Source organism: Ruicaihuangia caeni, from assembly GCF_029952955.1.
Classification (GTDB): Bacteria; Actinomycetota; Actinomycetes; order Actinomycetales; family Microbacteriaceae; genus Ruicaihuangia; species Ruicaihuangia caeni.
The window spans coordinates 112,925-169,512 of sequence record NZ_JASATX010000002.1 but is presented as its reverse complement, the minus strand read 5'-3'; the positions used below and the strand labels follow the sequence as shown (position 1 = coordinate 169,512).

The window sequence follows — 56,588 nt, the reverse complement described above, 5'->3', positions numbered from 1 at the left end:
TGTACCCCTGCGCGAAGTCGAACTTCTTGACTGCACGGTCGAGGCCGATGTTGCCCTCCTGAATGAGGTCGATGAGGGGCACGCCGGTGTTGGTGTAGCGCTTCGCGACGCTCACTACCAGACGCAGGTTCGACTGGATGAAGCGCTTGTGCGCCGCTTCGCCCTCATGGATCAACTGGCGAAGCTCTCGCTTCTCCTTCGGCGTGAGCGAGTCGCCCTTCGTCTCGAGGCGCTCACGTGCGAAGAGCCCGACCTCGATGATCTGGGCGAGCTCGGTCTCTTCCTGAGCTGTCAGCAGGGGGTAGGTGCCGATCTTGCTCAAGTAGTCGTGCACCACATCAACCGACGCATCGGCGGGCGTGGCGGACGGGCGCGAAGCCCGGGAAGGAACACGCGATGCGCTGGTCTGCTCGCTGGAGATGACCGTGGTGCGTTCGCGAAGGGCGGTGGTTCGTGACATTTCGTCTTCCCATCTGCTCGCGTGACCACCCCTTCGGGTTGACCGAAAGAGAGTGACCACTGGGTCTACCCCTATTGGAGGGGAGAACGCGCGTTCTGTCAAGCGAATTGTTGGCGAGGCAGTGTCAAGGAGGCCCCGATCAGGGCCATCCTTAGAGAGCCCCCGTTCTACCCGGCCCCCGACGTCCCGGGCTCGCACAAGAGGTAACACTTGTCTGACCAGCAGAAATTTCGCCCGAAGCCAGGTGCTCGCGACCGCATCCTCGATGCCGCCTACGAGCTCTTCTCACGCAGAGGAGTTCGCGAAGTCAGTGTCGATGAGATCATCCGCCGGTCAGGCGTAGCGATCGCAACCTTCTACCGTCACTTCTCGTCGAAGAATGAATTGGTCGAAGCGTTTCTCACTCGGCGAGAGCAACTGTGGACCTCCGAGTCGATCATCGAGAGCGCCAAGCAGCTGGGCAGCACTCCGCGCGAGCGTCTGCTCGCGATCTTCGACGTGTTCGCCGACTGGTTCGAACGCGACGACTTCGAGGGTGACTCGTTCGTGAACGTGCTCATCGAGATGGGGCCGCAGCATCCGCTCGGCCAGACCGCGATCACCCACCTCAGCCACGTGCGCGCCGGGGTCGAGCAGATGGCCAGAGAGGCCGGACTCAAGGATGCCGCAGACTTCGCCAGCTCGTTCCAGTTGCTGATGAAGGGGGCGATCATCACCTCGACCATGGGCGACATCGAAGCCGCCTACCGCGCGAAGCGTTTCGCCGCTTGGCTCATCGAGCAGCACACCCCCGACCCGGCGGAGTCATCGGGTTCGGAATGATCGACCGGGCGTAGCAGCCCGCCGCTCTCTGCCCACTGCTCATGGAGCGCCGCGTCGCCGCGGCTACTCGGGCTGGCGAGGGTCGCCGAGCATTGCCCGCAACGCCGATTCCACCGTCATACCGGGCGAGAGCTGAATCGTCTCGCCCTGCATGAATCGGTCGACGACGCGCGGGTCGACGTAGCTCGATCGCGCGACGGCGGGGGTGTTCCCGAGTGCTTCGGCGCAGGCTCGCATGGCTTCGCTCACCGCCTTGGTGCGTTCACGCACGGTGCTGCCGGCGGAAGAGCGCGCGAGCGATTCGGCAGCGATCGCCGTGCCGCGGAGTGTTCTGAAGTCCTTCGCCGTGAACTCGCCGCCAGTGCGCTCTTTGATGTACGCGTTGATGTCGGCTGGCGTGATCGGGTGCAGGGTGCTCGCATCGGCTGGAGCGCCCTCATCCACCGACGGCCTCGGCCACACGAGCAGCGGTGCGTTCGCGGGCCGACCCTCGAGCAACTCGCCAACGACGTGCGCCAGATCGGCATCCCGGATGCTGGTGTTCCACGGCTGCCGGCTCTTTCCGGGGAACCGCAGCTCCACGACGTCGCCGTCGACTCGTGCGTGCTCGCACCGCAGCGTCGCGAGACCGCGGCTGCCGTGCGCGAGGGCATACCGCGCATGACCCACGCGCAGTGAGCCGAGATCGATGATGCGGAAGGCCGCTGCCAGCGTGCGCTCTCGGCTCGGTTCAGGGTCGCGCAGCGCCCTGGTCACGAACGCTCGGGCCGTCGGCAGCGACGCCGCGAGCGCGAGCGCGCGCTCGAACTTGAGCCTGTCCTTCTGCTCGCGCCACACCGGGTGGTAGAGATACTGCCGTCTCCCGGCGTCGTCGACGCCCGTCGCCTGAATATGCCCGTTCTCGTGCTCGCAGATCCAGACATCCGTCCACGCCGGAGGAATCACCAGGGCGTCGAAACGCTGCCGGAGCACCGGATCGCGGACAGTCTGGCCATCGGCGTCGCGGTAGCTGAAACCCGCTCCGGCTCGAACCCTGGCGTAGCCCTTTCGACCGGGGACGCTGCGGCGGAGGCGGGGCACATGTGCACGATAACCCTGCTCGAGTCGACCGGGGCAGGGGTGCAAGAACGTGAACGCGACGCCTGGACCGACTCTTGCCGCTCCCCTGGTCGGGGGGTACCGTCTGGCGCAGAAAGGTCGTCCGGCAGACACTTGCCGGGCGAGAAAGGGAAGGGAGGCACCGACGATGAGCGGAGCCGACAAGTTCGAGAACAAGGCCGAAGAGCTCAAGGGCAAGGGCAAGGAAGCGGTCGGTGACATGACCGACGACGAGAAGCTCCAGGCCGAGGGCAAGCTCGACCAGACGAAGGCGAACCTGAAGCAGGCCGGCGAGAACGTCAAGGACGCTTTCAAGGACTGAGCCGGTTCACCGGATACCCGCCCGCAACGCCAGTTCGAACAACGAACGACTACGGAAGGAACATCATGAATCTGCTCTTCGTCATCATCGCCATCGTCGCCATCGTGCTGCTGATCACCGGTGGTTTCGTGCAGTCACTCAACTTCTTGCTCTGGGTCGGGCTCATACTGCTCGTCCTGGCGATCATCGCCTTCCTCATTCGAGCGTTCACCGGGCGCCGCCCGTAACCAGGGTCGCTGGACAGCGCTAGCGCCTCCACGATCAGCGAAGCCCCCCACCCGGGTCTGTGGGGGGCTTCGCGCTGCTCAGCGTCAGCGCGCGACGTCGATAGTGCTGGCGCGGCGCTCGGTCGTCTCGATCACCATCCCGCGCAAAGCCAGTTCTTCGAAGAACTCCTGGAAGGGCACGCTGCTCTCGGGCAGCCATACTCCTGGGGTCGCGATCACCCCATTGCCGATCATCTCCGCCACGATCGACGGGGGTACGACGGTCTTGAGCATGCCGGCGGGCACGTTCCAACCCTCGTGTGACCCCGTGCACATGTACAACTCGACCTCAACCGTTTCGCCGCGTCGTGCTCCGCGAACGATCACTCGGGTCGCGCTGTACTGCTCTTCCTTCTCAGCCGGTCGGGGGATCCACTTCGTCGCCTCGACCAGCACCTCCGCTGGAGAGACTTCAACACCCCCCACTTCGATCTTCGTCTGCTTCGTCATTCCGATGGAGGCGAGAAAATCCATCTGTCGATGGAAGGCTGCCGGCATGGCAATGCGGAACGACGCGTTCTCCAGGCCTTGTTGCCGGAACGAGCGGTACAGACTCTCGGGCTCCGGATGAGTCGTGTAGATGGGAAATACCCGACCGATCGGCGGCGGAAACTCGACCCACTCGCCTGTGCGCGGCGGTATGAGCACCCGCTCGCCGCCCTCGATCGCGACCGCGCTCGATTCGTACTCGTCGATGATGGCGGCGAGGTTGAACGGCCAGTGAAACGGACTGCTGCGCTCAGTGAGATCGTTCATGGCCACAGTCATCTCGATGTCGCGCACGGTATCGAGCCTTTCCGCGCCGGCGCGCGCCATGACGTTAGTCATGCCCGGCGCACTGCCGGCGCCGAGCACAGCGATCAGCCCAGCTTCCGCGAACTCTTCATGCCGGGCGAGTTGGACCTCGGTGTCTGCGTACGCACCCCCGAGGTCGACGTAATGGCAACGCAGGCCGAGGGCGATGTCCATCGCATAACGACCGAGAGGCGACGGGCCGGCCATGATCAGGACGTGAGTGCCCGCGAGCGCCTCTACCGACGCTGCAAGGTCGCGTAGATCGATCGCCACCGCTGACATGCGCGGGTCGCCCCCCAGGTCATCGATCCGTTGCTCGAGTGGGCCCGCCGCGACATCGGCGAGGAGAATCTCGGTCGCCGAACTGAAGTCGAGAAGATCGTGTAGCAATCCGCGCGCTTGAATGCCGCCGGCTCCGATGAGGGTGTACTTCATCGCTGGTGTCTCTTTTCTGGTTCTCTGGTGGTCGCGTTCTCAGGAGACGAGATTCCGGGGCACACCGTCGAAGAACGCTTCGATGTTCTCGACGGCGATCTCGAGTACCCGCCGAGTCGCGCCCTTGGTGAGCGACCCGATATGCGGTGTGACGAGCACGTTCGCGTGCTGAAGCAGAGGATCATCGGCCGCAAGGGGCTCCTCATGGAACACATCAAGCGCTGCCGAGGCGATGCGCCCAGAATCGAGGGCGTCCAGCAATGCGGCGCGCTCGATGAGTTCGGCGCGCGCGGTGTTGACCAGGGCACTGCTCGGACGCATGCACTGGAGCAGGTCGCTCCCGATCATGCCGCGAGTCTGCTCATTAAGACCGAGATGCAAGGACACTACGTCGCTCGTTGCCATCAGTTCTTCGAGCGGTACAGCGATCGCACCGCGGGGCGCGTTCGGGGCACCGGGCCGATCTCGGTTCCAGCACTGCACGCGGATGCCCAGCGCGAGCAAGAGTTCGACGAAGCGACGCCCTATGCCACCGAGCCCGACGACGCCCACGGTGACATCGGCCAGGTCGCGCGACGTTGTTGCGGTCTCCCACTTCCCCTCGCGCACAGCCCGGTCAGTGTGAAGCTGCTTGATCGTCGCGAGGGTCAGCGCGAGAGCGTGCTCCGCGACTGTCTGGTCGGCGTACCCCGGTGTGTTCGTTACCGCGATGCCGCGCTCGCTCGCGACCCCCAGGTCGACGAAGTTGGCGGCGCCTGTGCCGGTGAAGGAGACGACTTTCAGCTTCGGCGCCGAACGAAGCACTTCGAGCGGAAGATGCCAGCCGAGGAGGATGCCGTCGGCATCCTTGATGCGGTCGATGAACTCTTCGTTCGAGGTCGGCGCCTGGGAGTGGAATTCGAAACTACCGAGGCTCTCTAGGCGCTGTCCGAGCTCACCCGCGAGCAACTCGGCCGCGAGCGGGTCCCCGTCTGCAAACACGATGCGTTGGGCGCCCACCGGGCCGCCATCGCGGCGGCCCGGTGTCGCAGTGCCGGTGAACGTCACGCCTTGATCCAGTCCTTGCCCATCTCCCAGAGTCGTGAGGTCTCGGCGCGCACGGTCTGCAAGTACCACTTGCCGTCGATCTTCGAGAGAGTGTCGTAGTAGCGAGCGAAGGCGAGTTCGCTGAGCTCGTTCCCGTTCGCGTCCTTGACCACCTCGTAGATGTGGGCGTACCACTCGGCGGTGGCTTCTGTGCCCGACTCCGAAATCTCGATCCATGGGCGGATCAAGTAGTGAGCGCACCACAGGTAGTCGCCTCGGATCTCTTCGATGAACTTCTTGATGTTCTCGCGGCCGGTGTACTTCCCGTGGCCCGGGCCCTCCCAAGAGCCGTCCTCCGCGAAGAGCTCGGAGAACGCGACGGGGTCGTGGTCGTTGTCACACGCCTCCACGTACTTCGCCTTGAGGTTGTTGATCTCGTGAATGTCTTCTAGCCGCGTGATTCGCTCTTCAAGGGACAGTCCGCGCGTAATCGTCTCGGTCGCAGTCATGGTGTCTTCCTTCTTCTTGTGGGGTGTTGCGATGGGCTGGTCGGTGGTACTCGCCGTGTCACGTGAGCGACGGCAAGAGGGTGGAGAGCGCGGGCACCGCGACCACGATGGCCAGCGCGACGATGAGGCAGAGGTAGAAGGGTCCGAGCTCCCGTACGAGCGCGCCGAGCCGAGATCCGGTGATCGACATGACCGTGAAGAGGATCGTTCCCACCGGCGGCGTGATGCCGCCGATTGCGAGGTTGAGCGCCACGATGATTCCGAAGTGCACCGGGTCGACGCCGATCTCGACAGCGAGCGGGGCGAGTATCGGAGTCGCAAGAATGATCAGTGACGCCGGTTCGATGAGCATGCCGAGCACGAGCAGCATCACGTTGATGATGATCAGCAGCATCCACTTGTCTTCAGTGATCGACAGCATGGCCTCGGCGATGACCTGCGGCACGCGCTCGGCACGGATGACGTAGCCGAACGCGCTCGCAGCGCCGATGATGAGCAGCACCATGCCGGTGGTCTTCGTCGCTTCGCTGAGCAGGGGGCCCAGGTCTCGCACTCTCACAGTGCGATAGATGAGCATGCCGATCACGAGCGTGTACACCACCGCGACCGCTGACAATTCTGTCGGCGTGAATACCCCGATGCGAAGCCCGACCAAGAGCAGCACCGGCATCATGAGCGCCCAGAACGCGCGACCGGTGCTCCTGAACACCACCGACGCGGTTGGACGCCGCAGCGCCGTTGGTTGATAGCCACGACGCTTGGCGACGAAGAACACCGTCAGCGACATGCTGATCGCCATCACCGCGGCAGGCAGCAAGCCGCCCATGAAGAGGTCGCCGATAGAGACATTCGCCTGCAGGCCGTAGAGAATCAGCACGATGGAGGGCGGAATGAGCACCGCCAGGAGGCTGGATGCTGCGCTCACGGCGCCCGAGAAATCACGACCGTATCCGTGCTTGACCATCTGCGGAACGAGGACTCGCGAATCCATCGCGGCATCGGCATTCGCGGAGCCGGACATGCCGCCCATGACCACGCTGTTCAGCACGTTCACCTGCGCAAGTCCGCCGCGCGTGTGCCCGACGAGCGTATTCGCGAAGCCGACGATGCGCTCAGCTATGCCGCTATGCGACATGATCACCCCGGCGAGGATGAACAGAGGGACCGCCAACAGGGGGAACGATTCGAGCCCGCCGGAGAACTGCTGGATGGCGATGAATGGCTTCACCCCAGGAGCGAGCAGCAGATAGCACAGGGATGTCGCGAGGATCGCGAATGCGACGGGCACGCCGAGCAGCAGCAGAAGCAGCAGCACACCGAAGAGCAAGGCAGTGATCATCGGGAGACCTCCTCCACTCGAGTGGGCACAGGTCGTGTCTTGAACTCGTCCTCGTCAATCACCTGGCGCTGGGCGGGCGCGACGTAGCCGCCCCGTAGGATCCCGCGCACGGCAAGTGAGATGTCGCGCAGGTAGTAGACGAGCATGAGCGCTGCACCAATCGGGATCGCGATGGTGGTGAAGCCGCGAGAGAGACCGAGCATGGCAACGACTCGGCCGCTTGTCTGCTGAAAGAGCTGGAACCCGAACCAAAGGAGAAACGCAACGACCGCGATCACAATCAGCAGACGCACGACGTCGAGCCAAGCGCGGACGGTTCCACTGAAACGCCCGATGAGGGCGTCCACGACAATGTGTCCACGAAGTCGCGCGACTGCGGCTGCGCCGAGCATGACCTGCCAGACCAGCAGCATGGCGACGATCTCGCCTACACCGCGGATCGGGTGGTTCAGGACGTATCGCATGAAGACATCAGCCGCGATCAGCAACGCGGTAGCCAAGAGCAGGAGCGATGGCAGCACGTCTTCTATGAGCGCGACAGACCGGCGCATCCATGGCCTGAGATGATGGGTCATAGTTCCTCGCAACGCTGCGGGTACGAATCTTTGGGGGCCGCGGGCCGGTCGACCATGACCGGCCCGCGACGCGGTCTACTTGCCGTCTCGGATGGCGAGCAGCTCGTCGACCACCGCCGAGTCCCAATCCGGGAACGCGTCGTAGAAGGCCTTCGATGCCTTCCGGTATGCGGCGACGTCGCCCTGGTGGAAGGTCACGCCGGCGGCTTCCATCTCGGTGCGCGCCTCAGCAGCGAGGTCGGTGGCGAGATCCGTCGCCTCCTTGCCACCCTTGAGGAACTCATCGAGCAGCACCTCCTGGTACTCGCCGGGCAGGCTCTGGAACAGGTCCTCCGGCATGGCGAAGCCCATGAAGAGATTGAAGTGTCCGGTAAGGGTCACATGCTTCTGCAGTTCGAACAGCCCATAGTCGCGGATGCTGGGGGTGTCGAGTTCGGCGGCATCGACCACGCCTTGTTGCATGGCCGTGTACAGTTCGGACGCGTTCACGGTCACCGGTGTGGCTGCGAGCGCCGTGCCGAACAGCGCCTCCCAGGTGGGCAGCGGTGGGATCCGGATCTTGGTGCCCTCAAGCGCGTCGGGCGTCGTGTACGGCTTGGGGCCCACGATGTTCCTCGGACCGGCGAGCCAGTTGAGGGCCAGGATCCGCAGGTTCGCGCTCTCGGCAAGCTCGTCAGTCCAGCCCGTGAAGAGGTCGCTTGAGACGACGCGCTCGACTTCGTCGTAGTCGGAGACCAGGAACGGCGCGCCCAACATGCCGAATTCGTCGACTCCGTAGGTGGAAGCCGTGGCCGCGTCGAGATAGCTGATGACCGCCTGGCCAAGGGACGCCTGCTCAGTCGTCTCGGTGGTATTTCCGAGTTGGCTGGCTGGGAACACTTCGAGAATGATGTTGCCGTCCGTGCGCTCCTTGACGCGCTCGGCGACCTCCAGCACGATCTGGTTCGCGGGGTTCGCGTCGAGCATGGTGTGCGCGACGCTGATGGTGATCGGTTCGAATTCCTCTTCGGCCGGGGCTTCGGGCGTGCCCTGCGCACAGCCGGCGACGAGCAACGCCGACACGGCGACTGCGCCGAGTGCTGCTGCTCGCGTTGTGCGAGTCTTCATGGCATTCATGGGATTCGCTGCTCCTTCTCTCTTGGTGGCCCTCGACTTCGCTGTCGAGGGAGCTGGTGCCGTCGAACCGGTCTCAGGAGCGCCGTCAGCGGGACGACGGCTCCCGCTTACGGATGACGTTGAACGTGAAACTGTCGGCTCGGTGGTAGTCGAGCGCTAGGAGAATGGGCCGCCCGCTACGCGCGATCACCTTCTGACGCATGACTAGCCATGGCTCGTTCTGCTTGACCCGGAGGGCGCGCGCGGCGTTGGCAGGAAAAGCGTCTGCCTTGATCGCCGCATAAGAGAAGTCGGGAGCGTGGCCGAGCGACTCCATGATGTCGAAGAGAGAGCCGCTCCAGTCGATCTCGTCGAGACTCCCTGGGATAAGGTCTCGCGCGAAGGTGTCTGTCGAGTAGACCAGCAGGGTGTCGTCGCGATACCGCGCGCGCTCCAAGCGCACCACGGCCGCGTCGAGCCCGAGATCGAGATCCGTCGACTCCTGCACTGACGCGGTCGAGACGGTCACGCTCAGCACCCGATTCTCGGGCCGATAACCACGCGTCGCCATGAGGTCCGTCACGCCCTCGAGCGTGGTGAGTGGCCGGTCGATCGGGTTCTGCGCGGTGACGAAGCGACCCTTGCCCTGCCGGGAGCGAACCCAACCCTCCTGCTCGAGCAGCCGTAGCGCTTCGCGAACCGTGGGACGGCTCACCCCGAACAGTTCGGTGAACTCGCGCTCGGTTGGTAGCGCATCGCCCGGCCCAAGCTCCATCTGTCGGATCTGGTCGATGATCTTGTCGCGAAGAACGGCCGCGAGCGGTCGTCTGTCCGCCGTATCGATGTTGTCTGTCATGTGGCCACCTTAGAAGCGCTGGCCGTTGAGCCGGTTCGCCACGAAGCGAGTTCTTCTGCGGTGGCGTACGACGGCATGCAGAACTCACGCGTCACTGACCACGCAGAGGCGCGAATGCCCGCAGTCGCGGCATCCAGCAGACAACCGCCGGCGTCGAGGGCCGCGGCGAGCGCTCCGTTGAATGCGTCGCCCGCCCCTGAGGCGTCGCAGGGGTGCACGTCGATGCCAGGAAGCACAGTCGTGGTTCCGCGATCGAACACCTCGGCACCGTCCGCGCCGCGAGTAACGATCACGACGTCAACGCCGGTGGCGTCTGCCACCGCCGAGGCTGATGCCTGCCTGGAACCGACGAGCAGATCCGCCTCGTGGGAATTGGGGGTGATGATGTCGCACTTCTCAAGGCTCAGCCCGATGAAGGCATCGGCCGGACTCGGATCGAGGATGACGGTCGGTGCGATGCGCGCACCGACGAGTTCCAGAGCCAGTTCTGCTGTGACCTCCCCTTGCAGAAGTGCGATGTCAGGCTGCAGATCCTTGAGGGCGGCCTCAACCGATCCACGATCGATTCGAGCTCCCGCACCTGCGAAGGTTCCGATCATCTGCGTTCCGTCGGGCGCCAGGTAAATGCTGCTCATGCCGGTGGCGGCTCCATCGACGACACTCGCCCGAGACGTGTCGACGCCATACGCGCTCATCGCTGCGAGCCCCTGCCGCCCGGCGAGGTCGGCACCCACAGCCCCCACGAAGAAGGTCGCGGCACCAGCCAGCGCGCTCGCCACCGCCTGATTCGCAGCCTTCCCGCCGTGCGATTGCACATAGCGGCGCACTTCGACACTCTCGCCCGGCATGGGGAGGCGGTCGACGAAGAGATAGTGGTCGGGCACATACAACCCGATGGCGACGACGGTCATTTGGTTCGCTCAGTCCTTCTCGATCACTCGAGTCCGGTAACGATGGGAAGCGCTGAAGCGCGATCGACCGTGATATCGACATTCGGGTGCCGGTGTGCGAGCGTCACCGGCAAGTCGACGTCGGGCTCTGTAGTGAGCGCCATCACTCGCACGATGTACTGCTTCCAGGCGCCCCCGTCGGTGAGGAGCCTGAGCCTGCGAGCGGAGAGGATGTCGGCCATCCCCACCGTCAGGGCCATCGGAGGGATCCCTTGAGTGAATCCACCGCTCGTTCGGTGCGAGTGGGCAACGATGGTGTCTTGCAGCAACGGCACGACGCGCGTCTTCGAGGCAGCCAGCTCGTCGACCGTGTACTTGTGCCAGCGCGTGGAGGGCGGCTCATTGAACGCCACGTGTCCGCGGTAGCCAAAACCGGCGTACGTCGTGTCAAGCCCCCCGACTTCCGCAATGGTGCGGCTGAAACCGTCAATGTCGGCGATCGTCGGATAGACGATCTGCTCGGCGGGTGGCAGCAACTCGGGGTCGAGCAGGTCGTAGATGTGCCGCTGACAGTACCCGCGGAAGCTGAACGGGTGGGTCGGCGGCACCTCGCGGCCCTGCCAATCCAGCCACTCATCCATGTGGAACGCCCAGACGTTCTTCCAGCTGATCCGTTCGCGGTTGCAGATCTCGGCCAGCAAGGGGTACTGGTCCTTGGGGCCAACCGGCAGCAGCCAGCGCGTCGGCAGTCCTTCGGCATTCCTTAGCTTGAGCTCGTCGGCCATCTCGCGGGCGAGCCAGCGGTACAGCGATGCTCGGTCATCGAGAATGAGCATCGGGTGGCGCGATTCGCTCGCGAGATCCTCGGGGCTCATGGTGAGATCCCGTTGGGAGAGATCGGTGGCGTATGCGGCGTAGCTGCGCTGCAGCGTGGGCGATGGCGTCTGGTCAAGCATGCGTCGTTGCATTCCTCTCAGGGCGGGATCCCGACCCGTACCGACCGGCACCCCGTTGATATGACGAATGTATGACCGCCAAGTGAAACTTGTCAAGCAAGTCAGTGAAATTGGTATCCCAATGCCTGGGAGTGGGCCGACATGGACGTGTGCCTGACCGAAGGGTGCTCGATCGATCTGCGCTCCCATGAGAAGAAGCCCCCGGGGTCTCCGGGGGCTTCTGACGGGAACAGGGTGAGCGCCGCCGCTCGCGGCTCACCAGTTCGGAAGGCGGGTCAGCTGTACAGCATCCCGCCGTCGACCAGGATGGTCTGCCCGGTGACGTAGTCGGAGTCGGGGCCGGCGAGGAACGACACGACCTTCGCAACGTCCTCAGGCGTCTCGATGCGGCCCAGCGCGATGCCATCCACGGCTTCCTTCAGGTTCTGGCCGATGGGCTTGCCGTTGAGCTTCGCGAGCTCCGCGTCGATGAGATCCCACATGCCGGTGCCGACGATGCCCGGGGCGTAGGCGTTGACGTTGATGCCCTTGGCAGCGAGCTCCTGCGCCGCCGCCTGAGTGAAACCGCGCACCGCGAACTTCGACGCGGAGTACGCACTGAGGATCGGGTAGCCCTGCACTGCTGCGATCGACGCGGCCGACACGATCTTGCCGCCGTGGCCGAGCTCTTCGAACTTGCGAGCCGCGGCCTGGATGCCCCAGAGCACGCCGTTGATGTTGATCTGCCAGATCTTGTCGAGCTCTTCAGGCGTGATGTCGAGCACGGGCTTGATCTGGGCGATGCCGGCGTTGTTCACGATCACGTCGAAGCCGCCGAGCTTCTCGGCAGCGGTGTCGACCGCGGCATCCACCTGGTCCTTCTGCGAGACATCCGCAGCGACGAACACGCTCTTGCGGCCGATCTTCTCGATCTCGGCGACGACACCCTCGCCCTTCTCGCGCTGGGGCTCGATGTCAGCGATCGCCACGTCGAAGCCGTCTTGGGCCAGCCGCAATGCGATCGCGCGGCCAATGCCCTGCCCAGCGCCTGTTACGAGTGCGACCTTGTCTTGAACTGCCACTGTTCTTCTCCCGTTCTGGAGTCTTGGAGTGACGGCGGTCGTGATCGGTGATTCACGACGCTGGTGCTTCGAGCGTGTTGCGCTTCGAGATGCACGGACCGGAGTGTGTCCGATCCCCATCACAGACGACAACGGGTCATCCGGGAGAAATATTCCTTTGCATGGATTTCGGAGGATCGGATGCCGCGGCTCCGTCACCGGAACGGCGACGAGTCGGCGGCAGCGGCAGCGTCAGTCGCGCAGTTCCGCGAAGCCGGCGAGCCCGCCCGAACGATTCCTCGCCACGAACGCCGCGATCGCGACCGCCACGATGGTGAGCACATACGGCAGCGCAAGCACGAACTGGATCGGGATCGCCCAGCCTTGGAGCTGTGCGGCAATGCCGATGGCGGTCGAGATGCCGAAGAACACACAGGCGCCCGCGACACCCCAGACGGCGGCGGCTCCGAAGATCACAGCGGTGAACGCCACGAAGCCCCGGCCGGCGGTCATGTCCTGCGAGAACGAGTTCAGGCCGCCGAGGGCGAGCTCAGCGCCTCCGACCGCGATCAGCGCACCGCTCACAACGAGCGCGATCAAACGCGTGAGGGAGGGCGAGTATCCCGCGCTGCGCGCGGCGAATGGGAAGTCACCGACCGCCGTCACGCGGAGCCCGAACGAGGAGCGGCGCAGCAGCACCCACATCGCGAGCGTGACGATCGGCAGCAGCAGCGTCGTGATCGGCAGCCCGGAGATCATCGCGAGCGGTGATGAGGAATCGGCGGATGGCACCAGGATCGGCAGCCCGGCCGGCGCGCGGATGGCGCCCTGGGTCTCGAAGATCGCGATCTGCAAGAACGACGCGAGCGCGAGCCCGAGCGTGGTGAGCCCGAGACCCACGATGATCATGTTGCCCTTGAACACCGCGATGGCGAGCCAGAACGCCACCGAGAGCGCGACCGAGGCGAGCACCGCCGCGAGCAGGCCAAGCCATACATTGCCCGTGCCGATGGTGACGGCCACGGACACGAAGGCGCCGACAGCCATGAGGCCCTCGAGCCCGAGGTGGAAGACGCCCGCCCGGTAGGCGATGAGCCCGCCGAGGGCGACCCAGAGCAGAGGGCCCGCGTCGCGGAGCACCGTCGCGATGAAGTCAAACACTGCTGCTCCCCTCGCTCGACGCGGTGGTGGTCGCGGCCGGGGTCGGCTGACGCTCCGCCTGCTGTGCGCGCTCGCGTCGACGCTTGAACTGCCACCGCAACTGCAGCGTGATCATCACCGCGATGACGCCCTGGATGAGGTCGAGACCGGCGCGCGGCAGGTCGGACACCACCGGCAGGTACTGCAGTGCCGCCTGGAGTCCACCGAAGAACACGGCGGCGATGAGCACGCCGGGCACCGAGAGCAGCCCGACAAGCGCCACCAGCACTGCGGTGAAGCCGAGGTCGGGCGAGAAGTTGCTCACCAGGCGTCCAGCCGGGCCGAGCACGTGCATCGCCCCCGCCAGGCCTGCAGTGGCACCGGCGAAGGCGAAACTTGAGAGCACCATGCGGTTGGGGTTACCGCCCTGCCAGCGCACCATGACGGGGTTGCGCCCGGCGAGCTTCGAGGTGAGACCGCCCTTGGTGCGCGCCATCCAGATCCACACGGCGGCGGCGAGCAGCAGCGTGATGGCGATCAGCGTCGGGGATGCACCGAACGCATCCGACAGTCGCACGTCTTCTGCGACGCGCTCGCTGGAGGCGACCTGACCCGATCCCTTGACGTCCTTCAAGGGTCCCGAGGCCACGTAGTCGAGCACCAGCACGCCGATGAAGTTGAGCATGAGCGTGGTGAGCACCTCGTCGGCGCCGGTGTACACCTTGAGCACCGCCGCGATGAGCGACCACAGCGCGCCTGCCACCACTGCGGCGACGACCGCGGCGACCGTCACGAGCCACGCCGGCCCTGGCAGGTGCAGCGCGATGGCAGTCGACGCGATCGCGCCCGTGTAGAGCTGGCCCTGCGCGCCGACGTTGAAGAAACCCGCGCGGAAGCACACTGCGACGCCGAGACCGATCACCGCGAGCGGCAGGGCCCATCGCACCGTGTTGATGAACGCACCCGGACCGGCGATGGCCCCGTCGACCAGTCCGACGCCGATCGCGCCGATGTCGTAGCCCGCGGCTTGGAAGATGACCGCCGCAAGCAGGAAGGCGAGCACGACGAACCCTGCCGCCTGCAGCACCGGCTTCAGATCACGCATCCTGGGCTCCCAGTGTTTCGGTTCCCGACGGTGCGGCGACCGAATCGGTGCCGCCGTCGCCGCCCAACATGGCTCGACCGATCTCGTGCAGGTCGGCGCTGGGCGGCAACTCGGCCACGTGGCGGCCGCCGCGAAGAACGACGATGCGGTCGGCGAGTCCCTTGAGCTCTTCGAGGTCGGTGGAGATGAGCAGTACGCCGTTGCCGCGGTCGGCCAACTCAGCGAGGCTGCGCTGCACGAAGGCGATGGCGCCGACATCAAGGCCTCGCGTGGGCTGCGCCGCGATGATCAGGCGCGCCTCATCGTCCAACTCGCGAGCGAGAATGAGGCGTTGCACATTGCCGCCAGACAGCTCACCCGCGTTCTGGTCGAGCCCTCGATACGAGACGCCCCAGGCGTCGAGCCGTCGGCGAGCGGCAGCGCGAAGCTTCTGCACGGCGAGCAACCGTCGCGGCGAACGGAGCACTTCACCGAGCGCGTGGTTCTCCCACACCGCGCTGGTCGAGCTCACACCCTCGACGTTCCGTTCGAAGGGGATCACCCGCAGGCCGTGACGGCGTCGCTCGACGACGCCGAGCTTCGACACTTCCACCCCGTCGAGTTCGATCGAACCGGTGGCATCGCGGATGCCGACGAGGGCCTCGACCAGTGAAAGCTGACCGTTCCCCTCGACGCCCGCCACACCGACGATCTCGCCGGGGTCGACCACGAGGTCGACCTCGTGCAGGCGGGCATCGCTCGGCGACGCTACGGTGCTCAGGCCACGCACGTCGAGAATGGCGGTGCGCACGCCTTCGCCACTGGCCGGGCGTGCCTCTTCCGCTGGCGCAGCATCACCGCGGCGGGCCGCATCCCCGGCGGCGACGGCCACGGCATCCCCCTCCAGGCCGGAGTCGACGTCACCCGGTGCAGAGCCGGCCGGGCCGGTGTCGCCGATGATATGGCGGGTGACCTCGTCGGCGGTCACCTCGGCGATCGATGTCTTGGGCAGGGTGACGATGCCGCGGTTCAGCACGGTCACGGTGTCTGCGACTGCGAAGACCTCGCTGAGCTTGTGCAGCACGACGATGACGGTGAGGCCCTCGGCGGCCAGGTCCCGGATGCGGCCGAGCAGCGCGTCGACCGCCTGCGCCGGCATCGACGCCGTGGGCTCGTCGAAGATGATGACGCGTGCCTCACCGCTGAGCGCTCGAACGATCTCGACCGACTGCCGCTCGGGCACCGAGAGGTCACGGATGCGGCGGCTCACGTCGAGGTCGAACCCGAGCGCGTCGACGCGTCGCTGCCACTCGCGCACGAGACCTCGACGACTGAAGAACGACCGCCGCTCCGAAGAGAAGAATTCGAGCGTCTCGGCGATCGTCATCGAGGGCGGCGACGAGAAGTGCTGGTGCACCATGTCGACGCCCTGACGGCGCGCCTCGGTGACGCTTCCAGCGCGAAGGGGCGCGCCGCCGAGCAGCACGCGCCCCTCGCTCGGCGTGTAGATGCCCGTGACGACGCGCGAGAACGTCGTCTTGCCCGCTCCGTTCTGGCCGACGACGGCGTGCACAAGCCCCGGCTCGAAGCGCACGTCGACGTTCTCAAGCGCAGTGAACGCGCCGAACCGCATGCTCACCCCCTGGAGGGTGAGCACGCGGTCGACGTTCACGCTGTGTGCGGACACGGGCTCTGCCGGCGCAGAATCAGCGGTCACAGACATCGGGCATCGGGCAATCGGTGATTGCGCGTCAGATGCTGCTCGGGTCGAAGATGACCTCGACCTCGCCCGCGATGATCTTCTGCTGCAGGGCCTCGGCCTGCACCGACGGCACATCCGCGACGCGCGGGCTGCTGCCCGCGAGGAAGCTGTCGGCGAACTGCAGTCCGACCACGCCCGCGTCGAGGCCGACCTGCTTGTGGCCGGCAGTGTAGCCGTCTTCGAGGGCCTCGGTGACCGCGTCGACCAGCGCCTGGCCGAAGCGCAGGAACGAGGTGCCCACGACGGTCTCGGGGTACTCGGCGGCGACCTCACCCGACGCGTCGGCGAACACGAGCGCACCGCGCTGCTGCGCCGCCTCGATCACACCGAGCGAGCTGCCCGAGGCATCCGTCTGAATGACATCGGCGCCCTGCGAGATCATGCCGAGGGCGATGTCGCGGCCCTTCGAGGGGTCGCTGAAGCTGCCGACGACGCCGCTGAGCACCTGCGCGGCGGGGTTCGCCGCCTTGGCGCCCGCCTCGAACGCGTGGAAGTTCGCGCTCAGGATGGGCGAGCTGTCGCCGCCGACCCAGCCGACGACGCCGCTCTGCGAGAGCTTCGCGGCCGAGAAGCCCGCGATGTAGAACGCCTCGTGGATCTCGAAGCCGAGCGTGGTCACGTTGTCGAGCGGCTCTTCGCGCTCAGCAGCGAAGATGTGCACGAACTCGGTGTCGGGGAAGTCGGGGGCGACCTGGGTGATCGCGTCGGTGAGGTCGGGGAACGCGGTGACGATCACCGAAGCGCCCGACTGTGCAGCGTTGCGGAGCGAGCTCTCGAACGCCGAGGGGTCGGTGACCTCGAGGTACTTGGTGTCGACGTCTTCCTGCTCGCCGACCTGCTTCAGGCCCGCGACCATGTCATCGATCGAACCCGAGTCGCCCGCCGGCTGGCTCGAGAGGTAGACGACCTGACCCTGGTCGGCGTCGCCGCCGTTGCTGCCGCTCTCGGCCGGGCCGGAGGCGCAAGCGGTCATGGCGGCTGCGAGCGTGATGCCCGCGGTGAGGCTCAGGGCGGCGCGCACGGTACGGCGCACTGGTGAAGTGGTGATTGTCATGGCGATCTCCGGAGTGGGTGCTGGTGCAGTTTGGTTGATGACGGTCGAACGGATGCTGTGAGCTGGGTCGCGCGAGCCGGTGTGCTGTGGCGCCGGCATCCCGCTGAGTCTGCGGTCGGCGCGCTCAGTCGCGCGAGACTCCCCCGTCGAGCGCGAGGGTCTCGCCCGAGATGGAGCGCGCACCGGTCGATGCGAGGAAGACCACGGCGGCCGCGATCTCGTTCGGCTCCTGCATGCGCCCGGTTGGGATGTCAGCGGTGAGAGCGGCGCGCTGCTCGGCGAACGGCAAGCCCGTCTTCGCAGCGATATCGCGCGCGACCTGGTCGATCATCGGTGTGTTGACCGTGCCGGGTGCGATCGCGTTCACCGTGATGCGGGGCGCGAGATCCTGCGCCGCAGCGCGCGTGAGGCTCACGAGCGCACCCTTCGAGGCCACGTAGTCGGCCTGGTTGGGGAAGCCGCGCTTGGCGGCGACTGACGCGATGTTCACGAACGCGGCATCCGCCACGCCGCCTTCTGCCTCGAGCCGGCGTGCGACCTCGCGCATGATCACGAACGGTGCGCCGACGTTGATGTCGAAGGTGCGTGTGAAGTCGGCGGTGTCGATCTCGAAACCCTCGCGCCAGGCGTAATAGCCGGCCGCATTCACGACGATCTGGGGAGTGCGCTCGAGGCCCCGAATGGTGCCGGCGAGGGTGTCGAGGTCGGCGAGGTCGACGACGATCGACTCGACGTGGTCGTCGTCGGCCGCCACGCGGTCGAGCGCGTAGATCGTGCTCGCACCGGCTGCGGCGAGCGCGCGCGTGATGGCTCGGCCCATGCCTCCGGCCGCGCCGGTGACCAGAGCGGTGGCGCCGACCAGCACTCCGGCCGAGATCGGGTCTGCGGCAGGGGCGGCTGCGGCGACGGATGCGGTGGTGCCGCTCATCGGATGACGTCCTTCCAGGTGTTCTCAGAGTGCGATGCCCGCACGGCGTCCATCACCGAGGCATTGCTGAGGCCATCCGCAAGGCCGGCCACGCCCGCTTCGGTGGCGGTGCCGGTGTAGATGGCGCGGATGCAGTTCTCGATCGAGGCCGTGTCGGAGTCGAGTCCGGTCGTGAGCGACCCCTCGACCTTGTGCGAGATCGTCAACTGATCGGGGTGTGTGCTCGACCAGACGGCCGACCGCAGGGTGCCGTCGATGCGCAGCTCGATGTCGTCAAACGAGCCGTGTGCGAGCTCAGTCGCGTACACGTGCCCGAGCGCGCCTCCCTCGAAGCGGAGTTGGGCAGAGACGAGGTCTTCGTTCTCGGGTTCGAACTCGCCGATCTCGCTGCCGGTGTCGAAGGTCCGCTTGCCCATGTTGGCCGACATGGCGCTGACTGACTCGATGCGCTGACCGAGCACGAACTCGGCGAGGTCGAACCAGTGCGAGCCGATTTCGGTCACCACGCGGCTCGGACCCACAAGGCTGGGGTCGAAGCGCCAGTCACGCGACGAGGGCGCGGCGTTCCATTGCTGCCGGTAGGAGCCGAAGACCGAGACCACGCGACCTAGGCGGCCGTCCGCGATCGCGGCACGCAACTGCTGGATGCCGGCATCCATGCGGCGATTGAAGGTGAGGAAGAGGGAAGCGCCCGTGCGCTCCAGCTCGCCGGCGATGCGCTCGACCACGTCGCGGGTGGGCGCCAGAGGCTTCTCGCACACGATCGTGAGGCCGCGCTGCGCGGCGAGCATGATGGGCTCCTCGTGCTGCATGGGCGTCGAGCAGATGTGCGCGTGCGTCGCGCCAGGGGTGTCGAGCAGCGCTTCGAGCGACTCGGCGGCGGTCGTGCCCCAGCGCTCGGCGACACGCTCACGGCTTTCGCGACGCGGGCTCCAGACGGCGAGGGGACGGATGCCGAGGAGCGCCAAGGCGGCGATGTGGCGCTCGGCGATGTAGCCCGAGCCGACGATGACGGGGCGGATGTCAGCGATTGCCGTGTCGGGCACTGAGGGGACTCCTTCGGGACGAGTGCGACGACCGTAACAGCGTTAACCGCTTAACGCAAGTCGACGAGAAGTGGAACGCGAGGAGTCGAACGAGCCTGCCAAGTCCTGGGCGGCGACTTGAAGGAACCTCCGGAAACCTGGGAGATCACGCAGAGGGGGTGGTCTCCCCGCAGGGTCGGTGCTTCACTCACCCGCAAGGACTGTCGGCAACGGCCACGGGGGTTTGAGGGTGGACTACGGGGAGGGTGCAGTCGGGGCTGCACGACCTCTGCGCGCGATTCGTGCAGTGCTGATCGCACTGCTCGCGCTGGTCGCCGGTGCCGCTCTCGCCCTCCTGCTCGACTCGGGCGCAGCCCAGGCCGCTGATGACACCGGCGATGGCGCCGGCCTCGGGCGCTTATCCGCTGAGTCGAGCACGGCCCCCGGCGAGACACCCGTGCCAGTGGCGAGCGCAGCCGAGCAGCTCGGCGCAGTGGCCGCTTCCATCGGCAACTCGGTGGTGTCGCGCGCCGACGCAGCCTCCGCCGACGACGTCGCCGCGCGTATAGCGGTGATCGCTGAGCCGGCGGTCGAGTCGGTCGTGGAAGCCGCCACCCCCGTCGTCGACTCAGTCGCCGACGTTCGTGGAAGCGACGGTGCCGAGCGGATCGAGTCGCCCGTTTCAGACGTGCAGCAGTCAAGCGAGACGACGAGTGCAGAACTGCCTGCGCTCGCGCCAGTCGACGACTTGACCGGGATCTCGGTCGGCCCTGCTCTCAGCTCCGTCGACGGCGCGCTTGTCGCCCTTCATGAACTCACGCAGGCGGTCGTAGCGACCGGTGTCGAGGTCCTCGACGCTGCAGGCGGTTACATGAGCGAAGGATTGCAGGGCTTCGCCGACTGCGTAGTCTCCCCAGTATTCGAATGGGTTCCGGCCGCCGCTGGCGAGGCCTCGGTTGATGCCGCAGCGCCTGCGCTCGACGTAGCGACCGCACCGACGGCGCCCGAATCCGCCGCACCACGCGCCGCGACGGTCGGAGCGCTCGAGCCTGGCGCTGACGATGCGCACTCGGCTGCGCCAGCGGTGGCCGGTTCATCGACGCCAGCCCAACTCGACTTCAACACGGTGAGCACCGCCGGCGCGGCGACCGGCTCCGGCGGCGGCTCTTCGACATCCGCCGCGGAAGCGGATTCGGCAACGACCGCGCGTGTGGATGCCGGACGAGCATCGCTTCCGCTGAGCACGATCGTGCCCGCTTCACCCACGTACGGCTTCGACTCCACCCCTGACTGAGTGGGCCCGGCTCCGCGCCACGCGGAGCACGGCACCTACGCGCGCTTCCGCGCGCCAACTCACTCAGGAAGGAATCAAGTCATGAACAAGCTCTTGTTGAAGAGCGCGTGCGGCGTGGCATTCGCTGGCGGCCTCTGGCTGCTCGGCACCGCCACCGCCCACGCCGCGGAGACGTCTGGCGACGACGGCATCGCGTCTGGCAGCCAGGTCGCGCCGGTCGTCACCACGCCGATCTCCGTCGGCGGCAATGCCGTCAGCCTGCTGGGCGATGCCGAGGCCGCCGGTGGCGAAGGCGCTGGCGACCCGAGCGCGACGACCGACGCAGGCACCGCCAGCACGTCGGGCGACGACAGCGTGGTCAGCGGCACTCAGGTGGCGCCGGCTGTCACGGCACCGATCTCGGTCGACGGCAACGCCATCAGCCTGCTGGGCGACTCGAGCGCGGCGGGCGGTTCGGATGCCGAGGCGACGAACCTCGCGCCCGGCGACGCCACGACCAGCACCTCGGGCGATGACGGCATTGCGAGCGGCACCCAGGTGGCACCGGTCGTCGTCGCGCCCATCGCCGTGGAGGGCAACTCGCTGAGCGTGCTCGGTGACGCAGCCTCGACCGCACCGGAGGGAACGGCTGGAGATGCTGGAGCGCCGGCTGACAGCTCGACCGTCACCTCAGGCGAGAACGCACTGCTCGGTGGCACGCAAGTCGCACCGATCGTGACCGCGCCTACTGAGGTGGACGGGAACAGCGTCGAGGTGCTCGGCGACTCAGGTGCGCTGAGCGAAGAAGCGCTGCTGAACGGCTCCGTGCTTGACGGCGGCGTGCTCGACGGCGTGGTGCTCGACGGCACGGTGCTCGACGGCACGGTGCCCGATGGCATGCCGGCAGAAGACGCGATCGGGGTTGATGTGTTCGACACCGCGATCATCGAGCCCGGTGCGGGCGATGCCGAGTGGATCGGTCTCGACCTGCTGGGAACGAGCCCCGAGGACGCAGTGATCCGCGCGGCGGCTCTGGGCGACGAAGGCAAGCTGCTCGACGCAGACGTGCTGACCAACCCGATCGAGGAAGGCGTCATCGGCGCTGGCGGCGTGGAAGTCGTGCTCGGTGAGGCATCGGACGCCGGACTGGTCGGCGTGGGCACGACGGGCACCGCTACGGTTCGCTCTGCTCCGGCGACGTTCCGGATGGCACTGGCTCCGAACTCGACGGCGGTGGCGGTTGAGAGCGCACCGGCGACAAGTGAGGGTACGGCGACCTTCGCTCCCCTCATGATGCGCGCGCCGCTCGCGTTGAGCACTCCGCTCATGGCCGTGGAGCTCGATGCTGCGCTCGACTCCAGCACTGGAACCGTGGCTGAGGTTCCGGCGCAGCCGAGCGCCACGCCGCCATCCACCGGCACCGAAGCGGTCGTTGCGGCTCAGCGCGACGGGTTCGTCATCGAGCTCGACGAGTCAGCGGTGACAGCCGGGTCGGGGTTGAGCGCGGCAGCGCTTGCCTCCACGGGCAGCACTCCGATGCTCGGCCTGGCAGCGCTGCTGCTCGCGACCGGCCTCGGCACCATCGGCCTCCGCCGCTTCGCCGCCGCGTAGCCGTCGGCCGATCGGCTCATGCGAAGCGGATGCCGGGTGCGGCACGGGCTGCACCCGGCATCCGCGTGCCCCGGCATCCGTCGTCCGCGCTGGCTCGATCCCTAGCGCAGTACAGCGCGAGGGCCGGTGGATTCTCGGACCACCAGTTCGGTCGGCACGGTCTCGACACGCACGTCACCGCCGGCAACGCGACTCGCGAGCATCTGGCCCGCCAGCCTGCCGATCTCATACGTGGGCATGTGCACCGACGTGAGCGAGGGTTCGATGAGCGACGCCGGCGCGAGGTCGTTGAACGAGACGAGCGAGAGTTCGCCGGGCACCGACCGCCCGAGCCGTTGGCTTGCGGCGATCGCGCCATAGGCGAGCGACTCATCGCCGCAGATGACGGCTGTCACGTCCGATGTGAGCCAGTCGCTCACTCGATCGGCCACCATGTCGGCCCGAATGTTATCGAGCAGCAGATCGGGCAGGGCGAAGCGGATGTCGTGGGCCTCGAGCGCGTCGCCCAACCGCGCGCGGCGCGTCAGCAGCGTGTCCGCTCGCCGGTCGAGGCCGATATAGCCGACTCGCTCGTGCCCCGCCGCCGAGAGGTGAGCGGCGACCGCGGCTGCTCCCGGTTCGAAGTCGTAGCGGGCCAGCGAGCAGTGCTCCGGTGCCGAGTCAGCGTCGATGACGACGGTGGGCAGCCCAGGTGGTACGAGGTCGAGCATCTCGCGCTCGGGGCTTGCAATGATGAGGCCGGCGGGCCCTCCGCGGAGCGCCCGCTGCAAGGCCGCGCGCGTTCCGCCGCCCTGCTCGCGCTCGTGCCGCAGCGGCATGGTCAGTGCGAGGTCCCAGCTCTCGTCGATCTCCGCGGTGATGCCGTCGAGGATGTAGCTGAAGAACGTGTACCAGACGTCGGGGAACACGAAGGCGAGTTGTCGCGACTGCCCGGTCGAGAGCTGCTGCGCGGTGCGGTTGGGCACATAGCCGAGGGCCTCCACCGCCTCGCGGATGCGCTCGCCGACCTGGTCGCTGATGCGGCCGGCGGTCTTTCCGTTGATCCACAGCGACACCGCGGCGGGAGTGCACCCCGCCCGGGCGGCGACGTCGGCCGCGGTCACTCGCTTGATCACGTCGTCATCCTGCCAGTCGCTGAGGGTCCCGGTACAACGGACGAGAGCTCGGGCGCGCCCTGGCTTCGCGGCACGCCTTCGCCACACGCCTCGCGTCGGGCGCATGAGACGCTACGTATGTGGCCAACTCACCGACCGGCGACTCGATGGTGCAGCGCGTGGTGCGCGTGCTCGAGTCGTTCGACAGCGGCCGCGTCTCGCAGACGGCCAGTGAGATCGCCAGAAGGTCGCAGCTCCCGACCTCCACGGCGCACCGGATCGTGGGCGAGCTGGTCGAAACGGGCCTGCTCGAGCGCGACGAGAGCGGGGCGGTCCGAATCGGCCTGCGCCTGTGGGAGCTGACCACCAGAGGCTCCCGGGCGCTCGGACTGCGCCAGCTCGCAATGCCATTCATGGCAGAGGTGCAGGCGGTCGTGCGCGAGCACACTCAACTCGCCGTGTTGGAAGAGCACGAAGTGCTGTTCATCGAGAGGCTCTCCGCACGGAACGCCGGCGCCAACGTCACCCGGATCGCCGGGCGGCTGCCGCTGCACGCATCCTCGTCGGGACTCGTGCTGCTCGCCTTTGCCCCGCCGGAATTGCAGGAGGCGGTGCTCTCCGGGCCGCTGCGCGAGGTGTCGCAGGAGACCATCACCGACCCGCGGCGATTGCGTTCGAAGCTCGCAGAAGTGCGGCGCCTGGGGTTCGCGTCGGCACCGGGGTTCATCGAGCAGGTCTCGTCGGGCATCGCGGTTCCGGTGCGCGACGGTTCAGGCACCGTGATCGCGGCGCTCTCCGTAGTGCTCCCCCGTGAGCGGGCCGGCGACCAGGAGGCGGTGCTGGTGCTCAAGCGAGCGGCATCGCGAATCACCGAAGCGATCGCGGCGACCGGCTTTCTTTCCCGTTGATCGAGAAGCGCCGACCGAACGCCGCAGGTTCGACACGATGCTGTTGCCATCCGTCCCGCGTCGTGAAGGAGCGCCGATGGCCTCAACAGCCCGAACCCAAGTCGCGATCATCGGCGCAGGCCCAGCGGGCCTGATGCTCTCGCATCTGCTGCACCGTGCCGGCATCCATTCAATCGTGATCGACGGACGGAGCCGCGATGCGATCGAGCAGACCATCCGCGCCGGAATCCTGGAGAACGGCACCGTCGATCTGCTCACGTCGGCTGATGTCTCGCAGCGCGTGCTCGCCGAGGGCCATCGCCACGACGGCATTGAACTGCGCTTCGAAGGCACTGGCCACCGCATCGATTTCGCCGACCTCGTCGGACGCGCGGTGTGGCTGTACCCGCAGCATGAGGTGCTCAAAGACCTGATCGCAGCACGTCTTCGAGACGGCGGCGAGGTGCGCTTCGAATCGACAGCGACCGAGATCATGGATGCCGACAGCGACGCGCCGCGCGTGATCGGCACCGGCGCCGACGGGCACTTGTTAAAGATCACCGCCGACTTCGTGATCGGCGCGGATGGCTCGCAGTCGATCGCGCGCGAGACGGTGACCGGGTCTCGCACAGGCGGCCACTTCCGCGAGTATCCCTTCGCCTGGTTCGGCATCCTCACAGAGGCGCCGCCGAGCGCGCCGGAGCTCATCTACAGCGCCTCGCCGCATGGATTCGCCTTGATCAGCCAGCGGAGCGACACCGTGCAGCGCATGTACCTGCAGTGCGACCCCGAGCTCGACCCGGCCAGCATGAGCGACCCGGAGATCTGGGATGCGCTGCAAACCCGCGTGGGCGGCGGCCTCATCGAGGGCCCGATCTTCCAGCGCGACGTGCTGCGCTTTCGCAGCTTCGTCGCGCACCGGCTGCGCCGCGGCCGGGCCTTCCTCGTCGGAGACGCGGCGCACACCGTGCCGCCCACCGGGGCGAAGGGCCTCAATCTCGCCGTCGCCGACGTGCTGCTGCTGAGCGGCGCGCTGCAGTCGTTCTACGAAACGGGCTCCGAGGCCCACCTGGACGCCTACCCGGAGCGCGCGCTGGACCGCATCTGGCGCGCCCAGCACTTCTCATGGTGGATGACCAGCATGCTGCACGCCGCGCCCGACGCCACCGAGTTCGATCTCCAGCGCCGCTTCGGCGAACTGCATTCGGTGACGTCATCGCGCGCCGGGCGCACGTATCTCGCCGAGGCATACACCGGCTGGCCGCTCGCGACGTTCTGAGGACGTTCGGAGAAGAGTGAAGCTGCCCCACCCTCACCGCGGAGGTGTTAGGTTAGCCTGCGCTAACCATTCGACTCCGTAGGCAAAGTCATGCTCCGTACACCTCCGTCATTCCCGTTCCTGGGCGGCGGTCCCCGCGACGTCGCACTTATCGAGGGCGGGCGCGAGGTGCTCTACGAGGAACTCGCCTGTCGCGTGGCAGAGCGAGCTGAGCGACTAGGTGACACCCGTCGCCTCGTGATGATCACAGCAGGTAACGCGGTCGAGCCGATCGTTACATATCTCGCGGCCCTGGCGGGACGGCATCCGGTGATGTTCGTCGCGGACGACGAGGCGGGACGGCGTAGTAGAGAAACGTTTGTCGAGCTGTTCAACCCTGACGTCGTGGCCGCCGGACGCGATGAAAGCTGGGCGTTGTGCGAGCGACGACGAGGCACGAGTCACGAGCTGCATCCGGAGCTCGCCATGCTCGTGGGCACCTCGGGGTCGACCGGATCGGCGAAGCTAGTCCGGCTCTCTCACGAGAACCTCAGAAGCAACGCGGCCGCAATCGCGCAATACCTGAACCTGACTCGGGACGATCGTGGAGTCACCACGCTCCCGTTGCAGTACTGCTACGGGCTGTCTGTCGTGAACAGCCATCTGACTGCCGGGGCGAGTGTCGCGCTGACCGATCGGAGCGTGTCGGACGAGCAGTTCTGGCGGGACTTTGCGGCTGTTGGCGCGACGTCGTTCGCTGGGGTGCCCTATACCTTTGAACTGCTGGAGGCGAGTCGATTCGAAGAGCGCTCGCTGCCGAGTCTGCGATACATCACTCAGGCCGGTGGCCGTCTGGCTCCGGAACTTGTTCGCCGCTACGCTCGGCTGGGCAAGGATCGCGGGTTCGAGCTGTTCGTCATGTACGGACAAACGGAAGCGACCGCTCGGATGGCCTATCTCGAACCCGGCCTGGCAGAGACGAAAGCCGGAGCGATAGGCGGTCCGATACCGGGAGGCTCGCTCCGGGTCGACCTCGAAGCCGGTACTGACGTCGGGGAACTGGTCTACTCGGGTCCGAATGTCATGCTCGGCTACGCACACAGCGCCGCAGACTTCGCGCTAGGTCGCACCGTGCACGAACTGCGCACCGGTGACCTTGCGCGACATCGTCGGGACGGCCTCTTCGAGGTCGTAGGTCGCATGAACCGCTTCGCCAAAGTGTTTGGACTGCGAATCGACCTCGATGAGCTCGAGCAGCGGCTTGCAGCCGATGGGTTCGACGTGCGACTTGCGTCGGCCAACGAGCGCCTGCTGGTGTTCGCGCTGGCCGAGCGACACGTGGCTGGCGCGCGCCATCGTGCAGCCGCGGTGATTGGCGTGCCATTGCACGCCGTAGAGGGCTTCGCCGTGGCCGAGTTCCCCCGAACCGCGAGCGGCAAGCCCGACACCGCGGCACTCGTGCGCTTCGCCGAACGCACGCGAGCGCCTCACGGAATGGCCGATCGCAGCGCGCCGAATCCGCAGCGCTTCTCCGGTGATGCGGCGTCCACGGCAGCGTCGATCACTGCGCTGTACCTTGAACTCCTGGGCCGTCCTGACGCTACCCCCAATGACTCCTTCGCATCGCTGGGGGGAGACTCCCTCAGCTACGTCGAAGTCTCCTTGCGACTGGAGCCAATCCTCGGCAAGCTCCCCCGCGACTGGCCGTCAATGACGCCGATCGAACTAGCCCAGGGCGGAACACCTCCCTCCGAGTTGCTCCCCGGCACAGTGAATGAACTCGACGGCTGCGACGACTGGAACGCATCGACGGCGAGTCGCGCTCCTCGCCTCGCACCGGGCGCGGGCGCGCCAGACCGGAAACACGCTACTGATCGGTCCAGATGGTCCGGAACGCAGCGGGTCGACACGGCCGCTGTCCTTCGCGCGCTCGCGATCGTGCTGATCGTCGGTTCTCACGCAGACCTTTTCCGACTCCAGGGCGGCGCACACGTGCTCCTGGCCGTCGTCGGCTACAACCTGGCCAGATTTCAGCTGGCAGACGTTCCAGGGGCCGGTCGCACTATCAAGCTGCTGCGGTCAGTCGCCCAACTCGCTGCGCCTGCCGTGCTGTGGATTGGTTCGGTCGCGTTGATCACCGGCGAGTACCGAGCGACGACCGCCCTGCTGGTGAACGCGTTCGTGCCGGGCCCCGATCGATGGACCGACCAGTGGCAGTTCTGGTTCTTTGAGCTGGCTGTCTGGATCATGCTCGGCCTTGCGGCGCTCTTCGCCGCGCGTCCGCTCGATCAGCTCGATCGTCGACTCCCGTTCGCTTTTCCACTCGCGCTGGTGGTGGGCGCTCTAGTCGCGCGATACGCGGTCACCGGGGTCGAGAGTGGCCTCGTGGAGCGCTACACAGTCGCCGCCGCACTGTGGATCTTCGCGATCGGCTGGGCCGGAGCCCGGGCCCGGCGCCTTGAGCAGCGGGTTCTCCTCTCGCTGATCACCGTCGCGGGGACCCTCGGGTTCTTCGCCGACCCGGCGCGCGAGGCGGTCGTGATCGCCGGCGTGCTGGTACTCCTATGGCTGCCGACGCTGCGGTTGCCACGGATCTTGGTGCCGGCGACGTGGGCGCTCGCTGGCGCCTCGATGTTCATCTATCTGACGCACTGGCAGGTGTTCCCGGTTTGGGAGAGCACTGCGCCGGTGGTAGGCACTGTGCTCTCCCTGGCAGTCGGCGTTGCCGCGTGGCGCGGGTACCGCGCTCTCGAGCCGCTCGCGCTCAAGGCACTGGCCAAGGTTCCGCTGGCCGGGCGTTCGACCACACCGGAGCGTGTGACCAGGGAAGCGATCCACGGCTAGGCGCGTGCGTGGGAGCGCATCTGAGAGGCGGTGAACCGGCGGGGGCGGCTCTTCAATGACGCAACGTTCCCTACGCGAGTTGCGTGACCACCTCGACGCCGCGCGTGAGCGTGCTGCGAATCGGCGAGCGAGCCTCGACGAGCCGCACGAGGTCTTCGAGTTGCTCGCGCGTAGCACCTGGGTCCTCGAGGTCGATTCACGACGGCTTCGCCCGAAGCGATGGGTCGCCGCAGGAGAAGGTGGATGCGGTGTTCGACTACCTCGCCGATGCGGTGTTCGACTACCTCGCCGAGCAGGTGGGCGACGAGGCATTCCGCGGCTGCGCGTTCGTGATCGCCGCCGAAGTACCCGATCCGGACAGGCCGCCAATGCGCTGGGCGCGCACTAACAAGCGCGGCCTGCACGATGCCTTCGTTCGCATGCTCGGGGGGATCGGCGACAGCGAAGCGATCGCGGACCAGCTGTGCATCCTCTATGACGGAGCGCTCGCGACCAGTGCCATCAGACCGCAAGCCGGAGCCGTCGAACTCGCGCGGCGCATGGCGCGCAGCATCCTCGACGCCTCGAAGTGAATGAGGCGGTGGAGCTGAACGCCCCACCGCCTCACCTCGATTTGCATCAGTGCTGAGACGACTCAGTCACGGCAGTTCAGGCGCGAACCGCGAACCCGCCGGTCCAGCCGATGTGCTCACGCACAGCGAGCACCATCTGCAGGAAGCCCAGCGCCTCGAGCTCGCGAGCACGCTTGAGCGAGCAGGCATCCGCCACCGCGAGGCCCCCAGCCTTGACGACCTCGGCGACCGATGACTTGGCTGCACCATCGTCACCCGCGATGACCACTGTGGTTGCGGCTCCATCGAGTTCACCGGAAGCGAGGGTCGCGGCGAAATTGGTGTTGAACGCCTTCACGACGCGGGCACCGGGAACCGATGCGGCGAGTTCGGCAGCAGCCGAGCTGTCGGCCGGCACGGTGAGCCCGTCGAACGTGGCGAAGTTCACGGGGTTGGTGACATCGACGAGCACCTTGCCGTCGAGCTTGTCGCCGTACGTCGAGACGATCTCGGCAAGCGCCGGGTAGGGCACGGCGAGGACGACGATCTCGCCCGTGAGCTCTTCGCCGACTGCCGCGGCCGCACCGTTCACCTGCGTCGCCAGTTCGGCCGCCTTCGCCCGGTCGCGGGCGACGACCTGCACAGCCGCGCCGCCCTTCGCAGCGATGGCCGCGATGGCGGCGCCCATGTTCCCGGTACCGATGATGGAGATGGTGGTCATTGTGTTCCCTTCGAGAAGTAGTTGCCACGGCAACTTGCTACTCAATGCACAACACGGTTGCCGCTGCAACTATTCCCGAGGCCTTCGTTAGACTCGTCGCAATGGATCGCTCGGTGCCTCGAATGGATGCCGCGGAGTCGCGCGCCTGGCTCGCGCTCGTCAGCACTGCCGAACTCCTGCCGGCCGCCCTCGACGCTCAGCTGCAGGCGGATTCGCAACTCACCCACTTCGAGTTCATCGCACTGACCGTGCTGAAAGACGCAGAGCACAACACGCTGCGCATGAAGGAGCTCGCGGCAGCGACCAACGCGACACTCCCCCGGCTGTCCAAAGTGGCGACGCGACTGGAGAGTCGGGGGCTCGTCGAGCGACAGGCACGATCCGACGACGGGCGCGCGATCGACGTGCGCCTCACGACCGCGGGCCGGCGCGCACTGGTGCTCGCAACGCCGGGCCATATCGAGACAGTGCGCCGCCTGGTCATCGACCACCTCGCCCCCGAGCAGCTCGACGCACTGGCCGACGCGCTGGAACCGCTCGTACAGCGGCTGGACCCGCAGGCGCGGTGGGGGCCGAAGAGGATCTCCGGGCGGCGCTGAGCTAGCTCGCCGCGATCGCGCCGAACCTCACGACTGCTGTTCAGCGATCAGCGCCCAGAAGTGCGCCAGGGTCGCGGCGCCTTTCTCAACCACCGCGAGATCGACCCGTTCATCCGCCGCGTGCCAGTTGTCGGTGACCAAACCGGTGCCGAAGAACAACACCGGAGCATCGAGCATGCGCGCGAGAAGCTCGGCAGGTCCGCCACCGGCGTTACCCATTCGGCCCACCTCGGCAGACTCGAATCCGGCGCCCATGGCGGCAGCGAACGCGTCGAGCTGGGGCGATTGCGGGGTGCGGTACGGCTGCTGCGCAGTGAGCTCTGACAGCGTGAGTTCCCACTGCAGCCCAGTCGCCTCGCGCTCAAGCCATTCCCGCAACTGCTGACCCACTTCTTCAGTGCGCTGACCGTCGACGATGCGGATGCTGAGTTCTGCCGTCGCGGTAGCGGGAATCACTGCGCGAGGCAGCCCCTCCGTGTCGCCGCCCTCGATGCTGATGACTTCGAGCGAGGGCCGGGCCCACAGAAGTTCCGGGATCGTGAACCCTTCCTCCCCGCCGACTCTCGGCGTGCGCGTCTCCTCGAGCCAGGTGCTCGGCGTGATCGGCAGTGCCGCGTACTCCGCGCGCTGGGCGGCGTCGGGCGTGCTCACTCGGTCATAGAAGCGCGGAAGCGTGATGCGGCCGCGCTCGTCGTGAAGACGCGCGAGCAGGAAGGCCAGGTCGAGGATCGGGTTCGGGGCCGGCCCGGAGACGGCGCCGCTGTGCACGTCGCGCTGCGGACCGTGCAGCGTGACAGTGGCTCCCAGCATCCCTCGCACAGACGTGCAAACCGCGGGGTAGTCAGCATCGACGAGCGTCGTGTCGGAGAAGAGGACGAAGTCGCACCCGAGATCGGCGCGATGCTCGTCGAGCAGGGATTGGAGATGCGGCGACCCCAATTCCTCTTCGCCCTCGATGAGGAGCTTCACGTGCACCCGAGGAGCGCTCCCGTGCGATCCCAGGTGGGCGCTGAGCGCTCAGAGGTGCATGAGCGCCTGCGCCTTGGCGTCGGAGGAGCCTCGTCCGTACAGCAGACCATCTCGAATGAACGGGTCGAAGGGGTCGCCGACCGTCCACTTGTCTCCCGCCAGAGCTCGCACGTCGTGGTGACTGTAGACCAGCACAGTCGGGGCGCCCGCGCCGCCAGGGGTCGGCCACTCAGCGAATACGGCGTTGCTGTCGCCCTGCGGCCACACCTCTACTCGCGGGAAGCCGTCGGCGCGGCAGTACTCCGCGAACAACTCAGCCGAATCGAGCAACGCTCTGCGGTGCTCCTCATCACCGGCGATGGAAGGGATTCGCACCCAGTCCAGCAGGCGCTGCCTGAACGACTCGGATGTCGAGGTCAGATGCTGCCGGATCTCCTCCGTTCGTTCTGACAATCCGTCCTCGCTTCCGTGACGCTCGCGCTCGGCCTGCCGCTCACGCATCGGCAGGTATCCTGGCCTCACTGCGCAGACTAATCCCGACGAGCAGCGCAAACCGCCCCACGAAGACTAAGGTTGATAGTTTCACTATCGATAGTTACAGTGTCGATGTGAAGATCTCCCAGCTCAGCCAGGCTGCAGGGGTATCCCCCGCCACCGTGAAGTACTACACACGCGAGGGCTTGGTGCCCGCCGGAAAGCGGACCGGCTACAACCAGACCGAATACGACGACGGGCACGTCGCGAGGTTGCGGTTGATCAGAGCACTCATCGAAGTCGGGTCGCTCTCGGTCGCGACCACGCGCGACATCCTGAAGGCGATCGACGATCCTCAGCTTCCGCTCGGCGCCCTGCTCGGTGAAGCGCAGAAAGCGGGAACCCAGGAACGGCAAGGGAATCCCAGCGACAGGTCGATGGCGCGCGTGGAGTCGGTGATGCAGGCGCGCGGGTGGAAAACCCATCCAGGCAACCCCGGAATCCAGCTCGCCGCGGGCGTGCTCGACGCCTACGACTCGATCGGTCGACCCGACCTTGCCGACACGCTCCCCCGTTATGCAGAAGCCGCCGACATCGTCGCCAAAGCAGACCTCGACGCGGTTGAGCGGAGCGGTGACCGCGACCGTATGGCGGAGGCGGTCATCGTCGGGACAGCGCTCGGCGACACCCTGCTCGCCGGCTTGCGGCGCATCGCTCAGGAGAGCCAGTCGGTTCGCCGCTACCCGCACGCCGCTCGAAACTCCCAGGAACGAGAAGCACGATGACGAGAACCGCACACTCCATCTCGACGGAATTGAAGCCCGAAGCGGCGTTCAGGTTTCTCGCGAACGTCGAGAATGAGGTGCAGTGGCGGCAGTCCATCGAGGGCTCGCGCTACGTCGGTGCCGGGGCGCCTGCGCTCGGGGTCGACGGCGAGACAGATGTGGCGATGGGTTCGAAGTCGCTGACCATGCGCTGGACGATCGTCGACTTCGCAGAGGGTCACCGCGTCGAGTGGCGGCTCGACGGCGACCCCTGGCACGGCGGCGGCAGCTACACCGTCACCCCGCGCGACCGCGGCAGCGAGATCCGCGCAGCACTCGAAGTGAGGCTGAACGGCGCCGCCCGGGTGTTCGAGCCACTCCTGGGCTTCCAGCTTCGGCGCGGCCTACGGGAAGACCTTCGCCGCCTTGAGCGACTGTTGCCCAGAGTGGGTTGACCGTGCAACTCGGGGTTGCCACGCTGCTCCAGCGCGCCACTGACGGCGCGGCGGAGTTGCGGCCGGCGTCCCGTGCGCACGGCGTGTGAGACTGTGACGGCGAGAAAGGCGATGAAGATGTCAGAACTCTTCGACCGCGGCGAGGCACGCATTCGATGGATCCGATCCCGGATGCCGCTGCTGGCCGACGCGCGCACAGAATTCGCGGCGCGACAGCCTTTCGCCGGCCGGCGGGTCGGGATGTCATTGCACCTCGAGCCGAAGACCGCAGTGCTTCTGGAAGTGCTCGCCGCCGGTGGTGCCGAGATCGTCGCGACCGGAAACTTCGGCACGACTCAGGACGACGTGGTCGCGTTCCTTCGTGGACAAGGCATGACGGTGCTGGGCTCGCGAGACGATTCTCTCGAGCAGCACCACCGCAACGTCGCGGCGGTGATCGACGCGAAGCCCGACATCCTGCTCGACAACGGCGCAGACCTCGCAGCGGGGATCGTCGCCGCAGGCATGGCCGACTCCGTCATCGGTGGCACCGAAGAGACCACGAGCGGCGCACTTCGACTGCGTTCCGAACTCGCCGGCAAGCTGCCGTTTCCCACGATCGTGATCAACGACAGCCTCCTGAAGGCGATCGGCGAAAATCGTCACGCGGTTGGGCAGTCCGTCGTGGAGAGCATCATGCGGATCACGAACCTCATGATCCCCGGAGGCCGCTTCGTAATCGCCGGTTACGGCTGGTGCGGGCGAGGCATTGCCCAATACCTTCGGGCGTTCGGCGGACGGGTCGCGATCGCCGAGGTCGATGAGATCAAGGCGTTCGAGGCGGCGCTCGATGGCTACCGCGTCGATGAGCTTGAGAATCTCGCCGAGTGGGGCCAGGTGTTCGTGACCGCGACCGGACACCCTGGCGTCATCACCAGGGACATCATCGACCGCATGAACGACGGCGCCGTGCTCGCAAACGCCGGCCACTTCCCTTGGGAGATCGACGTCGATGCGCTCTACGCGGATGCCGAACGCCTCACCCAACTCGACTCGGCTATCGAGCGCGTAGACCTCCCCGGAGGCCGCCACATCGTGCTGCTCGCCGGCGGCCGGATGGTGAACCTCGCCGGAACCAACCCGAAGGGCAACTCGCTCGAGTCAATGGACCTCGGGTTTCTGCTGCAGTCGCTCTCATTGGAGCGCGTCGCGACCGACCCTGAGAGCCTCATCGCCGGAGCGCAGCCCGTGCCCGACGACATCGAACGCGAGATCGCCCGCCGCTTCGTCAGAGCGCTCGGCGCGAACCGCTGAGCCCGCATCCGGCCGGCCGACAACGAACGACTGAACCCCTCGACTTCCGCATCATTCCGCGGAAATCGAGGGGTTCAGATTGGCGGTGACGGTGGGATTTGAACCCACGGTGGAGGGTCACTCCACACGACTTTTCGAGAGTCGCACCTTCGGCCGCTCGGACACGTCACCGCCGAAAAGCTTAGTACACGCTCGGGGATGCTCAGAACGCGAGGCTCCAGCATCCGCGCCGCTTGATTGTCGGATGCCGCGGCTACGCTTTCGAGCATGGCCCGACCCACCGCGAACTTCCGATGCTCCGAGTGCGGTTGGGAGAGCGCGAAATGGGTGGGCCGTTGCGGTGAATGCCAGGCCTGGAACACCGTCGACAGCGTCGACGCCCCCACTCGTGCTGTACCGAGCGCGCGCATCAGCGCGGCCCGCGTGGCGAAGCCCATCACTGAGTACACCTCGGGCTCGATCAAGCGCACGACCACGAGCATCGAGGAACTCGACAGAGTGCTCGGAGGCGGGGTGGCGCCCGCAGCCGTGATCCTGCTGAGCGGCGAGCCAGGCGTGGGAAAGTCGACCCTGCTGCTCGAGGTTGCGAGCCGGGCGGCCGCCCAGGGCACGAAGGTGCTCTACGTCAGCGCCGAAGAATCGGCCTCGCAGGTGCGGATGCGCGCCGAACGCACCGGCGCCCTGTGGCCCTACCTCTACCTCGCGTCGGAGACCGACCTCAGCACGATTCTCGGGCAGATCGACGCAGTCAAGCCCCAGCTGCTGATCGTCGACTCGGTGCAGACCGTGTCGAGCTCGCTCAACGACGGGCTCGCCGGCCAGCCCGCACAGGTGCGCGAAGTCGCCGCCACGCTCACGCGCGTCGCCAAGGAGCGTGACCTGCCGACGATCATCGTCGGTCACGTCACGAAAGACGGCAGCATCGCCGGTCCGCGCCTGCTCGAGCACCTCGTCGACGTGGTGTGCCATTTCGAGGGCGACCGGCAGTCGACGCTGCGCTTCATCCGCGCGCTCAAGAACCGCTTCGGACCAACCGACGAGATCGGATGCTTCCAGATGACGGGCGAGGGCATCGAGGAGGTACCAGACCCGAGCGGCCTGTTCCTCTCCCGGTCGGTCACGCCTGTGAGCGGCACCTGCGTGACCATCGCGATCGAGGGCAGACGACCGATCCCGGTCGAGGTGCAAGCGCTCGTCGTCGCTTCGAGCGCCCCGCAGCCGCGGCGGGTAGTCAATGGGGTGGACTCGTCGCGAGTGGCGATGCTGCTCGCCGTGCTCGAACGCCGAGCCGGCCTAAAGCTCTCGAACGCCGACGTCTACGTATCGACGGTGGGCGGCATCCGCCTCACCGAGCCGGGCGCCGATCTCGCCATCGCAATCGCCGTCGCGAGCGCGGCCCGCGATATGCCGATCATCACGGATGCCGCGGCCTTCGGCGAGATCAGTCTCGCCGGCGAGGTGCGCTCCGTCTCCGCCTCGGCCCAGCGTGAGAACGAGGCCAGACGGTTGGGCTACGAGACGATCATCGGCGCCGATTCACCGCATGTGCGAGAGGCGCTTCGGATCGCGTTCGACACCGGTTCGCGCCAGGAGATACGGGGCGCTCGCCCGTTCTAGGTCTTGCGGCAGCACTCAGCAGTCCAGGAGCGCATGCGGGAAAAGGTGTGCCTGCGAACCCGGGCCAGGACGACCTCGCGCGGGCCCAAGTGCGCGGCGATTCGTGGCTGCGCAGCTGACGAACCACGCGAAACCGCAGGTGTCAGGCAGCTAGAGGCGCAGCGCCTTCAGCACCTCGGCAGGCTCAGCCTGCATCGCGTGCGGTCCGGCGACGTCGAACCACACCGCTTCGAGCACACCGAGGTTCTGCTCGATGAAGTCAGCCAGCGTCGCCGCGTCGTACCCCAGCACCCGATGGTCGTTCTCTTGCGGCACCATCGCGACATAGGTCTCGGGCGAACTGAACAGCAACAGCATGTACTTGTCGCTCTCGCCCCGTCGGAACACCCGCACCTGCGGGTCGCCGGGAACCCCTGGCAGCAGCGGAACCACGACCCGATCGTTGCGCAACGCCAGCGCCACCGCCGCGGTGTCCTGCTTCGCCAGCGCGTCGGCGAGCATGGTGGTGCGGGGCAGCTGCTGTGCGGCGGCCTTCGAGGCCTTGCCGGGCTTGCGGGGCTTCTTCGACATGCTTCAAGCCTAAGCATCCAAGGCAAGTCGCAGCCGTCGACGGCAGGACGTCAGTAGAGCATGAACTGGCGACTCGAGGCGGCCTCGAGATCGCCGAGCTTCACCGAGAGGTGGTAGCTCGCGCCCCCTGCCGGAACCGCCGGGCGCTCAGTGTCGCAGGTCTCTGGCGTCGAGCGAGTGCGGTCCCACGTGAGCGGCGCAGTGGAGATCGCTTGCGCGGGTTCGATGCGCACTTCGGCGGGTGCGGCATCCGTCTGGCAATCCTTGGACGACCAGTACTTCTCAGCACCGCTCGTGATGAGGAACTCCATCACATCGGTGCCCGCGTTCAAGAGGCACGCGGCAGTACCGGTGTTGGTGACCGTCATCGTGACGAGCACCGGCTCACCCGGTTGGTAGCTCGTCTTATCCGTCACCGCTTCGACGGCGATTGTCCCGGGCTTGCACGCCGACAACTCGCCGTCACCGGCGGGAGCAGCAGCGCCTCCGTCGTCGACCGAGCCACCCGCACCCGATCCACTTCCGTCGGCCGCAGGGGTGTCGGCGACCGTGCTGGAATCGCCCTTGTCGCGCGTCTCGCCTTCAGCAGCTCCGGGGCGCACGACGATCAGCACCACGACGACGATCACGGCGATCAGACCGAGCAGCACCATGATGCGCCGCCGCCAGTAGACGCTGGGCGGCTGCGGGCCCACCGGATTGCGGAGCGTCGACATGCCCTCAGGCTAACGAGAGATGCTTCAGCATCCGCGTATTGCCGAGGGTGTTTGGCTTAACGTGTGCCAGATCGAGGAACTCGGCGACGCCCACATCGGGCGACCGCATGAGCTGTGCCTGCACCTCGGCGTCGACCACGTCGTCGCCGATCGGCTCGAAGCCATTGCGCGAGAAGAACTCCACCTCGAAAGTGAGGCAGAACAGACGGCTCAACCCGAGCTCGAGCGCATCGTGCTCCAGGGTGCTAAGGAGGGCGCGACCGACGCCACGGCCGAGCCACGGCTCCGCGACGGCCAAGGTTCGCACTTCACCCAGATCTTCCCAGATGACGTGCAACGCTCCGCACCCGATCAGCTCACCAGCCGCATCTTCGGCGACCCGGAACTCCTGCACCGCCTCGTAGAACACGACGCGTTCCTTGCCGAGCAGGATGCGGCGATGCACGAGCGGCTCAATAAGTCGCATGATCGCGGGCACATCGCTGGTGCGAGCGTGGCGAACGGTGAATGTCATGCCAGGCGGTTTCCGGTTCCTCAGGGGATGTCGAGCTGCAGACGTTCAGCTAGCAGCGGGTGATCGATGAACTGAGCGTAATCATCGATGGTCTGCTCAGCGGTGATGGCCCGAATGACGACCTCGTCGACCGCGCCGAGATACTCGTCGAGCAGGGACCCTGCATCAGACTCAGACGCGCCCGTCATTGCGGAGGCATCGAGCGTCGTCTCCAGCGCCGTGACACCGAGACGTTCGAAGTTCGCGGCGTAGGCGGGAACCGCCTCATACCGCCGCGCCTCGGCGACGAGCGCCTCGCGAGCCGCCGGGTCGACGATCGTTCGCACGTACTGCACGACGTGCGCGGGGCGGGGTCGGGTGAGCGACGCGGCCTGAGCATCAGCCGCCGCTTCGGCTGCGGCATCCGGAGTCAGCCAGTTGAGCACGACGCCGTCGGCCTCTCGTGCGGCGAGCTCCCGCATCTTCGGACCGAGGGCGCCGACGACGACCGGCACACCGATCTCGTCGCGGAGGACAGCGACCGCCTCACCGACCACCGCAAGCGCGCCCTTGGCGACCCGACCTGACCCGATTCCGATCGTCAGGCGATCGAGCGGGAGACCGAGACGGTCGACGGATGCCGCGATCTCGAGAGGCGGTCGACGGTCGATCGGAATCACGCCCGTGGCGAGTTGCAGGGTCGCGGTGACCTCGGCCGCGACCGCGATCGAGGCGAGCGCGTCACCGGCCGGGGTGTCATTCACCCAGAGCGTATGGAAGCCCGCGGCCTCGAGTCGGGGTGCCAGCTCGCGCACCACCGCATGGTCGAGCGAGCCGGCGATTCCGAGCGAAAGCCGGGCCCGGTCGTCCGGGCCCGGCTTCGCGGGGTGCTGTTGCTCGATGATCAGGCGCTCTCGCCCGTCGCAGCCGGCCCCTCCGCAGAGCCGCTGTGACCCTCGCCGGCCGCGATGGCGGCAGCCGCCACCACATCGCCGATCTCGTCGCGGCCCGGCTGACGGCTCGTGGTGAACACGAAGTCGTCATCGGCGAAGTCGACCTTCACGTGGTCGCCGGCGTGCAGCTCGTTGTGCAGGATCTTCTCGCTGAGGCGGTCCTCCACCTGCTGCTGCACCGCGCGGCGCAGCGGACGGGCGCCGAGCGTCGGGTCGAAGCCGATCGTGATGAGCTGGTCCTTGGCGGCATCCGTCAGTTCGATCGTCATGTCCTGGTCGAGCAGACGCTCACCCAGGCGCTTGATGAACAGATCGACGATCTGCTTCAGCTCTTCCTTGCTCAGCTGCGGGAAGACGATGGTCTCATCGACGCGGTTGAGGAACTCGGGCTTGAAGTGCTTCTTGAGCTCTTCGACGACCTTCGCGCGCATCGCCCGGTAGCTGTTCTCGGTGTTGCCCTCGAGCGTGAAGCCGACCGGACCGCCGGTGATGTCCTTCGTACCGAGGTTCGTGGTCATGATGATCACGGTGTTCTTGAAGTCGACCACCCGGCCCTGACCGTCGGTCAGACGACCCTCTTCGAGCACCTGCAGCAGTGAGTTGAAGATGTCGGGGTGGGCCTTCTCGATCTCGTCGAAGAGCACCACGCTGAACGGCTTGCGACGCACCTTCTCGGTGAGCTGGCCACCCTCTTCGAACCCGACGAAGCCCGGAGGGGCACCGAACAGGCGCGAGACGGTGTGCTTCTCGCCGTACTCGCTCATGTCGAGCGAGATCAGCGCGTCTTCGTCGTCGAACAGGAACTCGGCGAGCGCCTTGGCGAGCTCGGTCTTACCGACACCGGTGGGGCCGGCGAAGATGAACGAGCCAGAGGGGCGCTTCGGGTCCTTGAGGCCTGCGCGCGTGCGGCGGATGGTCTTGGCGAGCACCGAGATCGCCTCGTGCTGGCCGATGACCCGCTGGTGCAGCGCGTCTTCCATGAAGATGAGCCGTGCCGACTCCTCCTCGGTGAGCTTGAACACCGGGATGCCCGTCGCCTGGGCGAGCACCTCGGCGATCACGCCCTCGTCGACGGTTCCGGATGCCGCGACCTCACCGGCGCGCCACTGCTTCTCGAGGCGCAGCCGCTCGCCGAGCAGCTTCTTCTCCTCGTCGCGCAGGCTGGCGGCCTTCTCGAAGTCCTGGTCTTCGATGGCCTCTTCCTTCTCGTGGCGCACCTGGGCGATGCGCTCGTCGAACTCGCGCAGCTCGGGCGGCGCCGAGAGGATCGACAGACGCAGGCGGGCACCCGCCTCGTCGATCAGGTCGATCGCCTTGTCGGGCAGGAAGCGGTCTTGGATGTACCGGTCGGAGAGGTTCGCCGCGGCGACGATCGCGTCATCCGTGATCGACACCTTGTGGAACGCCTCGTACTTGTCGCGAAGACCCTTGAGGATGTTCACGGCGTGCGCGACGGAGGGCTGCTGCACCTGCACGGGCTGGAAGCGGCGCTCGAGCGCAGCATCCTTCTCGAAGTGCTTGCGGTACTCATCGAGCGTGGTCGCGCCGATGGTCTGCAGCTCACCGCGGGCGAGCATGGGCTTCAGGATGCTGGCGGCGTCGATGGCGCCCTCGGCAGCACCTGCACCGACGAGCGTGTGGATCTCGTCGATGAAGACGATGATGTCGCCGCGCGTGCGGATCTCCTTGGTGACCTTCTTCAGACGCTCTTCGAAGTCACCGCGGTACCGGCTGCCGGCGATGAGCGACCCGAGGTCGAGCGAGTAGAGCTGCTTGTCCTTCAGCGTCTCGGGCACCTCGCCCTTGACGATCGCCTGAGCGAGACCCTCGACGACGGCGGTCTTGCCGACGCCGGGCTCACCGATCAGCACGGGGTTGTTCTTGGTGCGGCGGGAGAGGATCTGCATGACCCGCTCCATCTCGTTCTCACGGCCGATGACCGGGTCGAGCTTGCCCTCGCGGGCCGCCTGGGTGAGGTTCCGACCGAACTGGTCGAGGATCTGCGAGCCCTTCGACTCGGTCGCCGTGTTGTCGACACCGGCCGACACAGGCTCCTTGCCCTGGTAGCCGGAGAGCAGCTGGATCACCTGCTGGCGCACCTTGTTGAGGTCGGCGCCGAGCTTCACGAGCACCTGCGCCGCCACGCCTTCGCCCTCACGGATGAGGCCGAGCAGGATGTGCTCGGTGCCGATGTAGTTGTGGCCGAGCTGGAGCGCTTCGCGCAGGCTCAGCTCGAGCACCTTCTTGGCACGCGGGGTGAAGGGGATGTGGCCGGTCGGCTGCTGCTGCCCCTGGCCGATGATGTCTTGCACCTGCTCGCGCACGGAGTCGAGCGAGATGCCGAGCGACTCGAGCGCCTTCGCGGCGACGCCCTCGCCCTCGTGGATGAGGCCGAGCAGGATGTGCTCGGTGCCGATGTAGTTGTGGTTGAGCATCTTGGCTTCTTCTTGCGCCAAGACGACAACCCGACGGGCTCGGTCGGTGAATCTCTCGAACATGTCAACTCCTCGGGCGCCTCCCAGGTCTGGCGCCGTTACATCGAGAGTAACGACGCAAGGGGCCGCGGCATGCCCCTGTTCGCCGTGGGCGCAGCGCGTAACCGAATGGAGATGCGGATGCCGTGACCGCGGTTGCGCGACATAACGACTGTCGATATGTTATCGATATTCGTTGGTATCGATGATCGATAAGGAAATGCAGCCATGGCATCACGACCGCCTCAGCGAACCACGCGCCTCTCCTCCGCACGTTCAGGCCTGCGCGGCTCAGAGCGGTTCTCGCTCTGGCTGCTCGCGGCCGTCGCCGCGACGATCGGAGCATTGAGCATCGTCGGGGCGGCCACCTCGATCGTCGGCCTCTTCGATGCGCGCGGCGCGTCAGTGCCGCTCTTCACCGACGCGCCAGTGCCAGACGACGCGGCAACCGGTTCTGCCACGATCGTCAGCGGCGCCTTCACCGAGGCACAAGTAGTCATCGCCGGGCTCGAGCCTTGGTCGCTGGTGCTCCTCGCCGGCGGGATCGCTGTGGGCGCGCTGATCTTCGCGGCGCTTGCGGCGCTGTTCGTCGCACTCTGCGTGGCGGTGCTGCGCGGCAAGCCGTTCGGACGCTCGATGACCTGGATCGTCGCGACGGTGAGCGTCACGTTGATCGTCGGCGGGCTGACCTCGTTCGCGCTCACGGGCATCGGTCAGTTCTGGATCGTCGATCAGCTGAACGCGAGCCCGGGCGACACGATCTTCCCCACCGCGACCGCGGGTGACCTCACGCCGGTGTTCATCGGCATCGGCCTCGCCGCGATCGGTGCGGCGTTCGAGATCGGCGCGCGGCTCCAGCGAGACACGGAGGGGCTGGTGTGAACGCGGCACGCGATCGGCGGCGTGCGGAGGGCAGCGCTGGTCGGCGCGACGGCGAGGTGAACGACGCCGAAGGAACCGGCATCCGCTGCCACTTGGACGAACTGCTCGCAGCCCGCGGCATGACGCTCACCGAGCTGAGCCGCGTGGTCGGTGTCAGCGTGGTCAACCTCTCAGTGCTGAAGAACGACCGCGCGCGAGCGATCAGGTTCTCGACCCTGCACGCCATTTGCGCAGCGCTCGAGTGCGAGGTGGGCGACCTGTTGACCACCGATGTCGACACCTAGGCTGCCGGTATGAGCAACCTCGAGATCGCGCCGTCCGAGACCGTGTGCGAGGCGGGCGCTGCTTCGACGGCCGTTGAGCCGGTCATCGAGATCATCGAACCGCGCGAGGTGCCGCTCGGCGGGCCGCGGGCGATGGAGGTGCGGCGCACACTGCCGCAGAAAGCCAGATCGCTGATCGGCGCGTGGTGTTTCGCAGACCACTACGGACCGGATCCGGCGGGGCCGCGGCGGATGGACGTTCCGCCGCACCCGCACACCGGGCTGCAGACCGTGACCTGGCTCTTCGCCGGTGAGATCGAGCACCATGACTCGAGCGGCGGGCACGCGATGGTCCGGCCGGGGCAGTTGAACCTCATGACCGCCGGCCGCGGCGTGCAGCACTCCGAGGTGTCGACAGCGGCACAGGGCGTGCTGCACGGTGTGCAGCTCTGGACCGCGCTGCCCGACCACGCGCGCCACGGCCGCGCCTTCTTCGAGCACTCCGAGCCGCCAGTGCTCGACCATCAGGGCGCGAGAGTGAGCGTATTCCTCGGCTCACTGCTCGGCTACACGGCCGAGGCGACCACCTTCACGCCGCTCGTGGGCGCGCAACTCGACCTGCCTGCGGGTGTCTCTGTCGAGTTGCCGGTCGACGAGCGCTTCGAGCACGGTGTGCTGGTGGATGCCGGTGAGATCTCGTTCGAGGGAACGCCCGTGCCGCGAGCGTCACTCGGCTACCGCGCGCCTGGAGCGACGACGCTCAGCATCGCCAACACAGGCGACTCGCTCGGCCGCGTCGTGCTCATCGGAGGAGAACCGTTCGGCGAGCAGATCGTCATGTGGTGGAACTTCATCGGCCGCACGCACGACGAAGTGGTCGCCTTCCGCGAGCAGTGGCAGCGCGAAGTGATCGACGGCGAGACGGATGCCGGGCGCTTCGGCCGCGTCGAGGGCTACGTCGGTCGCGACGGCGCCACGGGCAAGGCGCTGCCCGCCCCGGCGCTGCCCAATGTGCGGCTGCGCCCGCGCGGCTGAGGCCCCCGGCATCCGGCGGCGGCGTTCGGTATCTGCGCCACTTGCGGCCGCTTGCGCCAGGCGCATCGGGCGCAAGCGGCTGTAGTTGGCGCAGATGCCGGTGCGGGGGCGCTAGCTTGCGGCGGCGGGGCCGGCGTCGCGGGCGGCGCGCTCGGCCTCGAACTTGGCGCGCTCTTCGGCCTCGATCTTGGCGTAGCTGTCGCGCTCATTGCGGTCGGCGCGGATGATCGAGCGCAGCACGAACCAGAAGATGAGGCCGATCAGAATCGTCGGCGTCACCGAGAACACCGCGTTGGCCCAGAACTCCTCGATCACGGCGTCAAGTCTACGCGGCGATGGCTGAGGCCGACCTGGTCGGTGCGCGCCACTTCGTCGCGACCGCGCCACAAGGAGGTGGCGCGGATGCGAGCAAGTGGCGCGGGAGGAGGGAGGGTGCGCCGGACGGGCGCGGTGAGCGTCAGCCCTTGAGCAGGATGCCGATGATGCCGGAGACCAGCAGGTACGTGCACGTGACGGCAAGGCCGACCCAGCCGATCGCTGTCCACGGCGGCGCAGAGCGGCGAGACGCAGACCGATCGCGCGACGCACCCTCGACATCCCGCTGGCGCTCCGGCTCGGTCATCTGGCGGCCTACTTCACCAGCGGGAAGAGGATCGTCTCGCGGATGCCGAGGCCGGTGATCGCCATGAGCAAGCGGTCGATGCCCATGCCCATGCCACCCGACGGCGGCATGCCGTGCTCGAGCGCACGCAGGAACTCCTCATCGAGCTGCATGGCCTCGAGGTCGCCCTTCGCGGCGAGCTTCGCCTGCTCGACGAAGCGCTCGCGCTGGATCACCGGGTCGACCAGCTCGGAGTATGCGGTCGCGAGCTCGAAGCCGCGCACGTACAGGTCCCACTTCTCGACCACGCCCTGCTTGGTGCGGTGTGCGCGCACCAACGGGCTGGTGTCGACCGGGAAGTCCATGACGAAGGTCGGCCGCTCGAGGCCCGGCTTGACGTAGTGCTCCCAGAGCTCTTCCACGTACTTGCCGGGCAGCGGATGCGGCACCTCGATCTCGACGGCATCCGCCATCTTCTTGAGCTCTGCCATCGGGGTCTGCGGCGTGACCTCGACGCCGGCCGCCTCGGAGAGCGACTCGTACATCGACAGCCGCGCCCAGTCGCCGCCGAGGTCGTACTCGGTGCCGTCGGCCCACGTGACGATATGGGAACCGGCCACGGCGAGCGCCGCATTCTGGATGAGTTCCTGAGTGAGGTCGGCCATCTGGTGGTAGTCGCCGTAGGCCTGGTACGCCTCGAGCATCGCGAACTCGGGGCTGTGCGTCGAGTCGGCACCCTCGTTGCGGAAGTTGCGGTTGATCTCGAACACGCGCTCGAGCCCGCCGACCACCGCGCGCTTGAGGAACAGCTCGGGCGCGATGCGCAGGTAGAGCTCGGTGTCGAACGCGTTCGAGTGCGTGATGAACGGGCGCGCAGCCGCTCCGCCGTGCATGGTCTGCAGCATCGGGGTCTCGACCTCGATGTACCCGTGGCCTGCGAAGGTGTCGCGGAGCGAGGCGACCGCCTTGGCGCGGGCGATGACAGTATTGCGCGCCTGCTCGCGAGAGATGAGGTCGAGGTAGCGCTGGCGCACGCGCGTCTCCTCGCTGAGCTCCGAGTGCAGGTTCGGCAGCGGCAGCACCGCCTTCGAGGCGATCTGCCAGCGGTTCACCATGATCGACAGCTCACCGCGGCGACTCGTGATCGCCTCGCCCTCCACGAAGACGTGGTCGCCGAGGTCGACGAGTTCCTTCCATTCATCGAGCGATTCCTGACCCACCTCAGCGAGGCTCACCATCGCCTGGATGCGCGAGCCGTCGCCGGACTGCAGCGCGGCGAAGCACAGCTTGCCGGTGTTGCGCGAGTGCACTACGCGGCCGGCGACGCCGACCGTGACGCCGGTCGAGGCATCCGGTTCCAGTCCCTCGAATCGCGCTCGTACTTCGCCGATCGAGTGAGTGATGGGCACACCGACGGGGTAGGCGTCACCGCCGGCGTCGAGGATGCGAGCGCGCTTGGCGAGCCGAACCGCCTTCTGCTCCGAGACCTCTGCCTCGGTGAGTTCGGTGGTTTCGTCGGTCATGCGTACTCCTGGTTCATGTGCGCGCGGAAGGACGGCGGCAACCCGTCCCATGCTAGTTCGTGCCGCGCTGTCGCTCGGGCCGGCGGTCGCTCGGCTCGCCCTGAGCGACCGCCATCGAAACCGGGGGCTGTCGGACTCCAGGAGTTGGCGCCAGCGTAAGGCTTCAGGCCTCAGGCCTCAGGCCTCAGGCCTCAGGCGAAGCGCACCGCGCGAGTGTCGATGAGTCTGGCCGAGCCGACTCGCGCCGCCACCACAGCGCGTGCATCGCCTCGGAAGCGGGCCCCGACTGGTTCGAACGTCGCCGTGTCGACGATCTCGAAGTAGTCAGGATCGACTCCGGATGCCGTGCCCAGCACCTCGCGGCCGGCGTTGAGCGCCGCGTCGACCCCTGCCCCCTCCGTCGCGGCGTCGTGAGTCGCGGCCAGTGCACGGCAGAGCGCGAGCGCCTGCTCGCGTTCCTGGTCGCTGAGGTAGCGGTTGCGGCTCGAGAGCGCGAGTCCCTCGGCATCCCGCACGATGTCGACCACCTCGATCGAGACCGGGAGATCGAGATCGGCGACCATCTGCTTGACCAGGAACACCTGCTGAGCGTCCTTCTCACCGAACACCGCAACGCGCGGCTGCACGATGTTGAAGAGCTTCGCCACCACGGTGAGCATCCCGTCGAAGTGGCCGGGCCGCGAGGCTCCCTCGAACGTCGATCCGACGGGCCCTGCGGTGACCCGCGTGGCGGTCTCGCCATGCGGGTACATCTCACTCGCCGACGGAGCGAAGACGAGGTGCGCACCACGGGTCGCAAGCGCTTCGAGGTCGGCCTCGAGGGTACGCGGGTAGCGATCGAGGTCCTCCCCCGCGCCGAACTGGAGCGGGTTGACGAAGATCGACACCACGACGGTGTCCGCGAGTTGCACCGCACGATCGACGAGCGCGAGATGCCCGTCGTGCAGCGCGCCCATCGTCGGCACCAGTGCGATGTCGGCACCCTGCATTCGGGCGCCTCGTAGGCGCTCGCGCAGGTCCGCGATGCTCGTGATCACCTCTGGACGACTGATCGACTGGGTCATCGTTCATCCTCCGGGTCGGCCAGGTCATGCTCTGGGGTGCCGCCGTCGGGATCATCGCGGGTGCCGCTGTGGCCGGCAGGCCCCGGGAACGCCGGCAAGTCCAGTTGCAGGTCGGGCTCGAACGCGGTCGGATCCACCGGGTCGGGGTCATGCTCTCCCGCCGCGGCGAGGGCGTTGTCGATCGCCGATCGAACCAGCGGGCCCAGCACAGCGCCGGGACGCTCAACACCCACGCTGCGCAGGATGCCGGCCGCCTGCCGCACGATCTCGCTGGAGAACCCCGTCGCAGTATCGATCGCCTCGGCGTATGCCCACCGATCGCGCTCGTCGATCAGCACCGGCTCGGCCCCCATCTCGACGACGAGTGCCTGGCCGATCGGCTGCACCGGCACCGGCGCCGTGACCGCGCACCAGCTCTCGCGCAGGCGGGCCAGGTCGATGCTTGTGCCGGTGAACGACATCGCGGGGTGCACGGCGAGCGGGATCACTCCGGCCTCCAGCGCCGGTTCCAAGACGTCGATGCCGAACCGGGGCGAGGTGTGCAGCACGAGCTGTCCGCGCTGCCAGACTCGCGTCGCCGTGAGGCCTGCGATGAGGCCCGGCAGCTCGGCATCCGGCACTGCGATGATGACGAGTTCGCTCACCTCGATGAGCCGGGGCACCTCGAGGATCGGCACGCCGGGCAGCATGGCGTCGGCCCGTTCGCGGCTCTCGTCGGACACAGCCGCGATGCCCACGAGGGCGTGCCCGGCTCCCGCAAGTGCCGCGCCCAGCACGGGGCCCACTCGACCCGCGCCGATGATGCCCACGCCCAGGCGCCCCGCTCGCCGGTTCACTGCGAGTGCTCCCTCGATCCGGTGTCGAACTCGGTCGCCGGCTGCTGGGGTGGCATGTCGGTCGCCGGCTGCTGGAATGGCGCGCCTTGCTCCGGCTGCCGAAGCTGCTCAGGCGAGTGCTGCGCGAGCGGCTGCGTCAGTGGTTCCTCGACCGCGACCATCGACTCCGACCTCCAACGGTGCGATCGATCGGATGCCGCGGCCTCGACTGTGCGCGCTGCGATCTCGTCGAATGCGGTGGCGAGCTCGTCCATGTCCATGGCGCCGAGGGATGGGGTGATGGGGCCGGCGACGGTGTGCACGTGCAGGGCGCCGAGTCGCAGTGATCGAAGCACCGGGCCCTGTCGCATGCTCGTGCTCTGCACCCGGGGTTGCGGCACGATGATCAGCGTGCGCCAGATCGCGCCCTTCCGGATCACCACTCCGCCTGGCACGAGCGTGAACCCGTTGCGTCGGCGGCTGAACCAGCGCAGCGCCTGCGCGCGCACCGGTGAGTTCACCCAGCCCTCGTCATCGCCACGCGACGTCAGCCCGCGCATGATCTGCTCGTGGTCGCCGACCTCTGGCGCGATGAGCGCGAGCACCCGCGCCACGTCGAGGCGGTCGCCAACGGGCAAGATCGTGGTGTTCTCCTGACCGGCCGCGCCCTTGGTCGATGACCGCGACGCGCGGTTGACCTTGATGTGCCACCAGTCGAAGGGCCGCCACAGCAGCGTCTGGCTGATCTGGATCGAGTGGATGCGGCCGGGCGGCAGCGTCTCATTGCTCGTCGACAGCAGTCCGAACCCGACCCGCACGCCATCCTCGGTGCCCGCGATCGAGTACCGCAGCGACTTGGTGAACCGCGACACGAGCACACCGCCGAGCGCGAGCAGGCCCGGCACGAAACCGACGAGCAGCAAGAACTCACCGGTGATGAACGCTGAGACGCCGACCGCGATCAGCATCGCGACGATGGCGATCGAGATATCGCTGAGGGCGAGGGAGCCGGCGAGCCGCCCCGGGTTGAGCTGCACAACCGATTGAGGCGGCGCGGCATCCGGATCGAGCTCGGGAGCGAGGAACTCGGTGATGCGCTCCCCGATCACGCCGCCGTGCGCGGCAGGAGTCGTCGGGCTCTCGGCGGCTCGTCTCGTGCCGGAGGCGAGCAGCAGGATGTCGCGGCGCAGATCGTCGGCCTGCTTGCTGTGCAGGTATGACAGCTGCACGTTCGCGTCGTCGCCGGCCTGATTGACCTCGAGCTTCGCGGCGCCGAAGATGCGCGGAATGAATGGGCGCACCACGTTGATGCCCTGGATGCGGTCGAGCCGCGCCCGACGATTCGTGCGGAACAGGATTCCGCTCCGCACCTCGACGAACTCGTCGGTGATGCGGAAGCTGTGCATGCGCCAGCTCAAGTAGAAACCGGCCACGACGATCAGCAGCACGGCGCCGGTGACGAGCAGCGCCCACCCAAGCAATCCCTCGCCGATGATCCAGTCGACCGGATCGCCACTGTATTCGCCTGCGCCGATGAAGGAGTCGATGATGCGTTCGCGCGCGTTGGCGATGATGACGCCGGCGATCGCGATGAGGGCGATCCCACCCTTGAGCAGCGGCGTAGCCGGGTGCAGCCTGTGCCACTCGCCGTCGGCGAGACCCGTGCTGCCGCTGGTGTACGGGCGCCCATCGGATGCGGGGGGCGCCCCGCCGGCATCCGGCACGGGGTATCGCGGGTCTGCGTCGGTCACAGACCAGCCCTCCTGGTCTCGGCGAGCGCGATCAGCTCGTCGCGCAGGCGCTCGGCCTCGGTGTGCGGCAGCCCGGGGATCGTCACATTGGTCGATGCCGCGGCGGTGACGAACTTCAGCTCACTGAGGCCCATGGCACGCGTGATGGGGCCCCGGTTGATGTCGACGAGCTGCATGCGCCCATAGGGCACCGCGACGAAGCGTTGGAAGAGGATGCCGCGGCGGAACAGCAGGTCGTCACCGCGCAGGCGGTACCCGATCGACCGCACGCGGCGCGGCGTGAGCGCGATCACGATGATGAACACCGCGACGATCGCCGCCGGCACGACCCACAGCCACGTCTCACCAGTGAACAGCGCCGGCAGGCTCAACCCGCCACCGAGCACGATCGCCGCGATGACGTTGCCGATCAGCTCGACGACGATGTAGCGCGGCGACACCCGCTGCCATTCGTGCTCAGGCAGATCGAGGCGGGTGGGGAGGGCGTGGGACACGGCGGCCTTTCACTACGGCTCACAAGGGTTCTTGGTTCGGTGGCGCACGGCGCGTGAGGCACCCGCAGCGCGTGTTCGACTCTAGCGGCGGGGCCCGAACGGATCGTCTCGGCCGACTCGACCACTCCAGCTATCGGAACGTTCGCGAGAATCGCCGGCGCGCCGATCGTTGCGGCCGTCCTCTTCGCGCTCGCGTCCGGTGCGTCGCGCGGCATCCTTCTCAGCATTCGAGTCACCGTCGCCGTGCTCGTCGCCGGGCGGCAGCGAGCACATGCGCTCGGCGATGAGGGCTCCGGTCACGAGAGCGGCGCCGCCCACCACGCTCGCGGCGGACAGGAGCACTGCGCCGCCGGCGGCCACGACGCTCCGGCTGAGCAGGTACACGATGACGCCGATGCCGAAGCCGCCGATGAGCGAACCGGCGAGGCTCGACGCCTTGGCGAGCACCAGCACGCGGGTGGCGTAGAAGGGATCGATCGCGTTGAGGGTGCGTGCCTTCACGGCTTTGCGCACCGGCCGGGCAAGCGCGACGAGCACCGCGCCGATCAGCGCGAGAGCGACGGCCAGGGTGATCGGCGGCACGAAGACCGGGCGTCCGGCCGCCGCAAGGCCAGTGTCGAGCATGATGCCTGCCGCGAGCCCGATGACGGCGAGCACGAGCAGTGAGACCGGGCCGGTGCGCTTCACTGTGCGCCCTCTCGCCGTGCGCCCTCTCGCCGTGCGGCATCGAGCGGTTGCGAGTCGTCGAGTCGTTGCGAGTCGCCGAGCCGTTGCGAGCGGCCGAGCGCCGCAATCAGGTCACGCACCGCTCCTCGCCCGGGCAGGGTCGCGTCGGGTTCGACCTCGAACCACGGTTCGAGCACGAAGTCGCGCTCGTGAGCGCGCGGATGCGGCAGCGTCAGTCGCTCGCTCTCAAGCGTGCGGCCGCCGTAGTCGATGAGGTCGAGATCGAGCGTGCGCGATCCCCAGCGCTCGGCCCGCACGCGGCCGTGCGCGTCTTCGATGGCGTTCATCACGTCGAGCAGCGAGGGCGCGGCGAGCGAGGTGGTCACGAGGGCGACACCGTTGAGGTAGCCGGGCACCGTCTCGTCGCGGCCCTCCAGCGTGATCGCAACGGAGTCGATGAGTGTCGAGACGGCATCGACGCGGATGCCGGGGGTCGCAGCGAGGTCGCGCACCGCCTGCTCGAGGGTCGCGCGCCGATCGCCGAGGTTCGCCCCCAGCGCGATCACCGCGCGCACCGTCTCGCGACGCGATGCCGCGACGGGGCCGGATGCCGCGACGGGGCCGGATGCCGCGACGGGGTACAACGCCGCGACCGCGTGAGCCCCGGCATCCGCCCCACCTGCTCGCCGAGATGACACTTTCTGCTGCGATTCCGCCGATTCCGGTGCAGAACGTGTCATCTCGGCGGACGCTTGGGCGGAGGTTTCGGCAGGCGACAGCGTGGGGGCGTCGGCGGGGCCGGGAGCGGGGGCGTCGGCGGGGCGGCGGGCGGCGCGGGTGATGGTGACCGAGACGTCGCGGAACGGCACGGCGATCGGCGCCTCGGGCTTGTGCACCGTGACGGTGACGCGCTGCACCGCCGGGCGTGCGAGCACGACTGCGGCGATGCGCTCGGCGAGCGTCTCGATGAGGTCGTGCGGCTCTCCCTCGATGACGGCCACCACGTCGCCGGCGACTTCGCCGTAGTGCACGGTGCGTTCCAGCTCATCGCTCGCGGCAGCGGCACTGAGGTCGAGTTCGAGGTCAACGTCGGCGATGAACGTCTGACCGTCTCGCCGTTCGAAGTCGAATACGCCGTGGTGCCCACGCGCTTGCAGGCCCGTGATGGTGATGCGGTCGAGCGAGCGCGTCATGTGAGCCGCTCCCGCTGCTCTCCCGCAGACGCGGGCTCTCCGTCAGCCTCGAGCCGCGGCTCGAGCGCTGCGCCATGCCCGGGATGCGCCTCGCGCCCAGAGGTCCAGGCATCCGCTACCTCCAGGGCTGCTCTCGTCGAGGCGACATCGTGCACGCGCACAGCCCATGCGCCTGAGACCGCGCTCAGTGCGCTCACCACCGAGGTCGCCACGTCGCGATCGCCCGCGAGGTCTCCGAGGAAGCGCTTGCGGCTGTGGCCGATGAGCAGCGGCCGTCCGAGCGAGCGCAGTTCGTCCATGCGCGCGAGCAGCTGCCAGTTGTGCGCGCGCTGCTTCGAGAACCCGAGCCCGGGGTCGAGCACGATGCGCTCCAGTGGGATTCCCGCGGCGACGGCCTGCGTCATCCGCCGCTCGAGACCGGCCCGCACCTCGTCGACGACGTCGTCGTACCGGGCGCGCTCGTCGTCGGGCGTCGAATCGGTGCGCCCAAGGAGCCCCCGCCAGTGCATCGCGATGTAGGTGGCCGGCGTAGCCGCGACCGCCGAGTACATATCCGGGTCGGCGAGCCCGCCCGACACGTCGTTCACGAACTCGGCACCAGCCTCCACGCATGTCGCCGCGGTCGCGGCGTGCATGGTGTCGATGCTCACGCGGATGCCGCGAGCCGCCAACTCGGTGACAACCGGCAGCACCCGCTGCAACTCCTCGTCGGAGGTCAGCGGTTCGGCGCCGGGTCTGGTCGATTCACCACCGATGTCGATGATGTGTGCCCCATCGGCGACGAGTTCGACGGCATGGCCGATGGCGGCATCCGCGTCGAACCAGCGTCCGCCGTCGCTGAACGAGTCGGGCGTCACGTTGACGATGCCCATGATGAGCGTCACGCGATGCCGCCGATCAGGGCCATCACCTCGGCACGGTGCGCGGCGGTGGCGAGCTCACCGCGGCTCGCCATCGTGACGGTGGTGCTCGCCGCCTGTCGCGTGCCGCGCGCGGAGACGCAGCTGTGCTGCGCGTCGACGACCACGAGCACGCCGCGCGGGTCGAGGCCGGTCTCGAGCGCATCCGCGATCTCTTCGGTGAGCCGCTCCTGCAGTTGGGGACGCGAGGCGATGGTCTCGACGACCCTCGCGAGCTTGCCGAGGCCGACGACCCGTTCACCCGGAACGTACGCGACGTGCACCACACCGATGAACGGAAGCAGATGGTGCTCGCACATCGATCGGAACTCGATGTCGCGCTGCAGCACGAGTTCACCGGTCTCCGGCCCGACCGCGACGGTATCGGTGAGATGGGTCAGCGGGTCGACGCCGATGCCCGCGAAGAACTCGGAGTACGCCTGGGCCACGCGCTCGGGCGTGCGCTCGAGCGTCGGGCCGCCACCGAGCGCGGCGACGATCTCGCGCACCGCGGCCTCGACGCGAGCGACATCGACGCCCGTCGCCGTGCCGAGCGTCGCCGCGTCCACAGGTCGGTCGGTCGGCACGGATGCCGGTGCTCCGTGCGACTCTCGCTGCATCGCGTGCTGCTCGGACACTCTCTGCCTGCCTAGGTCGTGATTCCGCTGGACGGGGCGGGGCCGCTGTGCTCCTCGGAGTTTCGCACGTGCTCGTCGATGTTGGGGGCGTCCGCGCCGTGGGCGCCGGCGGCTTCGTCTCCCGTCGCACCGACTCGGGCGGCCGATTCGCCGACCTTGCGCGACCGATCGGAGGCGACTCGCCCCTCAGTGGCGTCCCGGTCGATGGGCGCCTTCGACGGCATCGCCACCGGGGGCACGTTCGACGAGGGACGGTTCTCGCTCGAGAGCCACTGCGGGCGCTCGGGGAGCTTGCGCACATCGGCGAAGAGCGCCTCGAGTTGCAGGTGGTCGAGCGTCTCCTTCTCGAGCAGCTCGGAGGCGAGCTTGTCGAGGATGTCGCGGTTCTCGTTGAGCACCTGCCACGCCTCGTCGTGCGCGGTCTCGATCAGCCTGCGGATCTCGGAGTCGACGGTCTCGGCGATCGATTCGGAGTAGTCGCGCTGCTGACCCATGTCGCGCCCGAGGAAGGGCTCGCCCGAGCCGTGGCCGAGCTTCACAGAGCCGACCTCGGCGCTCATGCCGTACTCGGTCACCATGCGGCGAGCGATCGACGTGGCCTTCTCGATGTCGTTCGATGCGCCGGTGGTCGGGTCGTGGAACACGATCTCCTCGGCCACCCTGCCGCCCATCGCGTAGGTGAGCTGGTCGAGCAGTTCATTGCGCGTCACCGAGTACTTGTCTTCCACCGGCAGCACCATCGTGTAGCCGAGCGCGCGACCGCGAGGGAGGATCGTCACCTTGGTGACGGGGTCGGTGTGCCGCATCGCCGCTGCCGCAAGCGCGTGCCCGCCCTCGTGGTACGCGGTGATGAGCTTCTCCTTGTCGTTCATCATGCGCGTGCGCCGCTGCGGGCCCGCCATCACTCGGTCGACGGCCTCGTCGAGGGCCCGGTTGTCGATGAGCTGGGCGTTGCTGCGGGCGGTGAGGAGCGCTGCCTCGTTGAGCACGTTCGCGAGGTCTGCACCGGTGAATCCGGGGGTCTTGCGGGCGAGCACGGCCAGGTCGACATCGTCGGTCATGGGCTTGCCCTTGGCGTGCACGTGCAGAATCTGCTCGCGGCCCTTGAGGTCGGGCGCCTCGACGGTGATCTGGCGGTCGAATCGGCCGGGGCGCAGCAGCGCCGGGTCGAGCACGTCGGGACGGTTCGTGGCCGCGATCAGGATGACGTTCGTCTTCACGTCGAAGCCGTCCATCTCGACCAGCAACTGGTTGAGCGTCTGTTCGCGCTCGTCATTGCCACCGCCGATGCCGGCGCCACGGTGACGACCCACAGCGTCGATCTCGTCGATGAAGATGATGGCGGGCGCGTTCTCCTTCGCCTGGTTGAACAGGTCGCGCACGCGGCTGGCACCGACACCGACGAACATCTCGACGAAGTCAGAACCCGAGATCGAGTAGAACGGCACTCCGGCCTCACCAGCGACGGCGCGGGCGAGCAGCGTCTTTCCGGTGCCGGGAGGGCCGTAGAGCAGCACGCCCTTGGGGATGCGCGCTCCGACGGCCTGGAACTTCGCGGGCTCCTTGAGGAACTCCTTGATCTCCTGCAGTTCCTCGATCGCCTCATCGGCGCCCGCGACATCCTCGAAGGTGACCTTCGGGCTCTCCTTCGACACGAGCTTCGCGCGCGACTTGCCGAACTGCATGACCCGACTGCCGCCGCCCTGCATGCTCGAGAGCAGGAACCAGAAGATGAGACCGATGATGATGAACGGCAGCAGCAGGCCCAGCAGGCTCATGAACCAGTTCGTCTGCGGCACCTGGTCGTCGAACTGCACATCCTTGGCGTCCGTCACGGCCTGCACGATCTCGGCGCCGCGCGGCGCGACGTAGTAGAACTGCACCTGTGTGCCGTTGTCGCCGTCGGCCTTCTTCAGGGTCAGGTCGACTCGCTGCTCACCGTCGACGATGAGCACCTTCTCGACGTTGGTCCCCTTGAGCAGGTCGAGTCCGTGCTGCGTGGTGACCTCACGGAACCCCGAGCCGGTGATCAGGCTGAAGCCGATCCACACGGCGATGGCGCCCACGAGCACATAGAACACCGGGCCGCGGAAGAGGCGCTTGAAATCCATAGTCTTGCCAGGCTAGCGCGCGGCGACTGTGCTCAGCCCTCGTGTTCGCCGTAGGGGTACTGCAGGCGGATGCGGTCGGCGCGAGGTCGGCGACGAGCGAGTCAGAAGCGGTGCTTCACGCGGTCGGCCGGTCGCGGCATCCGCCCGATCAGGAATAGACGTGGGGCGCGAGCACGCCGATGCCGCGCAGGTTGCGGTAGCGCTCGGCATAGTCGAGGCCGTAGCCGACGACGAACTCGTTCGGGATGTCGAATCCGACGTACTCGACCGGCACATCGACCTTCGCTGCGTCGGGCTTGCGGAGCAGCGCGCACACCTTGACCGAGGCGGCCCCCCGGCTCTGCAGGTTGCCGAGCAGCCAGCTCAGCGTGAGGCCCGAGTCGATGATGTCTTCGACGATCAGCACATCGCGGCCGGCGAGGTCGGAGTCGAGGTCTTTGAGAATGCGCACGACACCGCTCGACTGGGTGCTCTTGCCATACGACGAGACCGCCATCCAGTCCATGTCGACGTGCAGCTTGAGCTCGCGCGCGAGGTCGGCCATGACCATGACGGCACCCTTGAGCACACCGACGAGCAGTGGACGCCGACCTTCGTAGTCGCGCTCGATCGCTCGGCAGAGCTCGGCGATCTTGTCGACGATCTCGCGTTCGGAGATCAGTTCGCGGTCGAGGTCATCGCGGACGTCGGCGAGCTCCATATGCAATCTCCAGGGTGCTAGCGGCGCGTGTGCTGGCGTGTGGTTTGCGTCATGCGTCGGCGTCGTGCCCGAGCGGGTCGGCGGTGAACACGACGCGGTCGCCGACGCGTTCCACTCTAATGCCGGGCAGATGCAGTGCTCCCTGGCCCCGCCAGTCGGTGACGAGGCGCGCCACTTCGAGCGTGTGCGCGCGGCTGAGCGACCGGTGGAACTCGGCATCGACGACCTTGCGGATGAGCCGGTTGCGAAGCGCGGCCGGGTTCGCGGCGAGCGCTGCGACGGGGAGCGAGAGCCCGCCCTCTTCGAGTTCGGCGAGCTCCTCGATGAGTTCATCGGTGAAGCGGTCGAGCGCCTCGGCATCCTCGCGCAGCACATCGGCGGTGCGCGCGAGCGCCTCGACGACATGGGCGCCGAGCGCGCGCTCGAGAGCGGGGAGCGCTTCGGTGCGCACTCTCACGCGCGTGAACGAGGTGTCGTCATTGTGCGGGTCGGCCCAGGCGGTGAGACCGAGGTCGGTGCAGCTCTGCTCAGTCGTCGAACGCCGGATGCCGAGCAAGGGCCTCAGCAGGAGCGGGCGAGCGAGCTGCGGGCCGCCAGTTTGCTCACCCGCGTATGTGGCAGCGGCGAGCGGCACGCACTCGCGCATGCCGCCGAGGCTCAATCCCCCACTGCCGCGCGCGAGACCGAGCAGCACGGTCTCCGCCTGGTCGTCGAGCGTGTGGCCGGTCATCACGGCGACCGCGCCGGTCTCCTGGGCGACGATGGCGAGTGCTGAGTAGCGAGCGTCGCGGGCGGCCGCCTCCGGCCCTCCGGCTTCGCCCACCTCGACGCGCCGCACGACCACGGGGTCGAGGCCGAGG

Annotated in this window: 56 protein-coding genes, 1 tRNA gene and 1 pseudogene (2 of these 58 running past the window's edge); 17 read left to right on the top strand and 41 right to left on the bottom strand. The window is 67.4% G+C overall.

The genetic code is table 11. The annotated features are described in order from the left end of the window. Window positions 1-460, bottom strand: partial view of a sigma-70 family RNA polymerase sigma factor gene (locus tag QF206_RS05945; RefSeq protein WP_281488295.1) — the 5' end (the start) only. Its footprint begins 587 nt before the window's first position; only the first 460 of its 1,047 coding nucleotides appear in the window; its start codon is at window positions 458-460; the stop codon falls past the left edge of the window. Window positions 461-670: 210 nt separating this feature from the next. Here QF206_RS05945 and QF206_RS05940 point away from each other — a divergent pair, with 210 nt between their 5' ends. Continuing rightward, window positions 671-1,282, top strand: a complete 612-nt coding sequence (locus tag QF206_RS05940; RefSeq protein WP_281488294.1) for a TetR/AcrR family transcriptional regulator — start codon at window positions 671-673, stop codon at window positions 1,280-1,282. Between the two features lie 63 nt (window positions 1,283-1,345). Here QF206_RS05940 and QF206_RS05935 read toward each other — a convergent pair whose 3' ends face one another. Next, complete coding sequence (locus QF206_RS05935) at window positions 1,346-2,362, bottom strand: DNA topoisomerase IB (RefSeq protein WP_281488293.1); 1,017 nt, start codon at window positions 2,360-2,362, stop codon at window positions 1,346-1,348. A 166-nt stretch (window positions 2,363-2,528) separates the two neighbouring features. Here QF206_RS05935 and QF206_RS05930 point away from each other — a divergent pair, with 166 nt between their 5' ends. Next, complete coding sequence (locus QF206_RS05930; RefSeq protein ID WP_281488292.1) at window positions 2,529-2,702, top strand: CsbD family protein; 174 nt, start codon at window positions 2,529-2,531, stop codon at window positions 2,700-2,702. Between the two features lie 65 nt (window positions 2,703-2,767). Continuing rightward, the gene (locus QF206_RS05925) at window positions 2,768-2,929 is read left to right on the top strand and encodes a hypothetical protein (RefSeq protein ID WP_281488291.1); all 162 of its coding nucleotides are present in this window, start codon (window positions 2,768-2,770) and stop codon (window positions 2,927-2,929) included. 84 nt (window positions 2,930-3,013) lie between these two features. Here the strand turns inward: QF206_RS05925 and QF206_RS05920 are convergent, their stop codons facing one another. The 16 genes from QF206_RS05920 to QF206_RS05845 form a co-directional block, all read right to left on the bottom strand. Further along, window positions 3,014-4,198 carry a saccharopine dehydrogenase family protein gene (locus tag QF206_RS05920; protein WP_281488290.1) on the bottom strand — a complete coding sequence of 395 codons (1,185 nt, stop codon included), beginning with the start codon at window positions 4,196-4,198 and terminating at the stop codon, window positions 3,014-3,016. 39 nt (window positions 4,199-4,237) lie between these two features. Further along, window positions 4,238-5,245 carry a 2-hydroxyacid dehydrogenase gene (locus tag QF206_RS05915; protein ID WP_281488289.1) on the bottom strand — a complete coding sequence of 336 codons (1,008 nt, stop codon included), beginning with the start codon at window positions 5,243-5,245 and terminating at the stop codon, window positions 4,238-4,240. After that, window positions 5,242-5,733 carry a nuclear transport factor 2 family protein gene (locus tag QF206_RS05910; protein WP_281488288.1) on the bottom strand — a complete coding sequence of 164 codons (492 nt, stop codon included), beginning with the start codon at window positions 5,731-5,733 and terminating at the stop codon, window positions 5,242-5,244. The genes QF206_RS05915 and QF206_RS05910 overlap by 4 nt, the downstream gene beginning before the upstream one ends. Window positions 5,734-5,791: 58 nt before the next feature. Continuing rightward, on the bottom strand, window positions 5,792-7,072 hold the full coding sequence (locus tag QF206_RS05905; protein ID WP_281488287.1) for a TRAP transporter large permease: 1,281 nt from the start codon (window positions 7,070-7,072) through the stop codon (window positions 5,792-5,794). After that, window positions 7,069-7,647, bottom strand: coding sequence for a TRAP transporter small permease (locus tag QF206_RS05900; protein ID WP_281488286.1), 579 nt, complete (start codon window positions 7,645-7,647; stop codon window positions 7,069-7,071). Before QF206_RS05900 ends, QF206_RS05905 begins: the two co-directional genes overlap by 4 nt. A gap of 75 nt (window positions 7,648-7,722) precedes the next feature. Continuing rightward, a complete protein-coding gene (gene dctP, locus QF206_RS05895) occupies window positions 7,723-8,754 on the bottom strand; it encodes a TRAP transporter substrate-binding protein DctP (protein ID WP_281488285.1) in 1,032 nt (343 codons plus the stop codon). A gap of 94 nt (window positions 8,755-8,848) precedes the next feature. Beyond that, entirely contained in the window at window positions 8,849-9,598 is a 750-nt protein-coding gene (locus QF206_RS05890; protein ID WP_281488284.1) for a GntR family transcriptional regulator, read from the bottom strand. Next, window positions 9,595-10,509, bottom strand: a complete 915-nt coding sequence (locus QF206_RS05885) for a PfkB family carbohydrate kinase (RefSeq protein ID WP_281488283.1) — start codon at window positions 10,507-10,509, stop codon at window positions 9,595-9,597. The genes QF206_RS05890 and QF206_RS05885 overlap by 4 nt, the downstream gene beginning before the upstream one ends. Before the next feature lie 23 nt (window positions 10,510-10,532). After that, complete coding sequence (locus QF206_RS05880; RefSeq protein WP_281488282.1) at window positions 10,533-11,444, bottom strand: sugar phosphate isomerase family; 912 nt, start codon at window positions 11,442-11,444, stop codon at window positions 10,533-10,535. Window positions 11,445-11,719: 275 nt separating this feature from the next. Continuing rightward, the gene (locus QF206_RS05875; RefSeq protein WP_281488281.1) at window positions 11,720-12,505 is read right to left on the bottom strand and encodes an acetoin reductase; all 786 of its coding nucleotides are present in this window, start codon (window positions 12,503-12,505) and stop codon (window positions 11,720-11,722) included. Window positions 12,506-12,736: 231 nt separating this feature from the next. Continuing rightward, window positions 12,737-13,645 (bottom strand): ABC transporter permease, encoded by a 909-nt coding sequence (locus tag QF206_RS05870; protein ID WP_281488280.1) that lies wholly within the window; start codon window positions 13,643-13,645, stop codon window positions 12,737-12,739. Beyond that, complete coding sequence (locus QF206_RS05865; protein WP_281488279.1) at window positions 13,638-14,729, bottom strand: ABC transporter permease; 1,092 nt, start codon at window positions 14,727-14,729, stop codon at window positions 13,638-13,640. Before QF206_RS05865 ends, QF206_RS05870 begins: the two co-directional genes overlap by 8 nt. Continuing rightward, complete coding sequence (locus tag QF206_RS05860; protein WP_281488278.1) at window positions 14,722-16,380, bottom strand: ATP-binding cassette domain-containing protein; 1,659 nt, start codon at window positions 16,378-16,380, stop codon at window positions 14,722-14,724. The genes QF206_RS05865 and QF206_RS05860 overlap by 8 nt, the downstream gene beginning before the upstream one ends. Window positions 16,381-16,459: 79 nt before the next feature. Then, complete coding sequence (locus tag QF206_RS05855) at window positions 16,460-17,524, bottom strand: BMP family ABC transporter substrate-binding protein (RefSeq protein WP_281488277.1); 1,065 nt, start codon at window positions 17,522-17,524, stop codon at window positions 16,460-16,462. A 124-nt stretch (window positions 17,525-17,648) separates the two neighbouring features. Continuing rightward, complete coding sequence (locus QF206_RS05850) at window positions 17,649-18,452, bottom strand: SDR family NAD(P)-dependent oxidoreductase (protein WP_281488276.1); 804 nt, start codon at window positions 18,450-18,452, stop codon at window positions 17,649-17,651. Beyond that, window positions 18,449-19,498: a Gfo/Idh/MocA family protein gene (locus QF206_RS05845; protein ID WP_281488275.1), complete on the bottom strand. Its 1,050-nt coding sequence runs from the start codon at window positions 19,496-19,498 to the stop codon at window positions 18,449-18,451. Before QF206_RS05845 ends, QF206_RS05850 begins: the two co-directional genes overlap by 4 nt. 286 nt (window positions 19,499-19,784) lie before the next feature. On the opposite strand from QF206_RS05845, the gene QF206_RS05840 reads away from it, so the two are divergent. Further along, window positions 19,785-20,771, top strand: a complete 987-nt coding sequence (locus QF206_RS05840) for a hypothetical protein (RefSeq protein WP_281488274.1) — start codon at window positions 19,785-19,787, stop codon at window positions 20,769-20,771. A gap of 81 nt (window positions 20,772-20,852) precedes the next feature. Continuing rightward, window positions 20,853-22,361, top strand: coding sequence for an autotransporter outer membrane beta-barrel domain-containing protein (locus QF206_RS05835; RefSeq protein ID WP_281488273.1), 1,509 nt, complete (start codon window positions 20,853-20,855; stop codon window positions 22,359-22,361). 101 nt (window positions 22,362-22,462) lie between these two features. On the opposite strand, the gene QF206_RS05830 is transcribed toward QF206_RS05835, so the two are convergent. Then, on the bottom strand, window positions 22,463-23,476 hold the full coding sequence (locus QF206_RS05830) for a LacI family DNA-binding transcriptional regulator (RefSeq protein ID WP_281488272.1): 1,014 nt from the start codon (window positions 23,474-23,476) through the stop codon (window positions 22,463-22,465). Between the two features lie 119 nt (window positions 23,477-23,595). Here QF206_RS05830 and QF206_RS05825 point away from each other — a divergent pair, with 119 nt between their 5' ends. The 4 genes from QF206_RS05825 to QF206_RS05810 all read left to right on the top strand — a co-directional run bounded on the left by QF206_RS05825 (window position 23,596) and on the right by QF206_RS05810 (window position 29,016). Further along, complete coding sequence (locus tag QF206_RS05825; RefSeq protein ID WP_281488271.1) at window positions 23,596-24,363, top strand: IclR family transcriptional regulator; 768 nt, start codon at window positions 23,596-23,598, stop codon at window positions 24,361-24,363. Window positions 24,364-24,439: 76 nt separating this feature from the next. Beyond that, complete coding sequence (locus QF206_RS05820) at window positions 24,440-25,621, top strand: 4-hydroxybenzoate 3-monooxygenase (protein ID WP_281488270.1); 1,182 nt, start codon at window positions 24,440-24,442, stop codon at window positions 25,619-25,621. A 90-nt stretch (window positions 25,622-25,711) separates the two neighbouring features. Then, on the top strand, window positions 25,712-28,444 hold the full coding sequence (locus QF206_RS05815; protein WP_281488269.1) for an AMP-binding protein: 2,733 nt from the start codon (window positions 25,712-25,714) through the stop codon (window positions 28,442-28,444). Between the two features lie 83 nt (window positions 28,445-28,527). Next, window positions 28,528-29,016, top strand: coding sequence for a hypothetical protein (locus QF206_RS05810; protein ID WP_281488268.1), 489 nt, complete (start codon window positions 28,528-28,530; stop codon window positions 29,014-29,016). A 76-nt stretch (window positions 29,017-29,092) separates the two neighbouring features. Here the strand turns inward: QF206_RS05810 and QF206_RS05805 are convergent, their stop codons facing one another. Next, window positions 29,093-29,716, bottom strand: coding sequence for an NADPH-dependent F420 reductase (locus QF206_RS05805; RefSeq protein WP_281488267.1), 624 nt, complete (start codon window positions 29,714-29,716; stop codon window positions 29,093-29,095). 101 nt (window positions 29,717-29,817) lie between these two features. Between QF206_RS05805 and QF206_RS05800 the strand changes: the two genes are divergently transcribed. Next, a complete protein-coding gene (locus QF206_RS05800; protein WP_281488266.1) occupies window positions 29,818-30,315 on the top strand; it encodes a MarR family winged helix-turn-helix transcriptional regulator in 498 nt (165 codons plus the stop codon). A gap of 27 nt (window positions 30,316-30,342) precedes the next feature. Here QF206_RS05800 and QF206_RS05795 read toward each other — a convergent pair. Then, a pseudogene (locus tag QF206_RS05795) lies at window positions 30,343-31,785 on the bottom strand (M20/M25/M40 family metallo-hydrolase). A 107-nt stretch (window positions 31,786-31,892) separates the two neighbouring features. On the opposite strand from QF206_RS05795, the gene QF206_RS05790 reads away from it, so the two are divergent. The 3 genes from QF206_RS05790 (at window position 31,893) to QF206_RS05780 (ending at window position 34,270) form a co-directional block, all read left to right on the top strand. Then, window positions 31,893-32,543 (top strand): MerR family transcriptional regulator, encoded by a 651-nt coding sequence (locus tag QF206_RS05790; protein WP_281488265.1) that lies wholly within the window; start codon window positions 31,893-31,895, stop codon window positions 32,541-32,543. After that, window positions 32,540-32,977, top strand: a complete 438-nt coding sequence (locus QF206_RS05785) for an SRPBCC family protein (RefSeq protein ID WP_281488264.1) — start codon at window positions 32,540-32,542, stop codon at window positions 32,975-32,977. The genes QF206_RS05790 and QF206_RS05785 overlap by 4 nt, the downstream gene beginning before the upstream one ends. Window positions 32,978-33,094: 117 nt before the next feature. Next, on the top strand, window positions 33,095-34,270 hold the full coding sequence (locus QF206_RS05780; RefSeq protein ID WP_281488263.1) for an adenosylhomocysteinase: 1,176 nt from the start codon (window positions 33,095-33,097) through the stop codon (window positions 34,268-34,270). Between the two features lie 80 nt (window positions 34,271-34,350). On the opposite strand, the gene QF206_RS05775 is transcribed toward QF206_RS05780, so the two are convergent. Next, window positions 34,351-34,441 (bottom strand) — tRNA-Ser (locus QF206_RS05775). A 96-nt stretch (window positions 34,442-34,537) separates the two neighbouring features. Here QF206_RS05775 and radA point away from each other — a divergent pair. Then, window positions 34,538-35,887, top strand: coding sequence for a DNA repair protein RadA (gene radA, locus QF206_RS05770; RefSeq protein ID WP_281488262.1), 1,350 nt, complete (start codon window positions 34,538-34,540; stop codon window positions 35,885-35,887). 150 nt (window positions 35,888-36,037) lie between these two features. Here the strand turns inward: radA and QF206_RS05765 are convergent, their stop codons facing one another. From QF206_RS05765 to QF206_RS05745, 5 genes are all read right to left on the bottom strand, one after another. Further along, window positions 36,038-36,457, bottom strand: a complete 420-nt coding sequence (locus QF206_RS05765) for an SseB family protein (protein ID WP_281488261.1) — start codon at window positions 36,455-36,457, stop codon at window positions 36,038-36,040. A gap of 50 nt (window positions 36,458-36,507) precedes the next feature. Continuing rightward, complete coding sequence (locus QF206_RS05760; protein WP_281488260.1) at window positions 36,508-37,173, bottom strand: hypothetical protein; 666 nt, start codon at window positions 37,171-37,173, stop codon at window positions 36,508-36,510. Between the two features lie 4 nt (window positions 37,174-37,177). Further along, a complete protein-coding gene (locus tag QF206_RS05755; protein WP_281488259.1) occupies window positions 37,178-37,687 on the bottom strand; it encodes an amino-acid N-acetyltransferase in 510 nt (169 codons plus the stop codon). Window positions 37,688-37,707: 20 nt separating this feature from the next. Further along, the gene (locus QF206_RS05750; protein WP_281488258.1) at window positions 37,708-38,481 is read right to left on the bottom strand and encodes an LLM class flavin-dependent oxidoreductase; all 774 of its coding nucleotides are present in this window, start codon (window positions 38,479-38,481) and stop codon (window positions 37,708-37,710) included. 89 nt (window positions 38,482-38,570) lie between these two features. Then, complete coding sequence (locus QF206_RS05745) at window positions 38,571-41,117, bottom strand: ATP-dependent Clp protease ATP-binding subunit (protein WP_281488257.1); 2,547 nt, start codon at window positions 41,115-41,117, stop codon at window positions 38,571-38,573. Between the two features lie 204 nt (window positions 41,118-41,321). Between QF206_RS05745 and QF206_RS05740 the strand changes: the two genes are divergently transcribed. Genes QF206_RS05740 through QF206_RS05730 form a run of 3 tightly spaced genes read left to right on the top strand, consistent with a single transcriptional unit; the run spans window position 41,322 to window position 43,273 of the window. Continuing rightward, window positions 41,322-41,975: a hypothetical protein gene (locus QF206_RS05740; RefSeq protein ID WP_281488256.1), complete on the top strand. Its 654-nt coding sequence runs from the start codon at window positions 41,322-41,324 to the stop codon at window positions 41,973-41,975. Between the two features lie 56 nt (window positions 41,976-42,031). Beyond that, a complete protein-coding gene (locus QF206_RS05735; RefSeq protein WP_340309592.1) occupies window positions 42,032-42,259 on the top strand; it encodes a helix-turn-helix domain-containing protein in 228 nt (75 codons plus the stop codon). Window positions 42,260-42,268: 9 nt separating this feature from the next. Continuing rightward, complete coding sequence (locus QF206_RS05730; RefSeq protein ID WP_281488255.1) at window positions 42,269-43,273, top strand: pirin family protein; 1,005 nt, start codon at window positions 42,269-42,271, stop codon at window positions 43,271-43,273. A 111-nt stretch (window positions 43,274-43,384) separates the two neighbouring features. On the opposite strand, the gene QF206_RS05725 is transcribed toward QF206_RS05730, so the two are convergent. The 14 genes from QF206_RS05725 to tilS all read right to left on the bottom strand — a co-directional run. After that, the gene (locus QF206_RS05725; protein ID WP_422785362.1) at window positions 43,385-43,588 is read right to left on the bottom strand and encodes a hypothetical protein; all 204 of its coding nucleotides are present in this window, start codon (window positions 43,586-43,588) and stop codon (window positions 43,385-43,387) included. A 142-nt stretch (window positions 43,589-43,730) separates the two neighbouring features. Further along, window positions 43,731-43,895 carry a hypothetical protein gene (locus QF206_RS05720; RefSeq protein ID WP_281488254.1) on the bottom strand — a complete coding sequence of 55 codons (165 nt, stop codon included), beginning with the start codon at window positions 43,893-43,895 and terminating at the stop codon, window positions 43,731-43,733. 8 nt (window positions 43,896-43,903) lie between these two features. Beyond that, complete coding sequence (gene lysS, locus QF206_RS05715) at window positions 43,904-45,397, bottom strand: lysine--tRNA ligase (RefSeq protein ID WP_281488253.1); 1,494 nt, start codon at window positions 45,395-45,397, stop codon at window positions 43,904-43,906. 191 nt (window positions 45,398-45,588) lie between these two features. Beyond that, on the bottom strand, window positions 45,589-46,461 hold the full coding sequence (gene panC, locus QF206_RS05710) for a pantoate--beta-alanine ligase (RefSeq protein WP_281488252.1): 873 nt from the start codon (window positions 46,459-46,461) through the stop codon (window positions 45,589-45,591). Continuing rightward, window positions 46,458-47,297 carry a Rossmann-like and DUF2520 domain-containing protein gene (locus QF206_RS05705; RefSeq protein WP_281488251.1) on the bottom strand — a complete coding sequence of 280 codons (840 nt, stop codon included), beginning with the start codon at window positions 47,295-47,297 and terminating at the stop codon, window positions 46,458-46,460. Before QF206_RS05705 ends, panC begins: the two co-directional genes overlap by 4 nt. Then, window positions 47,294-49,027, bottom strand: a complete 1,734-nt coding sequence (locus QF206_RS05700; protein ID WP_281488250.1) for a PH domain-containing protein — start codon at window positions 49,025-49,027, stop codon at window positions 47,294-47,296. Before QF206_RS05700 ends, QF206_RS05705 begins: the two co-directional genes overlap by 4 nt. Further along, on the bottom strand, window positions 49,024-49,521 hold the full coding sequence (locus tag QF206_RS05695) for a PH domain-containing protein (RefSeq protein ID WP_281488249.1): 498 nt from the start codon (window positions 49,519-49,521) through the stop codon (window positions 49,024-49,026). The genes QF206_RS05700 and QF206_RS05695 overlap by 4 nt, the downstream gene beginning before the upstream one ends. Window positions 49,522-49,602: 81 nt before the next feature. Next, a complete protein-coding gene (locus QF206_RS05690) occupies window positions 49,603-50,208 on the bottom strand; it encodes a DUF3180 domain-containing protein (protein ID WP_281488248.1) in 606 nt (201 codons plus the stop codon). Further along, window positions 50,205-51,380, bottom strand: a complete 1,176-nt coding sequence (gene folK / locus QF206_RS05685) for a 2-amino-4-hydroxy-6-hydroxymethyldihydropteridine diphosphokinase (protein WP_281488247.1) — start codon at window positions 51,378-51,380, stop codon at window positions 50,205-50,207. The genes QF206_RS05690 and folK overlap by 4 nt, the downstream gene beginning before the upstream one ends. Then, on the bottom strand, window positions 51,377-52,264 hold the full coding sequence (folP, locus tag QF206_RS05680; RefSeq protein WP_281488246.1) for a dihydropteroate synthase: 888 nt from the start codon (window positions 52,262-52,264) through the stop codon (window positions 51,377-51,379). The genes folK and folP overlap by 4 nt, the downstream gene beginning before the upstream one ends. After that, window positions 52,261-52,917: a GTP cyclohydrolase I gene (folE, locus tag QF206_RS05675; RefSeq protein ID WP_281488245.1), complete on the bottom strand. Its 657-nt coding sequence runs from the start codon at window positions 52,915-52,917 to the stop codon at window positions 52,261-52,263. Before folE ends, folP begins: the two co-directional genes overlap by 4 nt. A gap of 11 nt (window positions 52,918-52,928) precedes the next feature. After that, on the bottom strand, window positions 52,929-55,028 hold the full coding sequence (gene ftsH / locus QF206_RS05670) for an ATP-dependent zinc metalloprotease FtsH (protein ID WP_281488244.1): 2,100 nt from the start codon (window positions 55,026-55,028) through the stop codon (window positions 52,929-52,931). A gap of 148 nt (window positions 55,029-55,176) precedes the next feature. Then, complete coding sequence (gene hpt / locus QF206_RS05665) at window positions 55,177-55,728, bottom strand: hypoxanthine phosphoribosyltransferase (protein WP_281488243.1); 552 nt, start codon at window positions 55,726-55,728, stop codon at window positions 55,177-55,179. A gap of 49 nt (window positions 55,729-55,777) precedes the next feature. Beyond that, window positions 55,778-56,588 carry the 3' portion of a tRNA lysidine(34) synthetase TilS gene (gene tilS, locus QF206_RS05660; RefSeq protein WP_340309589.1) on the bottom strand. Its footprint extends 464 nt past the window's final position, so 811 of the gene's 1,275 nt are visible here — the last part of the coding sequence; its start codon lies off the right edge, out of view; it ends in the stop codon at window positions 55,778-55,780.

Bases quoted from the DNA above. Each gene is read 5' to 3' on its own strand.
- QF206_RS05930 (WP_281488292.1), top strand. From the start codon at position 2,529: ATGAGCGGAGCCGACAAGTTCGAGAACAAGGCCGAAGAGCTCAAGGGC.
- QF206_RS05925 (WP_281488291.1), top strand. From the start codon at position 2,768: ATGAATCTGCTCTTCGTCATCATCGCCATCGTCGCCATCGTGCTGCTG.
- QF206_RS05920 (WP_281488290.1), bottom strand. From the start codon at position 4,198: ATGAAGTACACCCTCATCGGAGCCGGCGGCATTCAAGCGCGCGGATTG.
- QF206_RS05910 (WP_281488288.1), bottom strand. From the start codon at position 5,733: ATGACTGCGACCGAGACGATTACGCGCGGACTGTCCCTTGAAGAGCGA.
- QF206_RS05905 (WP_281488287.1), bottom strand. From the start codon at position 7,072: ATGATCACTGCCTTGCTCTTCGGTGTGCTGCTGCTTCTGCTGCTGCTC.
- QF206_RS05900 (WP_281488286.1), bottom strand. From the start codon at position 7,647: ATGACCCATCATCTCAGGCCATGGATGCGCCGGTCTGTCGCGCTCATA.
- dctP (WP_281488285.1), bottom strand. From the start codon at position 8,754: ATGAAGACTCGCACAACGCGAGCAGCAGCACTCGGCGCAGTCGCCGTG.
- QF206_RS05890 (WP_281488284.1), bottom strand. From the start codon at position 9,598: ATGACAGACAACATCGATACGGCGGACAGACGACCGCTCGCGGCCGTT.
- QF206_RS05885 (WP_281488283.1), bottom strand. From the start codon at position 10,509: ATGACCGTCGTCGCCATCGGGTTGTATGTGCCCGACCACTATCTCTTC.
- QF206_RS05880 (WP_281488282.1), bottom strand. From the start codon at position 11,444: ATGCTTGACCAGACGCCATCGCCCACGCTGCAGCGCAGCTACGCCGCA.
- QF206_RS05865 (WP_281488279.1), bottom strand. From the start codon at position 14,729: ATGCGTGATCTGAAGCCGGTGCTGCAGGCGGCAGGGTTCGTCGTGCTC.
- QF206_RS05855 (WP_281488277.1), bottom strand. From the start codon at position 17,524: ATGACAATCACCACTTCACCAGTGCGCCGTACCGTGCGCGCCGCCCTG.
- QF206_RS05850 (WP_281488276.1), bottom strand. From the start codon at position 18,452: ATGAGCGGCACCACCGCATCCGTCGCCGCAGCCGCCCCTGCCGCAGAC.
- QF206_RS05835 (WP_281488273.1), top strand. From the start codon at position 20,853: ATGAACAAGCTCTTGTTGAAGAGCGCGTGCGGCGTGGCATTCGCTGGC.
- QF206_RS05820 (WP_281488270.1), top strand. From the start codon at position 24,440: ATGGCCTCAACAGCCCGAACCCAAGTCGCGATCATCGGCGCAGGCCCA.
- QF206_RS05815 (WP_281488269.1), top strand. From the start codon at position 25,712: ATGCTCCGTACACCTCCGTCATTCCCGTTCCTGGGCGGCGGTCCCCGC.
- QF206_RS05805 (WP_281488267.1), bottom strand. From the start codon at position 29,716: ATGACCACCATCTCCATCATCGGTACCGGGAACATGGGCGCCGCCATC.
- QF206_RS05800 (WP_281488266.1), top strand. From the start codon at position 29,818: ATGGATCGCTCGGTGCCTCGAATGGATGCCGCGGAGTCGCGCGCCTGG.
- QF206_RS05785 (WP_281488264.1), top strand. From the start codon at position 32,540: ATGACGAGAACCGCACACTCCATCTCGACGGAATTGAAGCCCGAAGCG.
- QF206_RS05780 (WP_281488263.1), top strand. From the start codon at position 33,095: ATGTCAGAACTCTTCGACCGCGGCGAGGCACGCATTCGATGGATCCGA.
- radA (WP_281488262.1), top strand. From the start codon at position 34,538: ATGGCCCGACCCACCGCGAACTTCCGATGCTCCGAGTGCGGTTGGGAG.
- QF206_RS05765 (WP_281488261.1), bottom strand. From the start codon at position 36,457: ATGTCGAAGAAGCCCCGCAAGCCCGGCAAGGCCTCGAAGGCCGCCGCA.
- QF206_RS05760 (WP_281488260.1), bottom strand. From the start codon at position 37,173: ATGTCGACGCTCCGCAATCCGGTGGGCCCGCAGCCGCCCAGCGTCTAC.
- QF206_RS05755 (WP_281488259.1), bottom strand. From the start codon at position 37,687: ATGACATTCACCGTTCGCCACGCTCGCACCAGCGATGTGCCCGCGATC.
- QF206_RS05745 (WP_281488257.1), bottom strand. From the start codon at position 41,117: ATGTTCGAGAGATTCACCGACCGAGCCCGTCGGGTTGTCGTCTTGGCG.
- QF206_RS05740 (WP_281488256.1), top strand. From the start codon at position 41,322: ATGGCATCACGACCGCCTCAGCGAACCACGCGCCTCTCCTCCGCACGT.
- QF206_RS05730 (WP_281488255.1), top strand. From the start codon at position 42,269: ATGAGCAACCTCGAGATCGCGCCGTCCGAGACCGTGTGCGAGGCGGGC.
- QF206_RS05720 (WP_281488254.1), bottom strand. From the start codon at position 43,895: ATGACCGAGCCGGAGCGCCAGCGGGATGTCGAGGGTGCGTCGCGCGAT.
- lysS (WP_281488253.1), bottom strand. From the start codon at position 45,397: ATGACCGACGAAACCACCGAACTCACCGAGGCAGAGGTCTCGGAGCAG.
- panC (WP_281488252.1), bottom strand. From the start codon at position 46,461: ATGACCCAGTCGATCAGTCGTCCAGAGGTGATCACGAGCATCGCGGAC.
- folK (WP_281488247.1), bottom strand. From the start codon at position 51,380: ATGACGCGCTCGCTCGACCGCATCACCATCACGGGCCTGCAAGCGCGT.
- ftsH (WP_281488244.1), bottom strand. From the start codon at position 55,028: ATGGATTTCAAGCGCCTCTTCCGCGGCCCGGTGTTCTATGTGCTCGTG.
- hpt (WP_281488243.1), bottom strand. From the start codon at position 55,728: ATGGAGCTCGCCGACGTCCGCGATGACCTCGACCGCGAACTGATCTCC.